The organism is Collinsella sp. TM06-3, from assembly GCF_003436395.1.
In the GTDB taxonomy this organism is placed as follows: Bacteria; Actinomycetota; Coriobacteriia; order Coriobacteriales; family Coriobacteriaceae; genus Collinsella.
This window is the reverse complement of record NZ_QSPG01000007.1, coordinates 1-48,928: the sequence shown is the minus strand read 5'-3', so window position 1 is coordinate 48,928 and position 48,928 is coordinate 1. Positions and strand designations below refer to the sequence as shown.

Here is a 48,928-nt window from a genome sequence, read left to right as displayed (position 1 = left end):
TGGGGGAAGGGGTGGGGAAAGGTGTTGAAAAATGGGGCGGTTCCCCATATTATTGATGACGTCGACAGGCGGGGTGGTTCCCCGCGTACGTGCCATCTGAGTAACCGAGGGGAGGGCGCACATGGGAATGACTGGTGCATACGAGCGCAATCTCGATGCAAAAGGTCGTCTGTCCCTGCCTGCACCCCTTCGCGAGGAGCTTGGAGAGCACGTTCGCGTGTTCAAAGCCCTGGATGTCGATGCTCTGTACGTGTTCTCTGCCGAGGCCTTCGATAAGTGGGTCGAAGGACTCTTCGCGGGTCGTGAGGGCCACGAGGGTTTTAACCCGCGTGACATCAACGACCAGAAGCTCATGAGGGCGATCAACAAGCGCACCACGTCGATGGATGTGGACAGCGCCGGTCGTATCGGTCTTTCCGAGTCTCTCCGCAAGCAGGCGAATCTCGACCGCGAGGTCACGGTTGTGGGCAACTACGACCACCTTGAGGTTTGGGATCGCGCCGCGGCCGATGAGGACGATGACGACGAGGCCCTGCTGGACCTCTTCTTCTCGTAAGGGCAAGGCACGGGTAACGGATGGAGCGTGGGATCTTGACACAAGAATATCGGCATGAACCTGTCATGCTCGGCGAAGTGCTTGAGTCGTTGCGGCTAAAGAGTGGCTCCGTTGTCTGCGATTGCACCCTTGGCGGTGCCGGCCATTCGGTAAAGATGGCCGCACAGGTGGGGGAGACGGGCCTTTTGCTCGGCGTCGATCAGGACGACATGGCCCTCGAGGCCGCTGGCGCCCGTCTGGACCGCGAGGTTCCCGGCGTTCCGCACCAGCTGCTGAAGGGCAACTTCGGCGACTTGGACGAGCTGCTTTGCTCGGCCGAGGTGCCCGGGGTCGATGGCTTCCTGTTCGATTTGGGCGTTTCGTCACCGCAACTCGATATCCCTGGCAGGGGCTTTTCGTATAACGAGGACGCCCCATTGGACATGCGGATGGATCCGGGTAATAACACCTTAAACGCAGCTGAGGTCATCAACACCTATAACGAACACGACCTCGCCCGGATTCTACGCGTCTACGGCGAAGAGAAGTTCGCCTCGCAGATCGCGCGCGAGATCGTGCGCCGCCGCGAGCAAGAACCGATCGAAACCACCGGCCAATTTGTCGAGATCATCAAGGCGGGTATCCCGGCTGCCGCTCGTCGGCATGGCGGACACCCGGCCAAGAAAAGTTTCCAGGCCATTCGCATCGAGGTCAATCACGAGCTCGATGTGCTCGAACGAGGGCTTGATGCCGCCACCAGGTGGCTCAACCCGGGCGGACGTATCTGCGTCATCTCGTATCACTCGCTCGAGGACCGTATCGTAAAGAACCACTTTAAGGAGATGAGCCAGGGGTGCACGTGTCCGCCGGAGATTCCGGTGTGCGTGTGCGGCAACGTGCCGATACTCAAGGTCATCACCCGCAAACCCTTGGTTGCCCAGCCTGATGAGGTTGAGCGCAACCCTCGGGCGAGATCAGCCAAAATCCGCGTGGCGCAGCGTCTGTAGGCACGACCGCGCGATATTGGACCTCCCGCTCGCACCATAAACGAAGCTTAAACACACTACCAACGTACTCGGGATGGGAGGCGGCATATCATGGGCTACAACACTTCAAGCGCAGCACTCGCCTATGATATGAACGCCATGCCCGCCTATCGTGAGACGCCGCAGGCCCCCGTTGCTCCCCGTGAGCAGCGCACGCCGCGCTTTGATGTCTACACGGGCGCGGGCCGTCAGGCAAACCAGGCGGTAAGCCCGGTTTTCATGAGCGTTCTTAAAACGTTCTGCATCATTGCGGCCATCTTCATGACGATCGGCGTCGCCCGCGTGGCGCTCGCCGGCGTTACGGCCCAGGTGCTCAACAGCAACGCCGAGCTTACCAACACGCTCGAAAAGGCGACCGATGAGAGCTCCGACCTGGAGGTCATGCATTCGGTCTATGGCGCCGACACGCGCATTCGCGACCTTGCGGGCGCTTACGGCATGGTGGAGCCCAGCGAGAGCGTTACACTTGACTTTTCGCAGGATGCAGCCGCGGGCGCCAACGCGACCGCGACCGCTCAGTAGCAAGACGGTAGCTGAGTATGACAAATGACTATCGCCGCGGTTCCGATGGGGGCCGCGGTTCTGGACGTCCCTCGTCGCGGGGGCGTTCTGGTTATCAAGGAACGGGTCGGCAATCTTACAACGCCGGGCAGTCCCGTGGCAACGACCCGGCGTCGCGACTTTGCGGCTCGGGCGGCCCCCAAGTGCATAACACCAGGTCGCGCAAGAGTTCGTCGACCGAATGGCTCACAGGCACGCCTCTGCCTCGCCGCAAAGCCGTCATGGGCTTCATTGGGCTTGGCTTGGGCTTGGGCGTCTTTCGCCTCGCCGACTATCAAATTGTCGAAGCCGATAAACTGCGCGAGCGTGCCGATGCGCGCCGCCTGCTTGCGCAGACCCTCTATGCCAAACGCGGTACCATCTACGACCGCAACGGTAACGTGCTGGCGTCGTCGGTCGAATGTCGCAACATCGCCGTGAACCCGCAGCTTGTCGAGGATGTTGACAAGACGGTGTCGGCGCTGGTCAAGGCAACTGGAATCGATAAAAAGACCTGCCGCAAGCTCGTTGAGTCCGATGGAACCTGGGTGTATATCAAGCGCCAGGTGGACGAAGACGATGCTGCGGCGCTGGAGAAGAAGAACCTGCCCGGCGTGCTTTTTGAGCAGGCTATGAAGCGCGTATATCCATACGGCAATCTGGCATCGCAGGTGCTGGGTGTAGTGAATGTAGACAACGACGGCTTGACGGGTCTCGAAAAGCAATACAACAAGCTTCTGACCGGTACGAACGGTTCTCTCGTACGCGAACGCGCGAGGGACGGCAGCTATATCGCGGGCGGTGCCTATAAAAAGGTGGCTGCGGTCGACGGCGTTGATATCGTGACGACGCTCGACGTCAATATCCAGCGTGCGGCCGAGGATGCCCTGGCAGAGGCTGTCGAGAAGACTAAGGCCAAGAACGGCTCGGCTTTGGTCACCGACCCCACGACCGGTGAAATTCTCGCTGCTTGCTCGTACCCGACTTACGACCAGACCGATCTGGAAAACGCCAAGACCGAGGATATGAACCTGCGCCTGGTCACCGACGCCTACGAGCCCGGCTCGGTCTTTAAGACGCTCGTGGCGGGCGCCGGCTTCGACTTGGGTGTCGTGCGGTCGAGTACGTCGTTTGAGGTGCCGGCGAGCATCAAGGTGGGCGACGATACCGTCACCGATGCCGACAAGCGCGACTATGCCATGACCATGGATGTGCGCGAGATGATGCGCCGTTCGTCCAACGTAGGCTTTGTCCTGGTGGGGCGCAAGATCGGTGCCGACGACTTTGCCGCCTATGTGGACAAGTGGGGCATCGGTCACAGCTCTGGTGTCGATTTTCCGGGCGAGAGCCTGGGCATCGTCAAGGAGCGTGACCAGTATGACGGCGCCACGCTGGGCTCGATGAGCTTTGGACAGGCGCTGTCTGTCTCGCCGATTGAGATCGCACGTGCCGTGGGCGGCATCGCCAACGGCGGCGTGATGATGACCCCGCACTTCTATAAGTCCAGCAAAGGTGACGAGAAGGACTGGGGCGAAGGCGAGCGCGCGATTTCGGAGGATGCCGCATCCCAGGTGACATCGTGCATGCAGACGGTCGTGTCGGAGGGAACGGGCGTTGGCGGCGCGGTTGACGGCTATGACGTGGCGGGTAAGACCGGTACGGCCGAACGTGCCGACGAGAACGGCGGCTACCTCAAGGAGAACTACATGTCGTCCTTTATGGGCTTTGCACCGGCACAATCGCCCAAGGTGCTGTGCTATATCACGCTCGACGGAACGCCGAGCGGCTCAGATGCCGCTGCGGTTCCGTTCCAGTTCATTATGGCCAACGCGCTCGACGTGCTGGGTATCCCGCACACGAAGTAGGGGGTTACAATCTTTGGGGCGTGGTTTGTTGTCCCATATGAGGGGTGTTCACATGCCCTGCACCACGCATACGCGGCGCTGGGATACAATACGCCGATAGCATTATTAGGTTTACAGGGGAGCTGCAATGATAGAGATCGCCGTCAACAACCTCGCGGCCGCAACAGGGGCCCGAACCGTGACGGGAGAAGCCGATCGGGTATGCCGCGGGTGCGTTATCGACTCGCGCCAGGTCGAGGAAGGGACGATTTTCGTCGCCTTTCCCGGTGAAAACGTCGACGGCAATGATTTTGCTTCCCGTGCCGTCCAGTCGGGTGCCGGCGCCGTCGTGATGACGCGTGAGCCCGAGGCCGAGCTGGTCTCGCTGGCGCAGGACAAGGGCTGTGCCATCTTGCTGACCGATGATCCCGAGGAGTTTCTGCTGCGTTTGGCGCATGCGTATCGCCTGGAGCTTGGCTGCCTGGTCGTTGGCATTACCGGTTCCATCGGCAAGACGACGACCAAGGACGTGCTCGCCGCTGTGCTCGCCAAGCGCTATCGTGTCTGGGCCACCAAGGGCAATTTCAATAACCTGATCGGCATGCCGCTCACGGTGCTTTCCGCTCCGGCCGATACCGAGGTCCTGGTGCTCGAGATGGGCATGAACCATTTCCACGAGATCGAGCGCCTGTCTCAGTCTGCCAATCCCAACCTTGCCATCGTGAGCAAGATCGGCACCTCTCATATCGGCATTTTGGGCAGCCGCGAGAACATCGCCCGCGCTAAGGCCGAGATCGTTCAGGGCATGTGCGCCGCTGGCGACTATTTGCCGCTGCTGGTTTTGGGCGGTGAGGACGACTTTACGCCGTTCATTCGCGACACGTTCGCCCAACCTGCTGGTATCGACGTGATGCTGGCCGGCGTCTCGGACGATGATGAGGTCCGTGCCCGCGACGTTCGCGTTGATGACGAAGGCCGTCCGGTCTTTACGCTCGATTTTGGCCAGGGCGAGACGATCGATACCATGCTTGCCATCCCCGGCGTGCAGTCCGTTCCTAATGCCGTTAAGGCCGCCGCGGTTGCCTATCGCCTGGGCGTGACGCCCGAGCAGATCGATGCTGCCTTTAGGGGTCTCACGATCACCGGACACCGCCAGGAGATCAAGCGCGCCAAGAGCGGTGCACGCGTCATCGATGACTCCTATAACGCCAGTGCCGAATCCATGGCTACTGGCCTCGATCTGCTGTGCTCGCTTTCGTGCACGGGGTCTCGCATGGCGATCCTGGGCGAGATGGGCGAGATGGGCGATGAGGCTCCTCGCATGCATGAGCTCGTGGGCGCCTATGCCGCCGCCAAGAAGCTCGACATGCTGGCGTGCGTGGGTGGTGAGCTGGCCCAGCTTATGGCCGATGCCGCACGCATGATGGGCATGGACGAGGACCGCATCCAGGTGTTCTCCGATTATCAGCAGGTGCTCGACCGCATGGGCGGCGCGCTTGAAAAACATGATGTTGTACTGGTCAAGGGTTCCCGCTTTGTTGAGCTCGACCGCTTTGTGGAAGGTGTGTGCTAGCCCATGTTCGGCAATCCCTCGTATCCAACGTATCAGGCTTTTTTGGGGCTTGGCATCGCCGCAGCCATTGCGCTGCTGCTCATGCCGTGGTGGATCAAGCTGCTCAAGGTCGAGGGTATCGGCCAGCAGGTTCGTGCCGACGGCCCCAAGCGTCATTTGGTTAAGCAGGGAACGCCCACCATGGGTGGCGTTGTCATCCTCGTCGCGATCTCGCTGACCTGCCTGCTGATGGGCAAGCTCACCACCGAGCTCGTACTCGTACTGCTCGTCACGCTGGCGACCGGCGTGCTGGGCCTGATCGACGACCTGACCTCCGTTACGCATGGGCGCTCGCTCGGTCTGACGCCTCATGCCAAGATGATCGGCCTAACCATTATCTGTGTCACCTTTACGGTACTTGCCGTCAACTGGTGCGGCGTCGCCCCCGAGATTCGTTTTCCCGGTGGGTTGACGATCGACCTTGGCGTGCTTTCGACCACCATCTGCGGCTATTCGTTCCCGTGGCTCTATATTGTCTTTTGCTGGCTGATGATTGCCGGTCTTTCTAATGCCGTGAACCTGACCGATGGCCTTGACGGTCTTGCTGGCGGCACCTCCATGATCGCCATGCTCGCCATGGCTGCCATGGCGTTTTTGCACGGAGACGTGAACCTGTCCATCTTCTGTACCGCGTGTGCCGGTGCCTGCTTGGGCTTTCTGTGGTTCAACTGCTATCCGGCGAGCATCTTTATGGGCGATACCGGCTCGCTTGCTCTGGGCGCCGCGTTTGCCTGCACGTCCATCATGACCAACACCGAGGTCGTCTCCCTCATCATCGGCGGCCTGTTTATCGTTGAGACCCTGTCGGTCATGATTCAGGTTGTCTACTTCCATTTTACGCACAAGCGCGTCTTCCTTATGGCGCCCATCCATCATCATTTCGAAAAGAAGGGCTGGGCCGAGACCAAGGTCGTCATCCGTTTTTGGATTATCGCTGCGGCCTTTGGTGCCGTTGGCCTTGCTCTGTTCTTCCAGTTGGGATAGTGGTCTTTCATGCCTCTTGCTGATGTCTTTAGCCTGCTCGTTTTGGGTCAGGGCAAATCCGGTCTCGATGTCGCCCGCTGGGCGCTGGCACATCCCGAGCGCGTAAGCGCCGTTACCGTGTATGGCGGCGGCACCTCTGAGCCCAATGACGCCACGCGTGCGCTCGAGGCTGCTGGTGCGTCGTTTGTCTATGGGACCGAACAGGTCGAGGGCGCCTATGACGTATGCGTGACGTGCCCGGGCATCTCGGAGTTCTCGGGCTTCTTTAAGGCCGGGCGCGAACATGCCGCTCAGATTATGGGTGAGCCAGAGTTTGCCTATCGCCTGTCGCCCGATAACTGGATTGCCATCACGGGCACCAACGGTAAGACGACCACCACGTCGCTGACTGATTATCTGCTCAAGGCTGCCGGCGAGGCCAGCGTAGCTGTCGGCAACATCGGCGAGCCGCCGGTCAACGAGATTGACGGCCGAGCCCACAACGAGTGGTTTGTGGCTGAGCTCTCGAGCTATCAGATTGCTACGACCACCGAGCTCCACCCTCGCGTGGCAGTGCTGCTCAACATCACTCCCGACCACTTGGGCTGGCATAAGAGCCATAAGAACTATGCGCTTGCCAAGATCAAGCTGTTTGACAATATGGTCGATGACGATCTGGTGGTTGTCGACGTCGAAGACGCCGGCATTCACGAGTTCGATGAGTACATCTATACGCCGGGTCGCCGCATCTGCAAGGTCGCTTTTGACGAGCCCGAGGGTGCAGACGCCGCCTTTGTGCGCGACGGCAAAATGGTCGTGCGCCTGAAGGGCGTCGAGACCCAGCTTGTCGCCACGTCCGAGCTCAAGATCTCGGGCCATCACAATGTCATCAATGCCTTATGTGCCGCCACGGCTGCTCTGGCCGTCGGTGCCGATGTCGATGGTGTCCGCCGCGGTCTGGCCTCGTTCCAGCCGCTCGAGCATCGCGTGGAGCCGTGCGGCGAGATTGACGGTGTGCGCTACGTCAACGATTCCAAGGCGACCAACACCGACGCGGTCGAGAAGGCACTGACGGCATTTCCCGATGACGACGTGATCTTGCTGCTCGGCGGCCACGATAAGGGCACGCCGCTCACGGACTTCGCGCGCGTTGTTATGGATAACGTGCGCTCGGTCGTCTGCTTTGGCGATGCGCGCGAGCGCTTCACCGCCGCTATGGACGAGGCCGATGTCGATGGCGATGTGGATATCGCCCAGGCGGATGACCTACGCGATGCCGTGGACGTTGCCCGTTCGCTGTCGAGCCGTGGCGACGTGATCTTACTTTCTCCTGCCTGCTCTTCGTTCGATGAGTTCTCGGGCTATGAGGAGCGCGGCCGCGTGTTTAAGGACTATGTGGCCCAGCTTGCCGCTGCAGCGAAATCGCAAATGGAATAGGGGTTGCCGGTGAGAGAGGAGAGCCCCCGACAAGGTATGAGGAGGCCCGACTCGGACCGTGCTTCCTCGCGGCGTAGCACACCGCGTTCCGGTCGCGGCGGGCGGTCGTTTAGCGAACGCTATATTGCCGGCGTTCCCGCCCGCATCATGCGCCCCCGTCTGATATTCATGGCCTGTCTGTTTATCTTGGTGTGTTTTGGCCTGCTGATGGTGTACTCGGCGTCTTCGGTCGAGGCGCTGCACGAGAATGGCTCAGCGACGTTTTTTCTGGGTCGACAGGCTGCGTTTGCCGTGGTCGGTGTTCTGGCGCTGATTGCCATCGTGCGCGTTTTGCCGGACAGCTGGTTTGGGGAGGATGTGCTCAGGATCTTCCTCATAGGCATGATAGGGCTACTGTTTCTGGTGTTCTTGGTGGGCAGCGGCAGCCGTGGCGCCACGCGCTGGCTCAACATCGCCGGCATTCAGTTCCAGCCTTCCGAGTTTTTAAAGCCATTTGCCATTGCGTATTCGGCCATCATGCTCGATCGCTTCTTTTCGCCCGGTGGCAACATCAACGAATTCCTTCGCAAGATGGGCATCTACCTGGGCATTTCGCTCTTTCTGATCTTTATCCAGCCCGATTTCGGTACCGTCCTGATCATCCTGTTGACCCTCATGTGCATGGCGTTGTTTGCGGGTCTCGACCCCAGATTTATCATCGGCGTGCTAATCTTCGGCATTCTCGTGATCGTGATTGCGCTTGTCGCAGAGCCATACCGTATGGTGCGTATTCAGGTTGCCTTGAACCCTTGGGCCGACGAGTATGGTGACGGCTATCAGGCCACGCTTGCCATCATGGCCTTTGCCTCGGGCGGTCTGTTCGGCCGTGGCATCGGCAACTCAACCATGAAGTACTCGTATCTGCCCGAGGCGCACAATGACTACATCCTGGCCATCATTGGCGAGGAAGTCGGTTTTGTCGGAACCGTCCTGTTCTTCTTGGTGTTTGCGATGCTGATCTACTCGGCGTTTCGCATTGCCGAGCAGGCGACCGATCGTCGGGGCGCGCTCATGGCGTCTGGCTCTGCGGTCATTCTCGCGGTGCAGTTTTTGATCAATGCGCTGGGCATCCTCAACGTGTTTCCCATGACGGGCAAACCGTTGCCGTTTATTAGCTATGGCGGTTCGTCGATTATTGTGTCGCTTATGCTTGCCGGTCTGATCCTACGCGTTTCGTACGAGAGCGCCCGTCGCGATGAGTACGACCGTCGCCGCGAGAGCTTTGCCGTTATGGATGAGAGTACCGCCGGCGTGCCCCACGTGCGCGGCGAGCGGTCTTCGCGTAACGGCTTTACCGTTCTGGATGGCTCTGCGACCGAGCCGGCAGCCCGTCCGCGTCAGCGAACGGCGCCGCAAGGTCGTCCGCAGCGCCCAACTCCTCGCAATGCGGGCGGCGGATATAATCGAATCGATTTGAACTCGGACCCGTCGGCGCGTTTGCGCACCGACGACCAGGGACCGCGTGTACGAAGGGACTACCATGACCGATAAGATGACCGTTGCTATTGCAGCCGGCGGCACGGCAGGGCATATCAACCCCGCGCTCGCCTTGGCCGAAGAGCTGCGTGACCGTGGCCACCACGTTGTGTTCGTGGGCCAGTCGCGCAAGCTCGAGGGTCGTCTGGTCCCCGAGGCTGGGTTTGATTTTGTGCCCATTACGGTTACGGGCTTCGACCGCTCCCGTCCTTGGACGGCGCTGACCTCGCTGTGGCGTGTCAACAAGGCCAAGCGTGCGCTCGCCAGTCATTTCTCAAAGGTCGGCAAGCCCGATGCCGCCATCGGTTTTGGTGCCTATGTCGAGGTTCCGTTGCTGGGGTGGTGCAAGGGCGCAGGCGTTCCGTATCTGCTGCATGAGCAGAACTCTGTTCCGGGCCTGGCCAACAAGATGATGAACTCCCACGCCGCTCGCGTGTGCATCTCGGTGCCGGCAGCGCGTTCGGTCTTTGAGCGCGAAGGTGACCCTGACCACGTGCTCATGACCGGCAACCCCGTACGTCGCTCGGTGATCGAGGGCGATCGCGCTCGCGGCCGCAAGGCACTTGGCGTTCCCGAGGACGCTACGCTGCTGCTCGTCTTTGGCGGTTCACTTGGCGCCCAGCACCTCAACGAGCGCGTGGCTTCGCTCAAAAACGAGCTGCTTTCGCGCAAGAACCTCTATGTGTTGCATTCGACGGGTGCCGACGGCTTTGAGGAAACCGAGCGCGCTTTGGCGCTGACGCCCGAGGAGGCGAAGCGTTACCGCGTCCAGCCTTACATCGACAACATGGGCGACATGCTGGCTGCTGCCGATTTGGTGCTATCGCGTTCGGGCGCATCGAGCGTGGCCGAGATCGCTGCGCTCGCCGTGCCCTCGGTGCTCGTGCCGTACCCGCATGCGACGGCCGACCACCAAACCACCAATGCCCGTTATCTGGTCGACGCCGGGGCAGGCGTGCTCTGTGCCGATGCCGATATCGGCGGTTCTGCCTTTGCCGATGAGCTGCTGCACCTGGTCGATGACGCGGCGGCACGCGACGCCATGCGTCAGGCGGCACGTGGTCTGGCTCAGGATAGGGCCGCCGCTCTTCTGGCGGATGCGGTAGAGGGTTTGCGTTAGTTAGACGGGATATCGTCGGTCGCCCTCGCGCTGATGCGGTAGGTGCGGTACAGTTAACGGGTTACAGGCAGTGTTTACGCAAGGAGTACACGAGCACATGGCTGATTCCCAGACTGCAACCTCCGCGCCCGAGTTTAAGAGCGCCCACTTTATCGGTATCGGCGGCGCCGGCATGAGCGGCATCGCCCTCGTTCTGCACGAGCGCGGTTATGCCGTTACCGGCTCCGACCTTAAGACGTCACGTTATATCCGCCAGCTTACCCGCGCTGGTGTGAAGGTGCATGTGGGCCATGAGGCCGCCACGATCGACGAGGTCAAGCCCGACGTGGTTGTTGTGTCCACCGCTATTCCGGAGTCCAACCCTGAACTCGTGCGCGCTCGCGAGCTGGGTATTCCCGTGTGGCCCCGTGCCAAGATGCTCTCTGCTTTGGGCCACGGCTACACCACCGTCGCTGTTGCCGGCACGCATGGCAAGACCACCACGTCTTCGATGTGCGCCACCATGCTCGACCGCATGGGTCTGGATCCGAGCTTCTTGATCGGCGGCATCGTCGAGGGCTATGACACGAACGGCAAGAACGGCTCGGGCGACTACTTTGTCGCCGAGGCCGACGAGTCCGACAGCTCCTTCCTGTTCCTGAACCCCAACGTGGTCATTGTGACCAACGTCGAGGCCGACCACCTCGATCACTACTCGGGTATCGAGGAGATCGAGGCAACTTTCGCCAAATTCATGAGCCTGGTGGGCGAGGACGGCACCGTCATCGTCTGCGGCGAGGACCCGCATCTGGTCGAGCTCGCCAAGTCGACGGGCCGTCACGTGCTTTCCTACGGCTTTGCCGAGAGCAACGACATCGTCTGCGTGCACCCGGATGTCAAGGGCATCCAGAGTGACTTTATCGTTCGCTTTGAGGACGGCACTGAGCACGCTGTGGAGATCAAGAGCAACCCCGGTCGCCACAACATGCTCAACGCCACGGCGGTGCTCACCGTCGCCCATGTCCTGGGCCTTGACATCGACGCCGCCGCCAAGGCGCTCTCGAGCTTTGAGGGCGTCCGCCGTCGCTTTACCCACGTGGGCGATATCGATGGCATCACCGTGGTCGATGATTACGGCCATCACCCCACCGAGATCAAGGCGACGCTTGCTGCCGCTTCCTCGCTGGGCTACAAGCACGTCGATGTCGTGTTCCAGCCGCACCGCTATTCGCGCCTGCAGGCCCTGTGCGACGACTTTGCCGATGCATTTGCCAATGCCGATAAACTGCTGCTGATTGATGTGTTCTCGGCTGGCGAGATGCCCATTCCGGGTGTCACCTCTAAGATGCTCGCCGATACCGTGCGCGCCAAGCATCCTGGCAAAGAGGTCGTGTACTGCTCCAGCCGTCTTGAGCTCAATCAGGAGCTCGAGCAGATGGTGGGCGAGGGCGACCTGCTGCTCACCATGGGTGCCGGCGACGTTACGACCGTCGGTCCCGAGTTCATTGAGTATCTGACTGCCAAGAAAGACGCTTAAGTCTAATGGGTCTGTTTAACGCCGTCATGGCGCTCTCGGGCATGATCGACACGGATGTGATCGAGGACGAGCGCCTTGCGCGTCATACGAGCTATCGTATCGGCGGCAAGGCCGACCTCTTTGTGACGTGCCATAGCTATCATGCCCTCCGCCGCGCCGTGGCGGTGCTCGATCGCGAGCAGGTGCCGTGGGTCATCATCGGCAAGGGCTCCAATCTGCTGGTTGCCGATGGCGGTTATCGCGGTGCCGTCATTTCGCTCGGACGTGAGTTTCAGCGCACGGTTGTTGCCGATGACGGTTGTACGCTGACGGTCGGTGCGGGCGTGATGTTTGCGCGCCTGGTCAACGATGCCCTGTCGCGTAGCCTCTCGGGCCTTGAGTTTGCCGTTGGCATTCCTGGTTCGGTCGGCGGTGCGATATCCATGAATGCCGGCACACGGACCGAGTGGATTGGCTCGCTGGTTGAGGATGTCGTAACGTTTGACCCGGCATCCGGTATCAAGCATTATGCGGGGTCCGAGATCACTTGGGACTACCGCGAATGTAGCCTTCCCCGCAATGAGATCATCCTCGAGTGCGTGTTCAAGCTTAAACCGGCGCCCAAGGCCGACATTCGCGAGCGCATGGAGCGGTACCTGACGAGGCGCAAGCGTACGCAGCCCATGGGTCGCGCATCCTGCGGGTCGGTCTTTCGTAACCCGCCCGATGCGAGTGTGGGCAAGCTTATCGAGGATTGTGGATTAAAGGGTTTTTCGATTGGCGGCGCGGAAGTTTCGCCCGTTCACGCTAATTTTATCGTTAATAACGGAACTGCCTCGGCCGATGACGTTGCCGCGGTTATCAGACATGTGCACGGAAAGGTGAGGGAGGCGTATGGCATCGAGCTCAGACCGGAAGTTAAATTCCTCGGCTTCTAGAGCATCGAAACCCACCTTCCGCCGCGCCGGAGGGCGTTCCGGCGCGCCTGCCAAACCTCAACGCAATACCGTCGCGCACTCTAAGTCTGTCGGGCATGCTCGACAGACCAGTCGTCCGGTCGTCGGCTCGCAGCTCGGTAATCGTCCGGCCGCAAAAAAGTCCTCGCGTCCCTCGGTGACGTCAAAGCCTGTTATGGGCGCCAAGCCTGCCCGTCCCATGGCAGCTCCCAAGCCCTCGACGGGAACTAAAGCGGCGCGTCCAGGTCTCACGCTGGGCGCATCGAAACCGCGCTTGCTGACATCGGTGCCGGCTACCGCCAAGAAGCCTTCGAGTAAAAAAGGTTTCAACCCGTTATCTTCACTTGGAGCGATGGCAAATAAAACATCAGACGCCGCTTCTGTCGTTACAGGCAAAGGCAAAATCGTGGGCGGCGTTCTGGCCGTCTTGGCCGTGCTCGTCGTCGTTGCCATCGTGGTGATCAACTCTGGACTGTTTACTGCCACTGATATTCAGATTCAAGGCAGCGAGCATGTGACGAAGCACGATGCTATCCAGCTGATCGACTTGCCCGAGGGAACGTCGCTTTTTAACGTCGATCCCGACCAGATTACCGAGGACCTCAAGCAGAACCCGTGGGTCTCGGGCGTGGATGTCCAGCGTCAGTTCCCGCATACGCTCATCATTACGCCGATGGAGCGCAAGGTCATCGCAATTGCCTATATCAGCTCCGATGACCTTGCCTGGGCCATCGGGGATGATGACACCTGGATCGCCCCGCTGTCGACGTCGGTCGAAGTGGACGACCAGGGCAACGTCATCACGACAGGGCAGGGCTCAAATACCTTGACCGGAATCGATGCCGCGCTGGCGCTCGCCAAGCATTATGGCGCGGTGTTGTTGACTGATGTCTCGGCGGATGTCGCTCCGGTTTCCGGCCAGGCGGTGAACTCCAAAGCCGTTAAGGCCGGCCTGGATTATGTGCGTGGTTTTTCGAGCGAGTTCTTGGGACAAGTCAAGGATATTTCCACGCCTTCGGTCGAAGCCATCTCGGCAAACCTCAATAACGGCATTGAGGTGTCGCTGGGCGATTCGGACGATATCGCCAAGAAGGAGCGCGTAGTCACCAAGTTGCTTTCGCAGGTAGAGGGCGTAACGTATATCAATGTGCGCTCTCCGGGCAACTACACATTTAGGAATGCTCCGACCTCGTAGCGCTGGTTGATGCTTTGTTGAGGGGCCATACCACGCCGTTTATCTGGTTTGTTTGGTTTTCACGGTCAATTATTTGACTGATACGTTCATAATGTGCAAACATAATACGGTTTACCTTTGCATTTACTTTCAACCTGAAGGTTAATGTGCGCAGGGGTCGACCCATGCTATGGCTATAACCTTTGTTCGGAGGACCGACATGCACGAGACAGAGATCAACAACTACCTTGCCGTCATTAAGGTGGTCGGCGTCGGCGGCGGCGGTACCAACGCGGTCAATCGAATGATCGAAGAGGGCATCCGCGGCGTCGAGTTTGTTGCCATCAACACCGATGCTCAGGCACTAGCGATCTCTGATGCCGATATCAAGGTGCACATCGGCACCGACCTTACCCGCGGCCTGGGCGCCGGCGCCAATCCCGAGGTTGGCCGCAAGGCTGCCGATGAGTCCCGCGACGACATCGCCGAGGCGCTCGCTGGCGCCGACATGGTGTTTATCACCTGCGGCGAGGGCGGCGGCACCGGTACCGGCGCTGCTCCCATCGTTGCCGATATCGCGATGAACGAGGTCGGCGCACTGACCGTCGCCGTCGTGACCAAGCCCTTCACCTTCGAGGGCCGCAAGCGTAAGAAGAGCGCCGAGGAGGGCATCAAGACCCTCTCCGATTGCGTCGACACCATGATCGTCATTCCTAACGATAAGCTGCTCGACATCGCCGAGAAGAAGACCACCATGCTCGAGGCCTTCGCGATTGCCGATGGCGTCCTTTCCCAGGGCACCCAGGGCATCACCGACCTCATCACCGTCCCCGGTATCATCAACCTGGACTTCGCCGATGTTAAGACCATCATGAAGCAGGCCGGTACCGCCATGATGGGTATCGGTACCTCTTCTGGGGATACTCGTGCCGTCGACGCTGCCCAGCAGGCCATCTCCAGCCCGCTGCTCGAGAGCTCCATCGATGGCGCCACGCGCGTGCTGCTCTCCATCGCCGGTTCCAAGGACCTGGGCATCCAGGAGATCAGCGACGCCGCCGACGTTGTCGCCAACGCCGTCGACCCCGAGGCCAACATCATCTTCGGTACCGTTGTCGACGAGTCCCTGGGCGATCAGGTGCGTATCACCGTCATCGCTACGGGCTTCTCCGACTCCAACGTCAACCGTCAGGATGAGCTCTTTGCTGCTCAGCAGTCTCAGAGCAAGGCCGCTGCCTCCGCTGAGCCGCAGCGCACCGCTCCGGCTGCCAGCCCGGCTCAGGCCGCTCCGACCCGCAACGTCGGTGGTACCGAGCTGCCCAACTTTGGCAACGACCAGTTCGAGCTTCCCGACTTCCTGAAGCGCGGTAGCTTCTAGTTCGTTTTTCTCAACGACCTGCACGGGGTGTGTCCATTTGGATGCACCCCGTTTTGTTTCTCGTTTGTAAACGAAAGCCTCCAATCTCCTTACGTTCCCTTTACGTTTGGTCCCTACCGCTGCGGGTATCCTTTTAAGGAAGTATGACAGCCGTATAAACGCGGACTGCGCGGCGACGCCGCGGTACTTGTGTTATTAGGAGGCTTTAGTATGGCAGCACGTGCGGACAACGTTTCGCGTGTCGACCATGATGGAGTTACGTTGGTGGAGGGCGCGACATCCGATGTCCGTTTTGCCTTTACCGAGCGCACCGGTGGCGTTTCTGAAGATGCGTACTCCTCGCTCAACCTGGGCTCGCATGTAGGCGATGACCCCTTTGCTGTTCAAGAAAATCGTCGTCGAGCGCTCGAAGCTATGGGTGCCACTGAGTGCGAGCATAATCTGCTCGTGCCCAATCAGGTACATGGTGACCATATCGTTACGGTGACTTCGAACGGCGCCGACGATCTTGAGGCTGTTCGCGAGCAGATTGCTGAGGGCTGCGATGCCATCGTCTGTACGGCCCATGACGTGCCCGTGCTGCTCTGCTTTGCCGACTGCGTTCCCGTGGTGCTGGTGGCCCCCGGCGGGTTTGCCGTGGTGCACTCCGGTTGGAAGGGCACGATTGCACGTATTTCTGCCAAGGCGTGCCAGGCGCTTTGCGATGCTGCCGGCTGCGATGCGAGCGACGTTTCCGCCTATATCGGCCCCCATATCTTGGCTGACGAATATGAGGTATCCCAGGAACTCATGGACCGCTTTGCCGCCGAGTTTTCGTGCATCGATGCGGGCGCTTCTCGCATGCTCGATCTATCTGCCGCCATTCGTGAGGCGTTGGTAGATATCGGTGTGGACGCGGATAATATCGTGGATACCCAGCTTTCGACTGTGCGTCAGAACGACCGCTTTTATTCCTACCGTAACGAGGACGGCACCTGTGGGCGCCATGCCGCGATTGGCGTGATGCTATGAGAAAGATCGTATCGGTCCTGAGCGCCGCTGTGCTTACGCTTACGCTGTGCGCCTGTTCTTCGGGATCTTCTACCTCTTCCATTACCGTGGCCGGCTCCACGACCTGCCTTCCTATCGCCGAGATTGCGGCAGAGGGCTTTAAGGAGGAGACTGGCATCGACGTGCTCGTTTCCGGTTTGGGCTCTTCCGCTGGCATCGAAGCCGTCAGCGCTGGCACGGCCGATATCGCCAGCTCCTCCCGTGGACTCAATGCCGACGAACAGGATCTGGGCCTGACTCCCATCGTCATTGCCCACGACGGTATCGCGGTCATCGTGAACGACGATAACCCGGTCGATAACCTCTCGACCGAGCAGCTCCGCGATATCTATGCCGGCAAGATTACTAATTGGAAAGAGGTCGGTGGCGAGGACCTGAAGATTCAGGTCATCAACCGAGACGAGGCATCCGGCACGCGTGAAGCATTCCGCACCATCGTGATGGACGGCACCCCGTTCGATCGCCGCTCGGCCGTTCTTTCGGGCACGGGCCAGGTGCGCGACGTGGTATCTCGTTCGCACGGTGCCATTGGCTACATTTCGCTGGGCTTCGTCGATAGCCTCAACGCCAAGACCTCGGTCAAGGCCGTCTCGGTCAATCATGTTGAGGCGTCCGAGAAGACGGTCGCGAGCGGCGGCTATCCCATCTCACGCGACCTTTACTTCTTTGTGAAGGGTGCGCCTTCGCAGCAGGCGCAGGATTACATCGACTATGTGACGTCCGAAAAGATGGACAAGCAGATTCGCGAGGCGGGCTTTATCCCCGTCACCAACGACGAGAAGGGGAGTGAGTAGCATGGAAGCACAGGAAAACTCCCAGACTGAGCAGAATGGTCAGGCGCCCAAGAAGCGCGAGCTGGCGCTCGTATCGCGCAGCACCTATATCAAGGAGAAGGCGCTGCAGTGGATCTTCTTTGCCTGCGCGTTCTTGGCGGTTGTTACCGTCATCCTGATTTTTGTCTTTACCACGTACTCGGCGCTGCCCGTCTTTACCGACATCGGTCTGGCGGACTTCTTTAGCTTTACGTGGGCGCCCTCTGAGGGTCACTACGGCATCGTGTCGCTGCTTGCCGGCTCGGGTCTGGTGACCGTCGGCGCGCTCGCCATGGGTGTGCCCCTAGGCGTGGGCACGGCCGTGTATCTGGTCGAGATCGCCAGCAAGCGCGTGCGCAAGCTCATCAGCCCTGCCGTTGACCTGTTGGCCGGCATCCCTTCTATCATCTATGGCTTCTTTGGCATGATCATCATCCGCCCGTTTATCGCACAACTGACCGGCGGTCTTGGTTTTGGCGCGCTGACGGCGTGGTTCGTGCTCGCCATTATGATCGTGCCCACCATCACGACGCTTACCATCGATGCTCTCAATTCCATTCCCATGGGCATTCGCGAGGCATCGTATGCCATGGGCGCCACCAAGTGGCAGACTATCTATAAGGTCGTGTTACCTGCCGCCAAGCTGGGTATCGTGGATGCCATCGTGCTGGGTATGGGCCGTGCCATCGGCGAGACCATGGCCGTGCTCATGGTCGTGGGTAACGCCCCGGTTATTCCCGACAGCATTGCGAGCCCCATCTCGACGCTCACGAGCCAGATTGCGCTCGACATGAGCTATTCCTCGGGTCTGCATCGCTCGGCGCTGTTCGGCATGGGCGTGGTCCTGTTTATCATTTCCGCCACGCTGGTGGGCATCGTCCGCCTGGTTTCCAAGAAGAAGAGGGGGTAGGCTATGTCCGATTCCGTTGACACGACGGTCGATACGACCTCGTCGCGCGAGCGCATCAAGCGTGCCCTTTCCCACGGCAAGAAGGGCCGCATCAACAAGGACCTGTCCAACAAGATCATGCTTGGCGTGTTCCGTGCCGCGGCATACATCACCACGCTGGTGCTGGTCGCTATCATCGCCTACGTGGTCATCAACGGCCTGCCACACATCTCGCTCGACTTTATCTTCGGTTGGCCCCAGGGCGTCAACGCCGAGGGCGGTATTTGGCCCACGATCGTCTCGACCGTCTATGTGACGGCGCTCGCCATGCTTATCTGCACGCCGATCGCTGTGCTGGCAGCCGTCTATCTGGCCGAGTACGCCAAGCAGGGCAAGATCGTCGAGCTCATTCGCTACGCTGCTGACGCTTTGGCCTCGGTGCCCTCCATCGTTATGGGCCTGTTTGGCTACGCCTTGTTTGTCGAGGCTATGGGTCTGGGCCTTTCGATGGTCTCGGCCGCTCTGGCGCTTGCGCTCTTGATGCTTCCCATCGTCATGCGCACCACCGAAGAGGCCATTCGCGCCGTTCCGCGCTATATCCGTTGGGGCGCGTATGGCCTGGGCGCCACCAAGTGGCAGGTTGTCTCCAAGATCGTGCTTCCTTCTGCCTTTGGCCGTATTGCCACGGGCATTGTCCTTGCCATCGGCCGTGCCATTGGCGAGACCGCCGTGGTGCTCTACACCATGGGCCAGGCCATCAATCTACCTATCTCGCCGCTCGATTCCGGCCGCCCCATGACCGTTCACCTGTACCTGCTTGCCAACGACGGCATCAACATGAACGCAGCCTACGGCACCGCGCTCTTGCTGATGGTGATCATTCTGGCCTTCAACCTGTTTGCGCGCTTCCTGTCGCGCAAGCGTCGCTAGTTAAGGAGTCCCATGTCCGTTTATCAGTCCGCTCCCACGCTGGAGCAAGCGGCCATTACGGCCAAGGATTTCAACTTTTGGTACGGTGACTTTCATGCGCTGACGGGGCTCGACCTCAACATCGCCAAAAACGCCATCACCTCCTTCATTGGCCCTTCGGGCTGCGGCAAGTCGACGTTTTTGCGCTGCATCAACCGCATGAATGACCTGATCGAGGGTACGCGCGTCGAGGGCACCATGACGCTCGACGGCAACGATATCTATGCCGAGGGCGTCGACCCGGTCGACCTCCGTCGCCGCGTGGGCATGATTTTTCAGCAGCCCAACCCGTTTCCCAAATCCATCTACGAGAATGTCGCCTTTGGCCCTCGTCTGCAGGGCGTGACTAGCAAAAGCGACCTCGATGACATCGTGGAAGAATCGCTCAAGCGCGCCAACCTCTGGAAAGAGGTATCCAATCAGCTCAACAAGGATGGTTTGGCGCTCTCGGGCGGTCAGCAGCAGCGTCTGTGCATCGCGCGCGTGCTTGCGGTGCAACCCGATGTCCTCCTGATGGACGAGCCCTGCTCCGCCATCGACCCCACGTCCGTCTCTAAGGTCGAGGATTTGATGGCCGAGCTGGCGCCCGAGATGACGATCATCATCGTCACGCATTCAATGCAGCAGGCAGCTCGTATCAGCGACTACACCGCATTCTTCTTGCAGGAAGTTGCCGGTGAACCTGCCACGCTCATCGAGTATGGTCAAACCGACGCGATCTTCACCAGCCCGGTGGACTCGCGGACGGAAGACTATATCACCGGCCGCTTTGGCTGATCGGTGCGACTAGTCCCAAGCCGATCGGACCTGGTCCGGTGCGTATTCACTGTGCGGGCGGCATGACCGCACCCAACTGATTGGAGTGAACCATGCGTAAACTGTTTTCCCGTCAGCTCATCGAGGCCCGCCACGAGATGCTGAGCATCTACGAGGCCGTCGATCTGGCCCTCCACGATGCCGTTAAGGCCTATGTGACCGACGACCGCAAGCTCGCCACCAAGACCAAGAAGCGCACGCTTTCGATTGACGCGCGCTGCGCCAACTTGGAGGCCGTGTGCTACAACCTGATCGCCACGCAGTCGCCGGTCGCCTCCGACTTCCGCTTGCTGCAGACGATTATCTACGTCGACTTTAACCTGCAGCGCATGACCGATAAGGTTCGCCAGATCTGCCGCGCCACGCGTCACATGGTCAAGGCCGACATCTCGCTGCCCCAGGAGCTCGTCGGTACGGTTGAGGCCGAGGCCGAAGCTGTTTACCAGGTGCTGGGCTCTTCGCTTTCTGCGCTCGTCACCAATGACATGTCCATCATCTGCAACTTGGCCGTCGAGGACGAGCCGGTGCACGCCGCCTACGAGAAGTTCTTCCGCACCTTTAATCGTATGGATACGGGCGACTTTATGGACGACGACAGCAACTATGACGACCTGCGCCGCGCTATCATGGTTTCGCGCTACCTCGATCGCATCGCTTCGATTTCCATCGATGCCGCTTGCCGTCTGACCTTCCTGTTGACTGGTCAGCGTATGAACGCCGGCGATATCGCCCGTGTGGACGAGGATGAGCTCGAGAGCATGCGCGTGCCTTCGGGCGAGGGTGTTATCATGAGGCCCGCCGTCGACGCTCGCTACGTTGCCAAGGTGCCCGCTAACGAGGTCAGCGAGGGTCTTCGCTACCTGCTCGATCATCTTGAGGACGAGGACGATGGCGAGGACGACGAGGAGTAAGTGACCCCGTTCGTCGAAAGATTGTAAATACCTAAGTGAGCGCGGCCTTGCACATGCGGGGCCGCGCTCTTGCGTTAGCATGGGACTACTTGTTTGGCTGTCAGCGGAGGCGATTGGCAATGGATAACTATTTGGACTTGATGCGCGCTCGCCGCGAGCAGATTCTGGAACGTTTTTATGCGGCGCTCGATCGCGCGGGCCGCCCCCACGACGCCGCGCGCCTCATTGCCGTGTCCAAGACCGTTGGTGTCGATGAGACCGTTGCCGCCATCCAGACGGGGTATCGCAATTTTGCCGAGAACCGCCCGCAGGAGCTGGTTCGCAAGCTCACGGGTCTGGCGGAGCATCCGGAGCTGCCCGAGGTGCGCTTCGATATGATCGGCAACCTGCAGACCAATAAGATCAATGCGGTGCTGGGCTCAGCCGAGCTGATTCACTCGGTGGGTTCGCTGCATCTGGCGCAGGCGATCTCGAGCCGTGCTGTCCGCAAGATTGAGGCAGGCGAGCTCGCCGGCCCCCAGTGTGTGCTCATCGAGGTCAATGTGAGTGGTGAGGAGTCGAAGGGAGGCTTTTCGCCCGATGAGATTCGCGCCGCCGCGGGTGAGCTTGCGGAACTTGAGGGAATTTGCGTACAGGGGCTTATGACTATGGCGCCCCGGGGGAATAAGGATGTGGCACGCCGCACCTTTGCGGGGCTTCGTGAGCTGAGGGATGAGCTGGAGGCGGCGCATCCCGATTTGAACCTGCCTGAGCTTTCCTGCGGCATGAGCGAGGACTTTGAGCCTGCCCTTGAGGAGGGCTCTACGCTCGTTCGCCTGGGCAGGGTAGTATTTAGCCCGGAGTTTGCAGTAAAATAAGGCTCTGAAGTGCGCACTGATTATCGGGGTGCCTGCACTAAACCGCGAGAGGACACAACCATGGGCTTCCTTGACGAGATTAAAAATAAGATGCACCTGGGCGGCCAGCAGGGTTATGACCAGGGTTATGGCCAGGACGACGACTACGGCTACGATGACGGCTACGACGACGGCTATCAGGGCGGCGGCTACAGCGGTGCCTCGGGCGAGGGCTTCTATACCCAGGATGAGCCGAGCAACGGCCTGCTGGGCCAGACGCGCCGCGGTGAGGCCGAGTCGGTGGCCGTGTACACGCGTTCCGGACAGCTGGTCGGCGATGACTCGCGTCATGCAACGACGTACAATCCGCCGTCGCGTTCGCAGGATACTGTCGCGGGTGGCTATCGTCCCGGCGCCTACGACACGCCGTCGAGCTATGCCGAGAGCGCCCGTGCTCGCGCCGCGGCACCTGCGCCCGCTTCTGCGCCGAGCGACGCCTCGGCCTATGCGAGCAACATCATCAACGCCACGCCGCAGCTGCCTGCCTATGTCCTGCGTCCCGAGAGCTATGACGACGTCGAGACGGTTGTCCGTCGTGTGCGCACCAAGCAGCCTGTTGCACTGATTTTTGTTGGCGTTCGCACCGAGGTCGCCAAGCGCGTCCTGGACTTTAGCTATGGCTTTGCCTGTGGCCTGGGCGCCACGGTCAAAGAAGTGGGCGATCGCGTATTCATGGTGCTGCCCGCCGGCTGCGAGGTTAAGGATTCGGACCTCAAGAAGCTTCGTGCCGACGGCTACCTTAAGTAAACCCAAGACGAGGAGATTCTCATCAACATCTACACCATTGTCCAGCTGGTCAACACGCTGTTCAACTTCTACTCCACGCTCATCGTGGTCTATTGCTTTATGACGTGGATTCCCATGAAGCAGGGCGGCCTGCTGCAGGATATCGCTGCAGTGCTCGATAGCGTCTGCGGCCCGTGGCTCAACCTCTTTCGTCGGTTTATCCCGCCGATGGGCGGCGTTGATTTTTCGCCGGTCGTTGCGATTATTGCGTTGCAGTTGGTGCAGAGGCTGATTCTGCAGCTTCTTATAGGTATACTCGTATAGAACTGACTTAGTAACTTACGTCGGGCGTGTAGCGCCGAGGCGATGAAAAAGGAGACTTGTTATGGCTATTACCCCTGCAGACATCCAGGCTCAGACTTTCTCTGAGGCCAAGCGTGGCTACGATCCTGCCGAGGTCGACGTCTTCTTGGAGACGCTGTCCTCCGAGGTTGACGCTATGCTTGCCAAGATCGTTGATCTTAAGGGTCGCCTGACCGCCACCGAGCAGCAGCTTGCCGACGCGCAGGCTCAGCTTGCCCAGGCCCAGGATACCGCCGCTCAGGCCGTTCCCGCTGCTCCTGTGGCCGCTCCCGCACCCGACTTCTCCGCTCAGGAGCGTCAGATCTCCGCTGCCCTGATCGCTGCCCAGCAGACCGCCGAGGCAATTGTCAACGACGCCAACGAGAACGCTGATCGCATCCGCAACGAGGCTGACGCCAAGGCCCGCGAGGTTATCCGCCAGGCTCTGACCGAGAAGCAGGCCGAGCTCGAGGAAATCGACCGTCTGAAGGCTTCCCGCGAGGAGTTCAAGGCCGAGTATCTCAAGCTCATCCAGCACTTTATGGACGACGCCCAGAACTCCTTCCCGGCCGACCTCATGGCCTCCACGCCGGTCGGTTCTGCCGCTTCTCCCGCGGTGACCGTTCCCGCCGCCGAGCCGCTGCCCGTCGCCGATCCGGTTGTCCCCGTGGCCGATCCCTTCGCCCCGATCGACAACTTTGCCGCCGACGACCTGGACTAACACCAGAACTACAATCTAGTGTCCGTAAGAGGAGCTCGCACCTGCGGGCTCCTTTTTTGTGGCTGTATACGGGTTGGGAAACAAAACGCCGAGCTCTGCATGCGATAGGACAGAACTCGGCGAAGGGCGCGTGGTAAAAGGTAGATTTTAAGGTATGTCTAAAAACTACTTGAGGAGGAAGTTGGAGAGGGGAATAGTGCGGGCCTCGCGATGCTCGGGATCGGCGATGTGGTCGGCGGGATAGCCACAGACGAGCATGTGATAGGGATAGACGCCCTTGGGCAGATTGAACTGCTCCTGTGCCACCTCAGGCTTAAAATGGCATACCCAGCACGTTCCCAGGCCCTGCTCGGTGGCCTCCATCATCATCTGGTCGCACACGATGGACGTATCGATTTCACTGGAATTCATCTGGTCATACGGGCGCACCCAAGCATCATCGGTAACGCTGCAAATAAGGAAGACAAGCGGAGCTCCAAAGATAGACCCATCACGAGCAAACCGAGGCTGACAAGCAGCAGCCTTCTCCAACAGCTCAGGCGTATCCAGCACCATCACACGGGCTGGATGATTATTACAAGCAGAAGGAGCAATACGCCCAGCCTCAACAATGGCATCCACCACAGCCTGCTCAACAGAACGGTCCTCAAAAGAACGACAAGAATACCGACCACGAGCCAGATCCAAATAAGACATACAAGCCCTCCTAAAATTAAAAATCAAACAAACCAAAAGTAACCCAAAGAGTACCCAAAGCAGCAATCAGCCAAACGCTCATCAAGGGCCAAAGTGTCCGAACGGATACCAAAGGTCCCTTCAGCCAAACCCCCATCGCGCTAAATCTATCAGCCAAAGTTCCCAATGGTGGTACGTAAGGCGAAGGGCCGGCCACGGTTTACTTTCGAACGACTCTGCAAAGCAGCCGGAGTGAGAAAGCAAACCGTGGCCGGCCCTTCGCCGCCGGGACACGTACCCCCAATTAACTGTTCTTCATGACAATCGAATCCACGACATCGGCCACATTCTCGCAGCAGTCGGCGCAGTACTCCAGGAAGGCGTACACGTCACGCCAGGCGATGACCTCGAGCGGGTCCTTGCCGTTAACGTGCAGGTTACGCATGGCGTTGATATAGAGCTCGTCAGCCTCGGACTCGATGGTGTTGATCTGGATGACGAGTTCGCGCAGAGTCTTGGACTTGCGGTAGTTGGGAAGCTCGACCATAAGGTCCTTCATGGCGCAGCAGGCGTCGGTCACCTTGTGGGCGATCACGATGGCATCGGGATGGATGCTCTGGATGTTGGTGAAGTAGACGCGCTGCACGACGCCCTCGATGCGGTCGAGCACGGTGTCGAGCGAGCAGCTCATCAGGTCCAGATCCTCGCGCTCAAGCGGGGTGATAAAGGCGGTGAGCAGGGCGTCCTCAAGCTCATGGTGCTTCTTGTCGGCCGCATGCTCGATCGCATGCATCTTGTCGAGCATATCGTGAATCTTTGCGGGATCGAAGTTCTCGAAAATCTTGGTAAGCAGCTCGGCGGCCTGGACGGCGAGGTCGGCGCAGGCGACGTAGTTGTCAAAGTAGAACGAATCGGGTTTCTTTGCCATGAGTGGGTCCTTTCGAGGCGAAGACGGGTGGGCGAGGTGTTACGGTCCGGATGGACGTTCGGTTTGACTAGATGAACATCATGAACAGCTTGGCCATGACAAAGCTGATGAGTCCGCAGGCGGGGAAGGTGAAGAACCAGGTGAACATCATGTCCTTGACGACGCCGAAGTTGATGGCCGAGAGGCGTTTGACGGCACCGACGCCCATGATGGCGCAGGTCTTGATGTGCGTGGAGGACACGGGGATGCCGGTAAGGGTGGCAAGCAGCAGGTTCGCGGCGCCCGCCAGGTCGGCGGAGAAGCCCTGGTACTTTTCGAGCTTGACCATGCTCTGGCCAACGGACTTGATGATGCGCTCGCCGCCCACGCTGGTGCCGATGCCCATGGTGGCCGAGCATAGCAGCATAATCCAGATGGGGATGCCGGCATCGCCGACGCTCGTCTGGCCGCTGGCAAAGGCCACGCCTAAAAAGAGCACGCCGATGAACTTCTGTCCATCCTGCGCGCCGTGCATGAAGCTCATGGCCGCGGCACTCGCGATCTGAGCGTATTTAAAGAAGACGTTGGCACGTCGCCTGTTGGCGGCGGCGAAAAGAATCGAGACGAGCTTGCACAGGACCCAGCCCATGACAAAGCCCAGGCCGATGGAGAGCGCCAGGCCGTAGATGACCTTCATCCACTCGTGGACGTTGACGCTGCTCGCGCCGCCGAGGGCGATAGCGGCACCGGTCAGGCCGGCGATAAGGCTGTGGCTTTGCGAGGTGGGGATGCCAAAACGCGATGCCGTGGCGCCGTAGACGACGATGGAGAAGAGCGCCGCGCACAGGCAGGCGAGCGCCATGGTGCTGTTTCCGCCAAAGTCAACGATATGCGAGATGGTATTGGCGACGCTCGCGTTAAAGTGCGTCATGATGAGCACGCCGAGGAAGTTGAATGCGGCGCTCATGAGAATGGCGGCGCGGGCGGGCATGCAACGCGTAGTGACGCAGGTCGCGATGGCGTTGGGCGCGTCGGTCCATCCGTTGACGAAGATGGCGCCCAACGCGAGGATCACGGTGACGGCAAGGACTGGGTTCGACACAATTTGGCCGAGGAAGGTTGAGAACGTTACGTCCATATATGGGCTTTCTCGAAGTTTGCAGACACGTTACAAAAACATGATAAATCGTATCACCTCCTGCGGGTTTCTTTGCCGAGTTCTGATGGGAGAAGTAATTTTTTGGCACTAAAATTGAATATTAGCCCTGTTGACCGTGGGTGTTCTTTTTGCTATCACGCCATGCGGACACGCGCGATTGCTACGACACTCCAAAAACCACAGTCTGTTCGCTTTACAACATGCAAACATGCGTTCGATAATAGGGGGCATGGAATATCGACAGACAGATGGCAAAACTCGACGCGTGCACAAGCAGTATGTGGACGTCGTGGCTCGCATCCTCGCGGGCGGACAGGTTGTGCCGGTCACCGTCTGCTGGGTCGACGGTCGTTGCTTTACGATTGACGAGATTGTCTCGACCACTGGGTTTGGCCTGACGGTTCACGGCATTCGTACGGCAACCTATAGGGTCCGTTTTGGCGGTCATGCGACCGAGTTGTATCTGGAGGACCAGACGCGCGAACGACCAGATGGCTCGCAGGCCCATCTGATGCGTTGGTGGGTGTGGGCATTCGACCGTACGCTCGAGGGCGAGCGCCGTGGGTAAGGACGTACGGCATTCGGGTACAATGACAGGAATCTTGTCAGCTACTGCGCCGTTATTTGTGGCGCTTTTTGAAAGGACGAACCTATGAACGATATCCAGGGCTATCAGAACGGCCCCGTCGAGACCGGCGCAAGCCGCGCCAAGGAGATGTCGCCGCGCGCGTACAATCTCGCCATGTCTGCCCTGATCTTCTTGGGCTTTTGCGCCATGGGCGCCGGCGCCTACTTTACGAGCACCATGTCGTTTGCGCGCATGATGATGAGCGGCGCCGCCTTGCCGCTGGTCTTTGGCTCGTTTATTTTGACCATCGTCGGCATGGTCATGATGTCGGCCGCCGCCAGCAAGCAGTCCGTGGGCTTGTCCCTTGTGGGCTACGTAATCTTTGCGAGTACCTTTGGCCTGACCGCGTCGTTTGGCCTTGCCAACTACGACCTGCCCACCATCAACACTGCCTTTATCGCCACGGCCGCTATCACCTTTGTCTTTGGCGCTTTGGGCGTGACGTTCCCCAAGTTTTTCCAGCGCGTATATGGCATCGGTTTTGGCATTCTGCTCGCCACTATTCTGGTTGAGATCGTGCTGATGTTCATGGGCGTCTCGCAGACCATCACCGATCTGATCGTGATCGTGGTGTTCGCCGGCTTTATTGGCTACGACACCTATGTTGCCACGACGGTGCCGCCTACGCTGCCCAACGCCGTGCTCATGGCGTCCAATCTGTTCGTGGACATTATCAACGTGTTCCTGCGCATCCTGAACATCCTTGGCCGTCGCGATTAGTGGCGAATTGCGGCGGTGCTTGCCGTGCGTGCAAATCGATGCGAAAGGCGGTCCTTCGGGGCCGTCTTTTTTGTACGCGGCGGGGTATCATGGATGGGAAAAGCCGATAGCGGCAGCGACAGGAAAGGTGGCCACGTATGGCAGACGTCGACAACAGGAACCGTAACCGCAGGTCCAACCGAGCGGGTCAGCCCAATCCCAAGCGCGAGGCCCGTGCTAAGGCCGCCGAGCGTCACGTGGCAACTGTGTCCGAAGCGTGCGCCAAGGATATCGAGCGTTCGCTTGCCGGTGTTCGCGAGTTTGACGGTATGCCTGCCGGCTTTGTCGCGGCGATGAAGGCCAAGGCCCAAGCGGCTGCGGCTGCCGAGGAGCCGGTTGCCGAGGAGTCTGAGTCCGTCGAGGTCGAGGCCGCTGAGGTTGCGTCCGTCGAGACCGAGGTCACGGACGAGTCTGCGCCTGCCGAGAAACCCGCAGAGACCGAGTCCGCGCCTGCCGAGGAGCCCGCTCCGACCCTGCCCGAGGTCACCGTGCTTGATGCCTCCGCCACGCAGGCCATTCTGGACAACGGCCGTGGCTATGCGCAGTTCTGCGACATGGCAGTGCTCGCCTTTGCCTCGTTCACCAACCCGGGTGGCGGCTACATCCAGGGCTATCTGGGCCAGGAGGCTACGCTCTGCGCCGATTCGTATCTGTACAACGTGCTCGACAAGCAGCGCAAGTGGTATGGCGAGAACCGTCGCCGCAATATCAACTGCGAGCTCTACCGCAACCGTGCGCTGGTAGTGCCTGCGGTGCGTTTTGACCGCAACCACGTGCATGCGTATGCCGATGTGATCGTGGCCGCCGCGCCCAATGCCAAGCGCGCACGCCAGGAGTACCGCGTGAGCGACGATGCGCTGCTGGACGCGCTGCGCGACCGTATCCGCTTTGTGCTCGCCATCTGCGACGAGCTGGGTCGCGAGAAGCTCGTACTGGGCGCTTGGGGCTGCGACAACAACGGTTTTGATGCCGAGGCCGTGGCCGAGATTTTCCGCAAGGAGCTCGCATCGGGCGACTTCAAGGTCAAGCAAGTCTTCTTTGCCGTGCCTTCTACGCGCTGGGATGAGGATTTTGCCAAGTTCGAGCACGTGCTGGCAAACTTCCCCGAGCGCAACGAGGAGTCCTATGCCCAGGTTGCCGCTCGCGCTGCGGCAGCTCGCGCCGCCGAGCAGGCCCAGGCTGCTACCGAGGATGATGAGGACGAGGACGATTGGCGCAAGTACCTGTAATCGGTACGTGCTGACAGATAGGTCGAGCCGACGGGAGAGGCTGCTTCCGTCGGCTTTTTACTGAGCGAGGGGCTTACGATGAAAAACGTTCTATGCTTTGGCGACAGCAACACCTATGGTTACGATCCGGCGGGCATGCGCGACGGCACCGCGGTGCGCTATGCGCAGGATGTGCGCTGGTGCGGCGTGGCCCAACGTGACTTAGGCGAGGGCTGGCATGTAATTGAAGAAGGCCTCAACGGCCGCACGACGGTACGCGACGACATGTGCCATCTGGACACCAATCTTAACGGCATCCGCGCACTTCCGATGCTGCTCGAGGCCCATAAGCCGCTGGACGCCATTGTGATCATGCTGGGCACCAACGACTGTAAGACGGTCTTTGGCGTGACAGCTTCCGATATCGCCCGTGGTGCCATGGCGTTGATTCGCGCCGTCCGTGCGTTTGCCTGGACCGATGCCGCGCCCTGCCCACGGATTCTGCTGATGGCACCTATCAAGATTAAGCCGCAGATCGCCGATGTATATATGACCGACTTTGACGAGCATTCCGTAGAAGCCTCGGAACATTTTGGTGAGTACTACGCGCATGTGGCTGAGCAGTTTGGCTGCGACTTTTTGAATGCCGCCGATTATGCCGAGCCGGGCGATATCGACTATCTGCATATGATGCCCGAAAGCCACGAGAGCTTGGGACATGCCGTGGCAGCCAAGCTCCAAGAGATGCTCGGTGAGTAGCGCGAGCCCAAGCCACCGCAAAGGTGCCTGCCCCCTTTGCGGTGGTTTTGGATCGTTTGTTTGTCTTGATCTGTAACAGTTGTAAGGTCGAAAACGGGCTAGATGTTACAGATTGAGATTATTTAGGTCGATATCGGTCGTTTGTCTCGATCTGTAACATCTAGGGTCGATTTTGCCGAGTTACTGTTACAGATTGAGATTATCTTCTCAGCGGAATTTGAATGTCTCGATCTGTAACAGGTGGGCCGAAAAATGGGCTCTAACTGTTACAGATCGAGATGTTTGTGGGAGCCACCGCAAAGGTGCCTGCCCCCTTTGCGGTGGCTCTGGGCTGTGAATCTTAATACTGCCACATGTGGTTGACGGGGCCGGAACCTTTGCCCATGTCAAAGCCAGCGGCGAGAGCGCCGGTCAGGTAGGCCTTGCCGGCGTTGATGGCGTCGGCAAGTTCCATGCCCTGGGCCAGCGCGCAAGCGATGGCGGATGAGAGCGTACAGCCGGTGCCGTGCGTGTTGCTGGTCTCAATGCGCTTGTGGCGAAACCACGTAGTGAGCGGATCGCCCAGATGGTTGCCCTCGTCATCGAGTGGCGCGGGCTCGGCCAATACATCGTTAGCCTCGTTGACAAGATGCCCACCCTTAACGAGGGATGCGCAACCAAAGCGGCGGGTGAGGAGCATGGCAGCATTTTGCTGTGTGCGCTCGGAGTCGACCTCGTAGTCAAGCAGGGCCATGGCCTCGGGAATATTGGGCGTGATGACGGTTGCTAGTGGGAACAGGCGGCGGGTGAGTGCCTCGGAGGCATCCTCGGCAATCAAGCGCGCGCCCGAGGTGGCGACCATGACGGGGTCGACGACCACGTTCGTTGCGTTCCAGGCGCTCAAGCGGTCGGCGATGACTTCGATAATCTCGACAGAAGAAACCATGCCGATCTTGACGGCGCTTGGGCGGATATCGTCAAAGACAGCGTCAATTTGCGCGGCTACGATATCTGGCGAGATATCCTGCACGGCGGTGACGCCCAGTGTGTTTTGCGCTGTAATGGCGGTTATGGCCGTCTCGGCATACAGGCGGTGCGCCGTGATGGTCTTGATGTCGGCCTGAATGCCGGCACCGCCGCTGGAATCGGATCCCGCGATGGATAGAACGGCGGGTACCTTACTGCGATCCATGCTCACTCCCTTGTCCGGTCGGATTCAAATGGGTCTTTAAGTCTGCATTATAAAGATGCCCGGGCCGGCTGTATTCCGAACCCGGGCGGGCGATGCAATCTTTACGCAAATGTAAGCAAATGTTCACATGTCAACAATTGACGAACACCATGTTACCGATTGCGGCTCCGGTGACGCGTTAATCCTCCATGCCGAGGTCGATCGTTGTGCCTTCGAACACCTTGTTAACGGTACGGACGGCGCACATCTTGCCACACATGGTGCAAGTGCCCTCGGTGGCGGCGGGAGACTCCTCGTAGCGCTTCTTGCCCGTAACTGGGTCGAGCGCGCACTTCCACATGGCGTCCCAGTCGAGCTTGCGGCGTGCCTGGCCCATCTTGTCGTCCATGTCGCGGGCGTGCGGCACCTTCTTGGCGATATCGGCGGCGTGTGCGGCGATCTTGGTAGCCATGAGGCCATCGAGCACGTCCTGGGCGTTGGGCAGGCACAAGTGTTCGGCCGGCGTCACGTAGCACAGGAAGTCGGCACCGGAGCTGGCGGAGATAGCGCCGCCGATGGCAGCGGTGATGTGGTCGTAGCCCACGCCGATATCGGTCACCAGCGGCCCCAGCACATAGAACGGGGCGTTGTGGCACAGGCGCTTCTGTAGCTTCATGTTGGCGGCGATCTCGTCGAGCGCCATGTGACCCGGGCCCTCGACCATGACCTGGACGCCGGCAGCCCAAGCGCGCTTGCACAGCTTGCCCAGCTCGATCATCTCGGCAGTCTCTGTGGCGTCGTTGGAGTCGTAGAGGCAGCCCGGGCGGCAGGAGTCGCCGAGCGAAATCGTCACGTCGTACTCGTGGCAGATCTCGAGCAGCTCGTCAAAGTACTCGTAGAAGGGGTTTTCGTTGCCGGTGACCTCCATCCAGCCAAACAGCAGCGAGCCGCCGCGGCTCACGATGTTCATGAGGCGGCCGGTCTCCTTAAAGGTCTTGGTGACCGACTTGTTGATGCCGCAGTGGATGGTCATAAAGTCCACGCCGTCCTCGGCGTGCGCGCGCACGACCTCGAACAGGTCATCCTTGGTAAGCTTGACCAGCGGCTTTTCCATGTAGCCGATGGCGTCGTACATGGGGACGGTGCCCACCATGAGCGGCGTCTCGTCGATGAGCTGCTGGCGGAACTGGCGCGTCTTGCCCGAGTTGGAGAGGTCCATGATGGCGTCGGCGCCAAAGTCCTCGGCGATCTTGACCTTCTTCCATTCCTCGGCGGCATCGGCCTTGTCGCCCGAGATGCCCAAGTTCACGTTGACCTTGGTGGACAGGCCCTCACCGACGCCAAAGGCGCGCATGCCTTTTTTGATGTGCGCGATGTTGGCGGGAATGGCGATGCGGCCGTCGGCCACGCGCTCGCGGATGTACTCGGGGTCGCGATGCTCGCGCTCGGCGACTTCCTTCATCTGCGGTGTGATTTGCCCGGCGCGGGCGAAGTCGATTTGCGTGACGAGCTTGGGCTCGGTCTGTGTGCTCATTGGCACGGCTCCCTTCGTTGGCATTACCCATATCAGGTTTGCGGGTCAGGGCGGGCGCGCCCAATCTCAGCCTGCCGTCTTGTCCTGCAAGCTCCCCGTTATGTCATGGGCTCAAGTATAGCCTGAATGGGTACGATTGGGCCAACGAGCGTGCCTGTGGGGAGGCGAACATGGAAGACAAGCATCTATATCGAGAGACGCAATGGGACGTATCGGCCGAGGAAAGCCGTGCGCACCATGGCCTTGTCGCGATTGGTTTTGCGGTGCTTGCCGTGTTGGTGATTGCCTTTTGAATTTGGACGTTCGGCGGTCATGGCGGCGCCACCTGGGGGTTTGAAGCCGACGAGGGCCTGCCGATTATGACCATGAAAGTTTCTGGTGGCAACACGGTTGCCGCACCGGGTGACTATTGGTATCCGCGCGACGAGTTTGTGCAGCTGCAGCTGAGCGGCGGGTCTATTCCGGGCGAAGAAATCGAACGCGTGACGTTTGATGCGACGCTCAAAACGCTGACGGTGGAGCTCAAAGATCAGGGAGACGTGCCCACGACCATGGACATTGCGCTGACGGAATGGCGCTTGGAGCCCCCGGCGGGCGCTGCGGTATCCGAGGTGGAGCACGTTAAGATTACCTACCAAGATGGCTCGACGAGCGAGATTGCAAAGGCCGATGGCTTGGCGGAGTAACGGGGTGTTTGGAAACGGCGGGCCTATTGTGCCTGCGCGTTCATGAAAACCAGGGTGTTTTTGTCTGAAAGCTCGGGGATGTGCCGATAGCCGATGTTGAATGCGGTAAGTTCGCTTGCATCCTCGAGCTTGTTTTCTGCCATCCACCGCACCATGGAGCCGCGCGCCTTTTTGCTGGCGGTCGACCGTTGGATGGGCTTCCCGTTGCGGATACCCTCGCCAAAGAGGCATGTGACGGCCGTGGCGTCGCCCGCGAGGTGGGGCAGAACGGTTTTGGCATACTCTACGCTGGCGAGGTTGACGATCGTAGCGTTGGAGCCCGCCGGAGCGATGGCCCGCGCGAGCTTGTCGTTCCAAAACGCGTAGAGGTCTCGGGCATCGTCAACGGCGAGCTTCGCGCCCATCTCCAGCCGATACGGTTCGACGGCATGAAAGGGACGAACGCACCCGTAGAGGCCGGAGAGGATCCACAGATGGTCTTGCAGCCAGGCGAGCTGCGCGGAATCCATCACCTCGGGTGCCATACTCTGGTATTGAATTCCGTGATAGGACATGACGGCAGGGGAGAGGTGACGGGCGAGTGCGGGATTGTCGAGATCGCCGCTTTTCAGGATGGGCCCGAACTCATGCAGGGTGTTGAGGCAAGGTCCCAGCAGTTTGTCACTCACGTTCCATAGCGCTTGCAGGCCGCCGCTGCCTTCATTTCGTTCGATATCTAGCAGTGCGCGGTGGAGGCGAGCCGTCTCGTGCGCAAAAGGTGGAATGCCCAGGACTTCAAAAGCATCTTGTGCCGCGCGCATCTGCTTGGCGGGCGAAATGATGACCTGCAGCATGGACTCTCCTCTGCCAAAAAGGAAGTTGCGGTGGAATACGGTCTGTTTGGGCTATTGAAAGACCAAATCAATCCGTATTCCACCGCAAGTTATGGGTGGGGTGGATTAGGCGCGCTCGATGAAGGCCTTGTAGCCGCGGTAGGCCTCGTAGATATCGGCCTTGTTGGCGACCTCCCACAGGGCGTGCATGGACAGGACGGCAACGCCGGAGTCGATGACGTTCATGCCGTACTTGGCCATGATGTAGGCGATGGTGCCGCCGCCGCCCGCGTTGACGCGACCGAGCTCGCAGGTCTGGAAGTTCACGCCGGCCTCGTCCATGATGTCGCGGACGAGGGCCACATACTCGGCGTCGGCGTCGTTAGAGCCGCCCTTGCCGCGGCTGCCCGTGTACTTGTTAAAGCACAGGCCGCGACCCATAAAGGCGGCGTTCTTGGTCTCGAACTTGCCGGCGTAGCCCGGGTCAAAGCCGGCGGACACGTCAGAGGAGAGCATGCGGCTGCGGGCGAGTGCGCGGCGCAGGGCCAGCGGGCGGCTCTCGCCGGCGAGCGTCATGATCTCGGCGACGGTGTTCTCGAAGAAACGACTCGTCATGCCGGTGGCGCCCACGGAGCCGATCTCCTCCTTGTCGACGATGAGCGTGATGCTCGTGCGCTCGACGTCTGCCACGTTGATCTGAGCGAGCATGGAGGGGTAGGCGCAGACGCGGTCGTCGTGGCCATAGCCCAAGATCATGGAGCGGTCGAGACCCATGTCGCGGGCGGGGCCGGCGGGCACGACCTCGATCTCGGCAGAGAGGAAGTCCTCCTCCTCGACGTCGTACTGTTCCTTGAGGATGTCCAGGAACATCTGTTTGACGGGCTCCTTGGGGGCGTCCTTGTCGTCCTCGTCAAACTTGACGGGGCGGCCGCCCACGATCACGTCGAGGATCTCGGCGTCGACGGCGTCCTTGGCGGGCTTGGACATCTGCTCGCTCGAGAGGTGGATCAGCAGGTCGGAGATGGTAAAGACCGGGTCGTCCGCCTTGTCGCCGATGTTGATGTCGACGGTGGTGCCGTCCTTTTTGCAGATGACGCCCACAAGCGCGAGCGGGGAGGCTACCCAGTGGTAGCTCTTGACGCCGCCGTAGTAGTGCGTGTCGAGGTAGGCCATGTCGCCGGCCTCGAAGGCGGGATTCTGCTTGAGGTCCAGGCGCGGCGAGTCCACGTGGGCACCCAGGATGTTAAAGCCCTGCTCGAGCGGGGCGGTACCCAGGTTGACGAGCATGAGGTCTTTGCCGTGGTTGGCGGCGTACACCTTGTCGCCGGCCTTGAGCGCGCGGCCCTCGGCGATCACGGTCTCCAGGTTGACGTAGCCCGCCTCCTCGGCCATCTTGATACCGGTCTTGACGCACAGACGCTCGGTCTTATTCTCGCTCAAAAACTGCTTATAGCCGCGGCAAAGCTCCTCGAGCTCCTCGACTTGCTGTGGCGTGTACTTTTTCCATGCGCAGGGACGCTCCATGACGCAGGCTCCTTTCGGATCGATCGTGCTGGTTAATGTACCGTGAGCCATCGTATCACGCGCGGGCGCGCGGTGGCGGAGGAGCTTGATGTGCGGTGGCCGCGAGGCGGGGAGCGTGTAAACTGGTGGGAGCAAATCGTGCCCAGCCCAAAGCGAGGTATTCAATATGTCTGACAAGCGCCGCACCTTTGCCGTTATCGACGGCAACTCGCTCATGCACCGCGCCTTCCACGCGGTGCCGCCCACCATGAACGCGCCGGACGGTCGCCCCACCAACGCGATCTTTGGCTTTCTGAACATGTTTCTTAAGATGATCGACGCCTTTAACCCCGACGGTGTGGTCGTGGCGTTTGATAAGGGCAAGCCGCGCGTGCGCATGGAGATGCTGCCGCAGTATAAGGCGCAGCGCCCGCCCATGGACCCCGACCTGCACGCGCAGTTCCCCATGATTAAGGAGCTGCTCGCCGCACTCAACGTGCCGATTTTGCAGTCCGAGGGCTGGGAGGGCGACGATATCCTGGGCACCATGGCGCGCCTGGGTGAGGAAGCCGGCTGCGACATGCTGCTGGTGACCGGCGACCGCGACATGTATCAGCTCGTGACCGAGCACGTCAACGTGGTCTCGACCCGCAAGGGCCTGTCCGACGTGGCGATCATGACGCCCGAGAGCGTGGACGACCTGTATCACGGCATTACGCCGGCGCTCGTGCCCGATTTTTACGGCCTGAAGGGCGATACGTCGGACAACATTCCCGGCGTGCCGGGCATCGGCCCCAAAAAGGCGAGCGCGCTCATCGCACAGTACGGCAGCCTGGACGAGGTCATCGCGCATGCCGACGAGGTCAAGGGCAAGATGGGCGAGAACTTGCGTGCTCATATCGACGATGCGCTGCTGAGCCGCAAGGTCGCAACCATTCGCACCGATGCGCCTGTCGAGCTCGACTTTGACGCGACGTCTTTCCCGGCGTTTTCTGCCGACGAGGTGTCTGCGGCGCTGGGCACGCTTGGTATCACCGCCATGCAGAACCGTTTCTTGGCGCTGATCGGCGGCGAGGGCGGGGTTGCTGCTAGAACGTTGGAGATGCCCGCGATTGAGCGCACCGCTGCCGGCGATGCCGAGGCGCTTGCTGCCGTGGCGTCCGAGGTTTCGCGCGCGATTGATGCCGGCGAGTGGGTCGCCACCGTGGTGGACGACGACAAGGAAGAGGGCGCGCTCTTTGGACTGACGCGCACGCTTTGGTTGGCGACGTCCAAGGGCCTGTTCGCGCTCGAGGAGGGCGACGGCAGTGCGGCGGCTGAGGTTGAGGGCTTTAACTTCGCCCACGGCGTGATCGCCGGCGTGCTCGCGCGCCTGTTTATGGAGGGCCGCGTGGCGAGCCCGGACATGAAGGCGCTGCTGCACGAGCTTTCGCCCATCGATTCCTCTGAGCCCGAGCTCATGGATCCGCTGGCCGTCGATTCCACGCGCATCTTCGATACTGTGGTCGCCGCCTATCTGTTGGATTCCGACCGCTCCGAGTTTGATGAGGCGTATCTGGCCGATACCTATCTGCAGATGACGCTGCCTGCGGCGCGCGGCGCGGAGGGTGCCGGTGAGGACGCTCCTGCCCCTGCTGCCCGCACTGCGGCCCTGACGCTGGCGCTCGTGGCGCCGCTGCGCGACCGCATGGCCCGCGAGAACGCCGCCAACGTGTTCGATGGCATCGAGATGCCGCTCGTGCCGGTGCTTGCCAAGATGGAGCGCGCGGGCATGCTCGTGGACCCCGACCGCCTGCATAGTCTGTCCGAGGGTCTGGCGACCCAGATTGCCGAGGTCGAGCGGAGCATTCGCGATCTGGCCGGCGACGAGACCTTTAACATCGGCAGTCCCATGCAGCTCTCGCACGTGCTCTTTGACGTGATGGGCCTTCCGACCAAGGGCCTCAAAAAGACCAAGCGCGGCTATTATTCGACCAACGCCAAGGTTCTGAGCGACCTTGCCCGTGACCACGAAATCGTGCGTCTGATCTTGGACTGGCGTGAGAAGTCCAAGATCAAGTCCACCTATCTGGACACGCTGGGCCCGTTGCGTCGTGGTGACGGTCGCGTGCACACCACGTACAACCAGACCATCACGGCGACGGGTCGTCTGTCCTCGAGTGACCCGAACCTTCAGAACATCCCGACGCGCTCGGAGCTGGGCCGTACTGTCAAGACGGCGTTTTCGGCAGGCGAGGGAAGCGTCTTTTTGGCGGTGGACTACTCGCAGATCGAGCTGCGTCTGCTGGCGCATCTCTCGGGTGACGAGCATCTGGTGCGCGCCTTTAACGAGGGCGAGGACTTCCATGCCGAGACGGCCGCGCGCGTGTTTGGCGTGCCGGTGTCCGAGGTGACGCCCGACCTGCGCAGCCGCGCCAAGGCCGTGAACTTTGGCATCGTGTATGGTCAGCAGGCTTACGGCCTATCGCAGTCGCTGCATATCTCGATGGCCGAGGCACGCGACATGATCGACCGCTACTACGAGGCCTACCCGGGCGTGCGTACGTTCCTCGACAACGTGGTGGCGCGTGCCAAGCAGACGGGCTATGCCGAGACCATGTACGGCCGCCGTCGCCATATTCCTGAGCTCAAGGCCAAAAACCCGCAGCTCCGCGGCTTTGGTGAGCGCACGGCCATGAACCACCCCATGCAGGGCACCGCCGCCGACATCATCAAGATCGCCATGGCCCGCGTAAGCCGCCGCCTGGAAGAAGAGGGCTTTGCTGCCCACATGATTCTGCAGGTACACGACGAACTGGACTTTGAGTGCCCCGTCGACGAAGTCGAGCGCCTCACCGCCATGGTCCGCGACGTCATGGAACACGTAGTAGACCTCCGCGTCCCCCTAATCGCCGAAGCCAGCACCGGCATAACCTGGGCTGACGCCAAGTAGCGAGCGACGAGCTTGCGGGCGATGACCATGGGTGCGACGCTTCTGGCCGCCCGATGGTCGCAGGTCGCCAATGCCGACGCCGCGGAACGTTTTCAGGCTTGGATGCGTCCCGCGGCGTCTTTCTGTGCGGTTAGCAGCTCCTGCGGCGCACGAGCTCTACGGGGGCCACGGTCTCCATGGCGGGGGTGCGGCCTGCGATGAGGTCGAGGAGCGCCTTGCAACCCTCTTGTGCCATGAGCTCGGGGTGGCGCTGAACCGTGGTGATCTGCGGCGTGGTGAGCTTGGAGTAGATGGAGTCATCGTAGCCTACGATCTTGATGTCTCCGGGCACGTTGAGACCTGCTGCCTGCACGGCGCGCAGCGCTCCTGCGGCCGAATGGTCGCTTGTGGCAAAGATGCCGTCGAGCGGCATGCCCGCATCGATCATTCCGGCAACGATATCCTGAGCCTCGTCCATGCTAGGACGCTGGCCGGTGACGTAGGCCATGTACTCGCGGCGAAGCGGCAGGCCATGATCGGCGAGCGCATGCATATAGCCCGTGAGGCGGTCGTTGCGGTCGTAGTCTGCGGTAAAGCTCGAGATGGTGAGGATGTTTTTGCAGTCGCGGTCAATGAGTGCGCTCGTTGCCAGGTAGGCGCCGCGTTCGTCATCGGTCCCCACGTGGGGGATGGCGAGGTCCGACTGCGGCATGCGGTCGATGCAGACCACGGGGATACCGCGCGTGACGATGTCGTCCGTGAGCTCACGCAGGCCCGAGATGCATATGATGCCGTCGGCCTGCTTGCTGGCAAGGCTATGGAAGTAATCGCGCTCGCGCTGCGGATCGTTGCCGCTGTTGCAGACAAAGACAGAGTACCCCTGCGCCGCAAGCGTGCGCTCTACGTGGTAGGCGATCTTGGAAAAGAAGTCGTTGGATATATCGGGCACGATCATGCCTATGGAGCGCGACTGCGCTTGGCGAAGCGTCTTGGCGGACTGGTTGGTAACGTAACCGTACTGGTCGATAACATCCTGCACGCGTTTGCGCGTGTCCTCGGAGAAACGGCCAACGTTGTTGACCACATGGCTCACGGTGGCTACGGAGACCCCGGCAAGTTGGGCGATTTCTTTCATTGAGAGCTGTTTTTGCGCCATGGGACCTCCAGCTTGGTTAACGCCTGCTGGTTAACAATTATAACGTCCTATTTGGTTAACACTTGATTATACGATTAACCATGAATTAGGTACCGTTCACGGAGTGAATAACTACCGCTTACCGATTCATACACTGGAATTTGGTAGATTCGCAGCTGGTTATACGATTAACCAAATGACGCTCTTGGACGAATTTGTGAGGGATCATCTATGCTTCTCTGCCCCAGTATGATGTGCGCCGATTACGGCGAGCTTGCCAACACGGTGCGCGAGCTCGACTCCGCGGGTGCCGATGTCTTTCACTGCGATGTGATGGACGGTAGCTTTGTACCTAACTTTGCGATGGGCCTCGAGGACATCAAGGCCGTGCGCGCTGCCACGCAAAAGCTCGTCGACGTGCATCTGATGATCGAGAACCCGGCGGCCAAGATCGACCTCTTTGCCGATGCGGGCGCTGATATCATCTACATTCATCCCGAGTCCGAGCGCTATGTGGTCAAGACGCTCGCCGCCATCAAAGCGCTCGGTTGCGCTGCGGGCATCGCCGTCAACCCTGATACCGCGGTGACCCTGCTCGAGGAGATTCTCAACCTATGCGACTACGTGATGGTCATGACGGTCAATCCCGGTTTTGCCGGGCAGGCGTTTATCGAATTCACTAAAAAGAAGATTGAACAGCTTGCGGCTCTCAAGGATGAGTACGGCTTCAAGATCATGATCGACGGCGCCTGCTCGCCCGCGCGTGTCAAGGAACTCTCGGCCATCGGTGCCGACGGCTTCATCTTGGGCACGAGCGCATTGTTTGGCAAGGACATGACCTATGCGGAAGCGCTTGAGAAGCTGCGTCAGGGAGAGGAGTACTAACCGCGGCAGGCCAGAGGATGTCAGTTAATAGCAAAGAGCCATGTGGCTCGATCGAAAGGAACCTGTAAATGAAGATCGCAATCGGTAACGACCACGTGGCCGTCGGGCTCAAGAACATCATCAAGGAGCACCTGGAGGAGCGCGGCTACGAGGTCGTGGACTTTGGCACCAACTCCACCGAGCGTTTTGACTATCCCATCAGCGGCTACAAGGTCGGCTGCGCCGTGGCGGCAGGGGAGTGCGATCTGGGCGTTCTTATCTGTGGCACAGGCGTGGGCATCAGTCTGGCAGCCAACGCGGTTGAGGGCGTGCGCGCCGTGGTATGCTCCGAGCCCTATTCGGCCAAACTCAGCCGCGAGCACAACAACACCAACATCGTGGCCTTTGGTGCCCGCGTGGTGGGCTCCGAGCTCGCAAAGATGATCGTGGACGAATGGCTCGACGCCAAGTTCGAAGGCGGCCGCCACCAGCGCCGCATCGACATGATCGCCGAGATCAAAGAGACGCAGCATCTTGAAGCGGCTGAAGCCTAGCCATATAGACCACACAGAAAAAGGGCCCGTATCAACAACGAGCCCTTTTCAATTCAAATAAATTCAGCCAAGTATCTAGACGCCAAGACGCCATCTAGGCGGCAAGCAAGTAACCCATGCGCCCGGCCAGGTCCGACGAGCAGCGTTAACGAGCCGCCACGATAGCGTCGATGAGCGTCAGTACGCCCCCGTCGTTGTTGCTCGGAATGCGCCGCTCAGCATGCGCGTTCATATGCTCCTCGGCATTGTCCACGATAAAGCTGTGACCGACGCGCTCAAGCATGGGGATGTCGTTGTAGGTATCGCCCACGGCGGCGGCATCGGCGATATCGATGCCCAGGCACTCGCAAAGATGCGCCACGCCCGAACCCTTGTCGACGCCCAGGTTCATAAAGTCGATCCACTCGCGGCCCGCATTGGTGACGTAGAGCCGATCCGAGAACGTGGGGCTATAGGTCTCGCGGAATGCAGGCTCGGCATCGTAGCCGGGGAAGAAGATCGAAATCTTGTTAGACTCGACGTCAAGGCCCTCAAAGGTATCGACGTAGTTGATCGTGTTGTAGTAAACGCTGAGCTCGTCGTGGTATTGATGGTCGCGAGCAAGCACGTAAAACTCGTCGAAGCAGCATAGCACGGGGACGGCGCGCGAATCCTCCGAGGCGCGCGCAAGCACCTGCTGATACAGCGCCACATCGATAGTGCTCTTATAGATATAGTTGCCGCGATAGATTACGCACGCGCCGTTATCGGGGCAAAAAGCGATGCGGCCCTTAATGTCCTCGAACATCTCCTCGAGCTTGGGAGCGGGACGTCCGCTGGCGGGGCAGAACACGATGCCGGCCTCGGCGAGCTTTTCCAAGCGCTCATCGAGGCCCTGGGGTAGCACGCGCTCGTCGGTCAGCAACGTCTTGTCCATATCGACGGCGAGAAGCTTAATGTTGCCGATAGCGGCGTCAGATTCAAAAGTTTGCATAAAACGCGCCTTTCCGTTTCTAATTTGTTTCGGGCGGAATAACCCTCCAGTTGGTAATCTGGCGTATTTTCGCAGGATTGGCGCGTATTTGCACCACACTTCACAAAGTAATGAAAAAAAATTTCAGAAATTTGAATTTGTCGCTTGCGCTGTAGGCACTTTAGCGTAATATAGCGACCATCGAAAACGGAGACGGAAAAACAACCGCTTACCGAGGAAAAGGTACCGTTTACGATATTAGAATTGCGCCCGGCGGTAGGTGAAAGGAGAGGCAGATGCAGTTCGTAAAGATCATCACTACTGCAGACAATGCCATCCGACGCCAGCGCGCAATTTCCCGACGACGATAACAATCGTCTCTGTCCGTATGGGGCTAAATGCCCCAACAGAGTCATTTTGAGGTCGTTGGGTTTTAGCACGACATAGACGCATGTTTCTAGGGCATGTTGTGCTGCTTTTTGCTATTTAACCTGATATTGCACGGTTTTTGACCTCGAAATGACTTGCAACTGACCGATGTTCTAACTAGCTACCAAGGGCGAAAGGAAACAGCCATGAGCAAGGAAAAAGTCGTTCTCGCATATTCCGGTGGTCTTGATACATCCGTATGTGTCAAGTGGCTTCAGGACGAGAAGAATCTTGATGTCGTTTGCGTCTGCGGTAACGTGGGCCAGGAGGAGACCGGCCTGGATGCCAAGAAGCAGAAGGCGCTCGACCTGGGCGTTCTGGATTGTCAGGTGCTCGACTTGCGCGACGAGTTCTCCGATGAGTTCCTGACCAAGGCCATCGCGGCCAACTCCATGTACGAGAACAAGTACCCGCTGCTCTCCGCCCTGTCCCGCCCGCTGCTCGCCAAGAAGCTCGTCGAGGTTGCTCACGAGTTTGGCGCGACCTACGTCGCCCACGGCTGCACCGGCAAAGGTAACGACCAGGTCCGTTTTGAGGCTGCCGTCAAGGCGCTCGACCCCGAGCTCAAGGTTATCGCCCCGGTTCGCGAGTGGGATCTGAAGTGCCGTCCGGACGAGGTCGCCTACGCCCACGCCCACAACGTGCCGGTTCCCGAGGGTGCCAACGACAACCCCTATTCCATCGACGACAACCTGTGGGGTCGCGCCATTGAGTGCGGTCACCTGGAGGATCCCTGGAACGAGCCGCTCGACGACGCCTGGGTTATGACCAAGAACCCCGAGGATACGCCCGACGCCCCGACCTACACCGAGATTGAGTTTGAGGCGGGCAAGCCCGTCGCCGTCGACGGCAAGAAGATGAAGCTCTCCGAGATCGTCATCGCTCTCAACAAGATTTCCGGCGACAATGGCTTTGGTCGCCTGGACCTGGTCGAGGACCGTCTGGTGGGCCTCAAGAGCCGCGAGTGCTATGAGGTCCCCGGCGCCCTGACGCTTATCACCGCCCACAAGGCGCTCGAGGACATTTGCGTTGAGGGCGACCTGCTCAAGGAGAAGATTAAGCTTGAGCAGGATTGGGCCACCGCCGTGTATAACGGCCAGTGGTACAGCCCGCTCAAAAACGCGCTCGATGCCTTTATGGCCGACACCCAGAAGTTCGTGACCGGCACCGTCCGTCTGAAGTTCTTTAAGGGCAACTGCCATGTCGTCGGCCGCAAGAGCCCCTTCAGCCTCTACGATTACGGCCTGGCCACCTACGACCGCGACACCACGTTTGATGAGAAGGCCAGCGCCGGCTTTATCGAGATCGATACGCTGTCGCTCAAGACGTGGGCTAAGGTCCAGGGTCCCAGCTCCGCTGCAGCCCAGGCCTAAGGCTTCTCTTCCTTGGTATCCGCGCGGCCCATCCGCGTGATACATAACGGGCGCACGGGGTCCCTACCTTTCGTTATGCTTGCTGACACTTCTTAACATCGGTGGCCCCTACGTTCCGCCCGCATATATGATGCCGCATCTGCGGCTGAGTCCGAGCCCCGCCGGGGTTGTCCGGCGGGGCTCTTTCTATCAATTTGGCGGCTCTGTGCCTATATATATGAGGAGTATCCATTATGCTCAATGCTATCGCGCATGCTTTACTTGCCCTTGCGCCCGAGTTCGATGCTGCAAAGGTCGAGGACGTTCCCATGAGCCTGAAGGCCTGGATCGATGGTTCGCAGGGCAACATCCGGAGGGAGACGTTGGGCGCCAAGTGCATGGCGCGTCACTTCTTTGCAAATTAGCTACATGGCCCCGCGCACGGTGGGGAATGTGTAAAACTAGCGGTTGATAAATCGCTTTAGCGACAGGGCGCATTGCTTTGGGCGCTTGTTTTGGTATTTGGAGAAAGGGGACGGTTCCATGGCTCTTTGGGGCGGTCGTTTTGAGGCGGGCGTGGCCGAGGTCACGCAGGAGTTTGGCGCGTCGCTGCCGGTCGACAAACATCTCTATAAGCAGGATATCGCCGGCTCTAAGGCGCATGCCAAGATGCTGGCGGCTCAGGGCATCATCAGTGCCGAGGATGAGCAGGCGATTGCCAAGGGCCTGACCGGAATCGAACAGGATATCGATGCCGGTAACTTCACCTTCGATATCAACGACGAGGACATTCATATGTCCATCGAGAGCGAGCTGACGCGTCGCATCGGCGAGGCCGGTAAGCGCTTGCATACCGGGCGTTCGCGCAACGACCAGGTGGCGACCGACACACGCCTGGGCGTCAAGGCGCTGGCCAAGGAGCTCATGGAGGCCAATCTTGAGCTGCGTCATGTGCTGGTGGATGCGGCCAAGAAGTACGACAAGGTGATTCTGCCGGGCTACACGCACATGCAGCACGCTCAGCCCGTGCTGCTGTCGCATCATCTGCTGGCGTATTCCTGGATGTTCGCGCGCGACTTTACGCGCCTGAAGGCCGCCTTTGATGCCGCCGACAACTGCCCGTTGGGTGCTGCCGCGCTTGCCGGTACGAGCTATCCGCTCGATCGTCAGATGACGGCTGCCGAGCTTGGCTTTGCGGGTGTGATTCCCAACTCGCTCGATGCGGTTTCCGACCGTGATTTCCTGCTCGATCTGCATTACGCCGGCTCCGTCATGGCCATGCACCTGTCGCGTCTTTCCGAGGAGATCGTGCTGTGGTCGAGCTCCGAATTCGGCTTTATCACGCTTTCCGACTCGTATTCCACCGGCTCGTCTATCATGCCGCAGAAGAAGAACCCCGACTTTGCTGAGCTTATCCGCGGCAAGAGCGGTCGCGTGTACGGCAACCTGGTGCAGCTGCTCGTGACCATGAAGGGCCTGCCGCTTGCTTATAACAAGGACTTGCAGGAGGACAAGGAGGGTGCGCTCGATACCGCCCATACGCTCATGCAGTGCCTGTCGGTTATGGCCGGCATGATCTCGACCTGGACTGTCAACGAGGACGCCATGGCGCGCGAGTGTGGTGTGGGCCACTTGGCAGCCACTGATGTTGCCGATTACCTGGCAAAGCGCGGCCTGCCGTTCCGCGAGGCACATGCCGTGGTGGGTCATCTTGTCCTGATGTGTGAGAAGCGCGGCTGCAATCTTGAGGACCTGCCGTTTGAGGTGTTTCAGGAGGCAAGTCCGCTCTTTGAGCGCGACATTACCGAGGCACTCGACATCCCGTCGATTGTCGCCGCGCGCACGACCGAGGGTGGTACCGCCCCTGCTGCCGTTGCCGTGCAGTTGGGAAGCGCCGAGGCGCAGCTCGCGGCCGATGAGGGTGTGTTTGGCTCGTTATCCAAGGTCGTCGAGATGGGCCACGGAGCTAATTAGCTTATTGGATGCGTCTGTCTGGTGTGTTCATCATATTTTGCCTTTACGGGTGCCCGCTACGGTGGGCACCCGTTTTGTTATAGAGAAGAAAGGAGCTTGTCGAGAACTTCTGTAGGACATTTGCGCAGGTTGTGAAGGGGGTGCGTTCACGGGCGACAATCGACCGCCCGTTCTGTTCGTTGCAGTTGAAAGTGGGACGGATGGTACTCTAGTCGGGCTTCGAAACAGAAGTGACACATATGGAGCGCTTTAATAAATAATAACGCTTCAATAAACGGCTTTTTGTTTAACTGCAGCTAGAACTCTGTTACGATGCAGTCCAGGCGGGTGCCGGAATGGGACTTGGGCACGCGCGAACCTACTTGAAAGGCTACCTTATGGCTATCGAGAAGACCTTCATCATGATTAAGCCCGACGCCGTGCGCGATCGCAAGATCGGCGAGATCGTTGCTCGCATTGAGCGCAGCGGCCTTGTTATCGAGCGCATGGAGATGACCACGCTCGAGCGCGCTACCGTCGAGGAGCACTACGCCCATCTGGCCGACAAGCCCTTCTTTGGCGGTCTCTGCGACTTTATGACGAGCGGTCCGGTCGTCAAGATGGTCGTTTCCGGCCTCTCCGCTGTCTCCAAGATGCGCACCCTTATGGGCGCCACCAACCCGCTTGATGCTGCCCCCGGCACCATTCGCGGCGACTTTGCTGTCGATGTCAACGCCAACGTGATCCACGGCTCCGACTGCCTGGAGAACGCCGAGATCGAGATCAAGCGCTTTTTTGGCTAAACCAGCTTTGACTCCTTAAAGCTGTTAGCGTGTGGCTTGGGCGCCGCGGAACTTCATCCGCGGCGCCCTTTTTATTCCAGTAGACTTTTGGTAAACCCCCACAAATCTACTAAAGAGCCCCCGTCCGGATGTTTCTTCCGGGCGGGGGCTGGCGTTAGCGTCGTATGGCTTTGTGAATCTTTAGGCCTCGTCGACGATCTTAAGGCCGCGCGTGTGGTCGATCTCGTTGAGGAGGTTAACGCGACGCTCGTGACGGCCGCCCTCAAACTCGGCGTCGAGCCACTCGTCGACGATCATCTTGGCGAGCTCGGAGCCCACGACGCGGGCGCCAAAGGCGAGCACGTTGGTGTTGTTGTGCATGCGCGAGAGCTTGGCGCTGAAGGGCTCGGAGCACACGACGGCACGAACGCCCTCGACCTTGTTGGCGGCCAGGCTGATTCCGACGCCGGTGCCGCAGATCAGGATGCCCAGGTCGACGTCGCCGTTGGCAACTGCCTTGCCCACCTTGTAGCCGGCGATGGGGTAATCAAAGCTCTCGGAGGTGTCGGTGCCAAAGTTCACGACCTCGCATCCGCGCTCCTTCAGGTGCTCGGAAATGATGTTCTTGAGCTCGACGGCGGCGTGGTCGTTACCGATACCAATCTTCATGAGTGGTTCCTCTCTGGTCCGTGCGGCGGAATTGCTAAAGGTTTTACCGCGTTCGACTGCATGATAGCGCGACTTTTGCGTAAACACTCGGGCGTTTTTTGGTCAAACGCTTTAGCATGCAACAAGACCGGCTTCTCATGAATAATTCCGCCAATTTGTGCTCGAGCGCCGTCCGCCGGAACCATGGTTGCGGTTTTTGATGCATTGTTATCAAATAAAAGAACTAACTATTTTTGAGAGCCCAGCCCGTTATACAAGTAGGAGATACCTATGTCTGCCGATTCCCTTCGTGATACCGCGTTTTGCGATGTTTTGAACCGCGAGCTTGTCTGTGCGCTCGGCTGCACCGAGCCCATTGCCGTTGCCTATGCAGCGGCGCTGGCGAGCCAGACGCTCGGTTGCGAACCCGATCATATGGACGTTGCCTGCTCGGGCAACATCATCAAGAACGTCAAGAGCGTGACCGTGCCCAACTCGGGCGGAATGCATGGCATCGAAGCCGCGTCTGTGCTGGGTGCCGTGGGCGGAGACGCTAAGAGCGCGCTCGAGGTGCTCGAGAGCGTTGACGATGAAGACCGTGCTCGCGTGGCCGAGCTCCTCGCCGACGCCGGCTACTGCGATGTGTCGCTTGTCGAGGGTGTTCCCAACCTCTACATCAAGGTGACTGCCACGGCCGGAGGCCATACCGCGGTCGTCGAGATTACCGACCACCACACCAACGTCACATGCCATACGCTCGACGGTATCCCGGTATGCGGTAAGTCGGCGGGGGAGTGTGCCGCCTGCGCGGAGCGCGTGGTGGCCGAGCGCGCGGCGGATAACGCCGACACCCCTATGAGCATTGAGTCTATCATCGACTTTATCGAGGACGGTGACATTGAGGACGCCCGCGCTGCCGTTGAGCGTCAGATTGAGCTGAACGGTGCGATCAGTGCCGAGGGCCTGGCGCACGCTTGGGGCGCCGAGGTGGGCCGTACGCTGCTGGGTGCACGTGCCGATGATGTCGCCTGCCGTGCCCGCGCCCGTGCAGCCGCCGGGTCCGACGCCCGCATGAACGGCTGCGCGCTGCCGGTCGCCATTGTGTGCGGCTCGGGCAATCAGGGCATTACCTGCGCGCTGCCCGTTATGGAGTATGCCGAGTATCTGCGCTGCGACCACGATCGCCTGGTGCGCGCCGTGATGCTGTCCGATCTTATCGCTGTGCATATCAAGAGCTATATTGGTGCGCTCTCGGCGTTTTGCGGTGCTATTTGTGCCGCGTGCGGCGCCGGCGCTGCGATTACCTGGCTGTGCGGTGGTACGCGCGAGCAGATTGGCGCGACGGTCTCGAACACGCTCGGCAACGTTGGCGGCATCGTGTGCGATGGCGCCAAGGCAAGCTGTGCCGCCAAGATTTCCGCTGCCGTCGATGCGGCGATTTTGGGCCACGATATGGCCATGCAGGGCCGTGGCTTCCGTGCCGGCGAGGGCCTGATCCAGGATACCGTCGAGCAGACAATCGCCAGCATGGGCTACGTGGGCCGTGTGGGCATGAAGGACACCGACGTCGAAATCCTCAACATCATGATCGGCAAAACCCAAGTTTGCTAGTTCGTTAGTTACGCGGGTTTACCAACCCGCGTAACGGCTCGACGCTGCAAACTCGCCAGAGCGGCAATCTGCCTTTCAACTTCGGCGGCATGATCAAAAGATCAATGCCGCCTCGTTTCAAGGCACCTTGCTCGCTCTGGCGGGTTTTCGCTGACTTTGCCTAAACATCGGGGTAGTCGTTGGGTGTTCCTATAGTTTTGTCAACCGTCGGGG

Annotated in this window: 47 protein-coding genes and 1 riboswitch; of the genes, 37 read left to right on the top strand and 10 right to left on the bottom strand. The window is 59.9% G+C overall.

Annotated elements, in window-relative coordinates:
• Nucleotides 1–121 precede the first annotated feature (121 nt).
• The 23 genes from DXD56_RS04520 (at nucleotide 122) to DXD56_RS04410 (ending at nucleotide 23,744) form a co-directional block, all read left to right on the top strand.
• Nucleotides 122–556, top strand: a complete 435-nt coding sequence (locus DXD56_RS04520; protein ID WP_006234269.1) for a division/cell wall cluster transcriptional repressor MraZ — start codon at nucleotides 122–124, stop codon at nucleotides 554–556.
• A 20-nt stretch (nucleotides 557–576) separates the two neighbouring features.
• Nucleotides 577–1,542, top strand: coding sequence for a 16S rRNA (cytosine(1402)-N(4))-methyltransferase RsmH (rsmH, locus tag DXD56_RS04515; RefSeq protein WP_006234266.1), 966 nt, complete (start codon nucleotides 577–579; stop codon nucleotides 1,540–1,542).
• A 90-nt stretch (nucleotides 1,543–1,632) separates the two neighbouring features.
• The gene (locus DXD56_RS04510) at nucleotides 1,633–2,103 is read left to right on the top strand and encodes a hypothetical protein (RefSeq protein WP_022094483.1); all 471 of its coding nucleotides are present in this window, start codon (nucleotides 1,633–1,635) and stop codon (nucleotides 2,101–2,103) included.
• 182 nt (nucleotides 2,104–2,285) lie between these two features.
• Nucleotides 2,286–3,986, top strand: coding sequence for a peptidoglycan D,D-transpeptidase FtsI family protein (locus tag DXD56_RS04505; RefSeq protein WP_370446004.1), 1,701 nt, complete (start codon nucleotides 2,286–2,288; stop codon nucleotides 3,984–3,986).
• A gap of 127 nt (nucleotides 3,987–4,113) precedes the next feature.
• Nucleotides 4,114–5,538 carry a UDP-N-acetylmuramoyl-tripeptide--D-alanyl-D-alanine ligase gene (gene murF, locus DXD56_RS04500; RefSeq protein WP_117640327.1) on the top strand — a complete coding sequence of 475 codons (1,425 nt, stop codon included), beginning with the start codon at nucleotides 4,114–4,116 and terminating at the stop codon, nucleotides 5,536–5,538.
• A 3-nt stretch (nucleotides 5,539–5,541) separates the two neighbouring features.
• Entirely contained in the window at nucleotides 5,542–6,561 is a 1,020-nt protein-coding gene (mraY, locus tag DXD56_RS04495; protein WP_117640326.1) for a phospho-N-acetylmuramoyl-pentapeptide-transferase, read from the top strand.
• Between the two features lie 9 nt (nucleotides 6,562–6,570).
• Complete coding sequence (gene murD, locus DXD56_RS04490; RefSeq protein ID WP_089571580.1) at nucleotides 6,571–7,977, top strand: UDP-N-acetylmuramoyl-L-alanine--D-glutamate ligase; 1,407 nt, start codon at nucleotides 6,571–6,573, stop codon at nucleotides 7,975–7,977.
• A gap of 36 nt (nucleotides 7,978–8,013) precedes the next feature.
• Nucleotides 8,014–9,507: a putative lipid II flippase FtsW gene (ftsW, locus tag DXD56_RS04485; RefSeq protein ID WP_117640325.1), complete on the top strand. Its 1,494-nt coding sequence runs from the start codon at nucleotides 8,014–8,016 to the stop codon at nucleotides 9,505–9,507.
• On the top strand, nucleotides 9,497–10,612 hold the full coding sequence (gene murG, locus DXD56_RS04480; RefSeq protein ID WP_117640324.1) for an undecaprenyldiphospho-muramoylpentapeptide beta-N-acetylglucosaminyltransferase: 1,116 nt from the start codon (nucleotides 9,497–9,499) through the stop codon (nucleotides 10,610–10,612). Before ftsW ends, murG begins: the two co-directional genes overlap by 11 nt.
• Before the next feature lie 97 nt (nucleotides 10,613–10,709).
• Nucleotides 10,710–12,128, top strand: coding sequence for a UDP-N-acetylmuramate--L-alanine ligase (gene murC / locus DXD56_RS04475; protein ID WP_099431529.1), 1,419 nt, complete (start codon nucleotides 10,710–10,712; stop codon nucleotides 12,126–12,128).
• Nucleotides 12,129–12,133: 5 nt separating this feature from the next.
• A complete protein-coding gene (murB, locus tag DXD56_RS04470; protein WP_117640323.1) occupies nucleotides 12,134–13,045 on the top strand; it encodes a UDP-N-acetylmuramate dehydrogenase in 912 nt (303 codons plus the stop codon).
• A gap of 424 nt (nucleotides 13,046–13,469) precedes the next feature.
• Nucleotides 13,470–14,258 carry a cell division protein FtsQ/DivIB gene (locus tag DXD56_RS04465; protein ID WP_233524932.1) on the top strand — a complete coding sequence of 263 codons (789 nt, stop codon included), beginning with the start codon at nucleotides 13,470–13,472 and terminating at the stop codon, nucleotides 14,256–14,258.
• A 199-nt stretch (nucleotides 14,259–14,457) separates the two neighbouring features.
• Complete coding sequence (ftsZ, locus tag DXD56_RS04460; protein ID WP_055251674.1) at nucleotides 14,458–15,612, top strand: cell division protein FtsZ; 1,155 nt, start codon at nucleotides 14,458–14,460, stop codon at nucleotides 15,610–15,612.
• Between the two features lie 210 nt (nucleotides 15,613–15,822).
• The gene (locus DXD56_RS04455) at nucleotides 15,823–16,623 is read left to right on the top strand and encodes a polyphenol oxidase family protein (RefSeq protein ID WP_117584224.1); all 801 of its coding nucleotides are present in this window, start codon (nucleotides 15,823–15,825) and stop codon (nucleotides 16,621–16,623) included.
• Nucleotides 16,620–17,456: a phosphate ABC transporter substrate-binding protein gene (locus DXD56_RS04450; RefSeq protein WP_117564651.1), complete on the top strand. Its 837-nt coding sequence runs from the start codon at nucleotides 16,620–16,622 to the stop codon at nucleotides 17,454–17,456. The genes DXD56_RS04455 and DXD56_RS04450 overlap by 4 nt, the downstream gene beginning before the upstream one ends.
• Nucleotide 17,457: 1 nt before the next feature.
• On the top strand, nucleotides 17,458–18,384 hold the full coding sequence (pstC, locus tag DXD56_RS04445) for a phosphate ABC transporter permease subunit PstC (RefSeq protein WP_117564650.1): 927 nt from the start codon (nucleotides 17,458–17,460) through the stop codon (nucleotides 18,382–18,384).
• Between the two features lie 3 nt (nucleotides 18,385–18,387).
• Nucleotides 18,388–19,293 carry a phosphate ABC transporter permease PstA gene (gene pstA, locus DXD56_RS04440; RefSeq protein ID WP_055251684.1) on the top strand — a complete coding sequence of 302 codons (906 nt, stop codon included), beginning with the start codon at nucleotides 18,388–18,390 and terminating at the stop codon, nucleotides 19,291–19,293.
• Nucleotides 19,294–19,305: 12 nt separating this feature from the next.
• Nucleotides 19,306–20,109 (top strand): phosphate ABC transporter ATP-binding protein PstB, encoded by an 804-nt coding sequence (gene pstB / locus DXD56_RS04435; protein WP_089571588.1) that lies wholly within the window; start codon nucleotides 19,306–19,308, stop codon nucleotides 20,107–20,109.
• A 92-nt stretch (nucleotides 20,110–20,201) separates the two neighbouring features.
• Entirely contained in the window at nucleotides 20,202–21,059 is an 858-nt protein-coding gene (locus DXD56_RS04430; RefSeq protein WP_055251687.1) for a PhoU domain-containing protein, read from the top strand.
• Between the two features lie 119 nt (nucleotides 21,060–21,178).
• Nucleotides 21,179–21,916: a YggS family pyridoxal phosphate-dependent enzyme gene (locus DXD56_RS04425; RefSeq protein ID WP_055251689.1), complete on the top strand. Its 738-nt coding sequence runs from the start codon at nucleotides 21,179–21,181 to the stop codon at nucleotides 21,914–21,916.
• A 60-nt stretch (nucleotides 21,917–21,976) separates the two neighbouring features.
• Nucleotides 21,977–22,702 (top strand): cell division protein SepF, encoded by a 726-nt coding sequence (gene sepF, locus DXD56_RS04420; protein ID WP_117640321.1) that lies wholly within the window; start codon nucleotides 21,977–21,979, stop codon nucleotides 22,700–22,702.
• 15 nt (nucleotides 22,703–22,717) lie between these two features.
• The gene (locus DXD56_RS04415) at nucleotides 22,718–23,005 is read left to right on the top strand and encodes a YggT family protein (RefSeq protein WP_164473347.1); all 288 of its coding nucleotides are present in this window, start codon (nucleotides 22,718–22,720) and stop codon (nucleotides 23,003–23,005) included.
• A 61-nt stretch (nucleotides 23,006–23,066) separates the two neighbouring features.
• A complete protein-coding gene (locus DXD56_RS04410; RefSeq protein ID WP_117640320.1) occupies nucleotides 23,067–23,744 on the top strand; it encodes a DivIVA domain-containing protein in 678 nt (225 codons plus the stop codon).
• 165 nt (nucleotides 23,745–23,909) lie between these two features.
• Here DXD56_RS04410 and DXD56_RS04405 read toward each other — a convergent pair whose 3' ends face one another.
• The 3 genes from DXD56_RS04405 to DXD56_RS04395 all read right to left on the bottom strand — a co-directional run bounded on the left by DXD56_RS04405 (nucleotide 23,910) and on the right by DXD56_RS04395 (nucleotide 26,464).
• Complete coding sequence (locus DXD56_RS04405; RefSeq protein WP_117564643.1) at nucleotides 23,910–24,440, bottom strand: nitroreductase family protein; 531 nt, start codon at nucleotides 24,438–24,440, stop codon at nucleotides 23,910–23,912.
• Between the two features lie 283 nt (nucleotides 24,441–24,723).
• Nucleotides 24,724–25,347: a DUF47 domain-containing protein gene (locus tag DXD56_RS04400; protein WP_117640319.1), complete on the bottom strand. Its 624-nt coding sequence runs from the start codon at nucleotides 25,345–25,347 to the stop codon at nucleotides 24,724–24,726.
• Between the two features lie 67 nt (nucleotides 25,348–25,414).
• The gene (locus DXD56_RS04395; RefSeq protein ID WP_117640318.1) at nucleotides 25,415–26,464 is read right to left on the bottom strand and encodes an inorganic phosphate transporter; all 1,050 of its coding nucleotides are present in this window, start codon (nucleotides 26,462–26,464) and stop codon (nucleotides 25,415–25,417) included.
• A gap of 250 nt (nucleotides 26,465–26,714) precedes the next feature.
• Between DXD56_RS04395 and DXD56_RS04390 the strand changes: the two genes are divergently transcribed.
• The 4 genes from DXD56_RS04390 (at nucleotide 26,715) to DXD56_RS04375 (ending at nucleotide 29,839) form a co-directional block, all read left to right on the top strand.
• On the top strand, nucleotides 26,715–27,053 hold the full coding sequence (locus DXD56_RS04390; protein ID WP_117640317.1) for a hypothetical protein: 339 nt from the start codon (nucleotides 26,715–26,717) through the stop codon (nucleotides 27,051–27,053).
• Between the two features lie 84 nt (nucleotides 27,054–27,137).
• On the top strand, nucleotides 27,138–27,833 hold the full coding sequence (locus DXD56_RS04385) for a Bax inhibitor-1 family protein (RefSeq protein WP_117640316.1): 696 nt from the start codon (nucleotides 27,138–27,140) through the stop codon (nucleotides 27,831–27,833).
• Between the two features lie 137 nt (nucleotides 27,834–27,970).
• Nucleotides 27,971–29,101, top strand: coding sequence for a TIGR02452 family protein (locus DXD56_RS04380; RefSeq protein WP_117640315.1), 1,131 nt, complete (start codon nucleotides 27,971–27,973; stop codon nucleotides 29,099–29,101).
• 78 nt (nucleotides 29,102–29,179) lie between these two features.
• Complete coding sequence (locus tag DXD56_RS04375; RefSeq protein WP_117640314.1) at nucleotides 29,180–29,839, top strand: GDSL-type esterase/lipase family protein; 660 nt, start codon at nucleotides 29,180–29,182, stop codon at nucleotides 29,837–29,839.
• Between the two features lie 340 nt (nucleotides 29,840–30,179).
• Here the strand turns inward: DXD56_RS04375 and thiD are convergent, their stop codons facing one another.
• Both thiD and thiC read right to left on the bottom strand, forming a co-directional pair.
• Entirely contained in the window at nucleotides 30,180–31,010 is an 831-nt protein-coding gene (thiD, locus tag DXD56_RS04370; protein ID WP_117640313.1) for a bifunctional hydroxymethylpyrimidine kinase/phosphomethylpyrimidine kinase, read from the bottom strand.
• Nucleotides 31,011–31,188: 178 nt separating this feature from the next.
• Nucleotides 31,189–32,523: a phosphomethylpyrimidine synthase ThiC gene (thiC, locus tag DXD56_RS04365; RefSeq protein WP_117640312.1), complete on the bottom strand. Its 1,335-nt coding sequence runs from the start codon at nucleotides 32,521–32,523 to the stop codon at nucleotides 31,189–31,191.
• A riboswitch (TPP riboswitch) is annotated at nucleotides 32,515–32,631 on the bottom strand. Its footprint overlaps the gene before it by 9 nt.
• A gap of 62 nt (nucleotides 32,632–32,693) precedes the next feature.
• Here thiC and DXD56_RS10245 point away from each other — a divergent pair.
• Entirely contained in the window at nucleotides 32,694–32,816 is a 123-nt protein-coding gene (locus DXD56_RS10245; RefSeq protein WP_255413180.1) for a hypothetical protein, read from the top strand.
• A 66-nt stretch (nucleotides 32,817–32,882) separates the two neighbouring features.
• Nucleotides 32,883–33,209: a hypothetical protein gene (locus tag DXD56_RS04360; RefSeq protein ID WP_117640311.1), complete on the top strand. Its 327-nt coding sequence runs from the start codon at nucleotides 32,883–32,885 to the stop codon at nucleotides 33,207–33,209.
• A gap of 23 nt (nucleotides 33,210–33,232) precedes the next feature.
• On the opposite strand, the gene DXD56_RS04355 is transcribed toward DXD56_RS04360, so the two are convergent.
• Together DXD56_RS04355 and DXD56_RS04350 are read right to left on the bottom strand one after the other, a co-directional pair.
• Nucleotides 33,233–34,042 carry a YaaA family protein gene (locus DXD56_RS04355; protein ID WP_117640310.1) on the bottom strand — a complete coding sequence of 270 codons (810 nt, stop codon included), beginning with the start codon at nucleotides 34,040–34,042 and terminating at the stop codon, nucleotides 33,233–33,235.
• A 105-nt stretch (nucleotides 34,043–34,147) separates the two neighbouring features.
• The gene (locus DXD56_RS04350; protein ID WP_117640309.1) at nucleotides 34,148–35,545 is read right to left on the bottom strand and encodes an aminopeptidase; all 1,398 of its coding nucleotides are present in this window, start codon (nucleotides 35,543–35,545) and stop codon (nucleotides 34,148–34,150) included.
• 166 nt (nucleotides 35,546–35,711) lie between these two features.
• Between DXD56_RS04350 and polA the strand changes: the two genes are divergently transcribed.
• The gene (gene polA / locus DXD56_RS04345) at nucleotides 35,712–38,456 is read left to right on the top strand and encodes a DNA polymerase I (RefSeq protein ID WP_117640308.1); all 2,745 of its coding nucleotides are present in this window, start codon (nucleotides 35,712–35,714) and stop codon (nucleotides 38,454–38,456) included.
• 130 nt (nucleotides 38,457–38,586) lie between these two features.
• Here polA and DXD56_RS04340 read toward each other — a convergent pair whose 3' ends face one another.
• Nucleotides 38,587–39,591 carry a LacI family DNA-binding transcriptional regulator gene (locus tag DXD56_RS04340; RefSeq protein ID WP_117640307.1) on the bottom strand — a complete coding sequence of 335 codons (1,005 nt, stop codon included), beginning with the start codon at nucleotides 39,589–39,591 and terminating at the stop codon, nucleotides 38,587–38,589.
• A gap of 210 nt (nucleotides 39,592–39,801) precedes the next feature.
• Between DXD56_RS04340 and rpe the strand changes: the two genes are divergently transcribed.
• On the top strand, nucleotides 39,802–40,455 hold the full coding sequence (gene rpe, locus DXD56_RS04335) for a ribulose-phosphate 3-epimerase (protein ID WP_117640306.1): 654 nt from the start codon (nucleotides 39,802–39,804) through the stop codon (nucleotides 40,453–40,455).
• Nucleotides 40,456–40,523: 68 nt separating this feature from the next.
• Nucleotides 40,524–40,988 carry a ribose 5-phosphate isomerase B gene (gene rpiB, locus DXD56_RS04330; protein ID WP_117640304.1) on the top strand — a complete coding sequence of 155 codons (465 nt, stop codon included), beginning with the start codon at nucleotides 40,524–40,526 and terminating at the stop codon, nucleotides 40,986–40,988.
• Nucleotides 40,989–41,133: 145 nt separating this feature from the next.
• Here the strand turns inward: rpiB (DXD56_RS04330) and DXD56_RS04325 are convergent, their stop codons facing one another.
• Entirely contained in the window at nucleotides 41,134–41,961 is an 828-nt protein-coding gene (locus DXD56_RS04325) for a Cof-type HAD-IIB family hydrolase (protein WP_117640302.1), read from the bottom strand.
• 554 nt (nucleotides 41,962–42,515) lie between these two features.
• Between DXD56_RS04325 and DXD56_RS04320 the strand changes: the two genes are divergently transcribed.
• From DXD56_RS04320 to ndk, 4 genes are all read left to right on the top strand, one after another.
• Nucleotides 42,516–43,742, top strand: a complete 1,227-nt coding sequence (locus tag DXD56_RS04320; protein ID WP_117640300.1) for an argininosuccinate synthase — start codon at nucleotides 42,516–42,518, stop codon at nucleotides 43,740–43,742.
• Nucleotides 43,743–43,975: 233 nt separating this feature from the next.
• Complete coding sequence (locus DXD56_RS10030) at nucleotides 43,976–44,146, top strand: hypothetical protein (protein WP_158549324.1); 171 nt, start codon at nucleotides 43,976–43,978, stop codon at nucleotides 44,144–44,146.
• A gap of 118 nt (nucleotides 44,147–44,264) precedes the next feature.
• Nucleotides 44,265–45,695, top strand: a complete 1,431-nt coding sequence (gene argH, locus DXD56_RS04315; RefSeq protein WP_117640298.1) for an argininosuccinate lyase — start codon at nucleotides 44,265–44,267, stop codon at nucleotides 45,693–45,695.
• Between the two features lie 377 nt (nucleotides 45,696–46,072).
• Nucleotides 46,073–46,477, top strand: a complete 405-nt coding sequence (ndk, locus tag DXD56_RS04310; RefSeq protein WP_055251725.1) for a nucleoside-diphosphate kinase — start codon at nucleotides 46,073–46,075, stop codon at nucleotides 46,475–46,477.
• Nucleotides 46,478–46,657: 180 nt separating this feature from the next.
• Here the strand turns inward: ndk and rpiB (DXD56_RS04305) are convergent, their stop codons facing one another.
• Nucleotides 46,658–47,125, bottom strand: coding sequence for a ribose 5-phosphate isomerase B (gene rpiB, locus DXD56_RS04305; RefSeq protein ID WP_035138007.1), 468 nt, complete (start codon nucleotides 47,123–47,125; stop codon nucleotides 46,658–46,660).
• A gap of 270 nt (nucleotides 47,126–47,395) precedes the next feature.
• Between rpiB (DXD56_RS04305) and DXD56_RS04300 the strand changes: the two genes are divergently transcribed.
• On the top strand, nucleotides 47,396–48,715 hold the full coding sequence (locus DXD56_RS04300; RefSeq protein WP_117640296.1) for a serine dehydratase subunit alpha family protein: 1,320 nt from the start codon (nucleotides 47,396–47,398) through the stop codon (nucleotides 48,713–48,715).
• Nucleotides 48,716–48,928 lie beyond the last annotated feature (213 nt).

Coding starts and splice junctions, on each gene's coding strand:
- DXD56_RS04430 (WP_055251687.1), top strand. CDS start 20,202: ATGCGTAAACTGTTTTCCCGTCAGCTCATCGAGGCCCGCCACGAGATG.
- DXD56_RS04320 (WP_117640300.1), top strand. CDS start 42,516: ATGAGCAAGGAAAAAGTCGTTCTCGCATATTCCGGTGGTCTTGATACA.
- thiC (WP_117640312.1), bottom strand. CDS start 32,523: ATGAGCACACAGACCGAGCCCAAGCTCGTCACGCAAATCGACTTCGCC.
- DXD56_RS04395 (WP_117640318.1), bottom strand. CDS start 26,464: ATGGACGTAACGTTCTCAACCTTCCTCGGCCAAATTGTGTCGAACCCA.
- DXD56_RS04450 (WP_117564651.1), top strand. CDS start 16,620: ATGAGAAAGATCGTATCGGTCCTGAGCGCCGCTGTGCTTACGCTTACG.
- DXD56_RS04380 (WP_117640315.1), top strand. CDS start 27,971: ATGGCAGACGTCGACAACAGGAACCGTAACCGCAGGTCCAACCGAGCG.
- DXD56_RS04390 (WP_117640317.1), top strand. CDS start 26,715: ATGGAATATCGACAGACAGATGGCAAAACTCGACGCGTGCACAAGCAG.
- rpiB (WP_117640304.1), top strand. CDS start 40,524: ATGAAGATCGCAATCGGTAACGACCACGTGGCCGTCGGGCTCAAGAAC.
- DXD56_RS10030 (WP_158549324.1), top strand. CDS start 43,976: ATGCTCAATGCTATCGCGCATGCTTTACTTGCCCTTGCGCCCGAGTTC.
- DXD56_RS04520 (WP_006234269.1), top strand. CDS start 122: ATGGGAATGACTGGTGCATACGAGCGCAATCTCGATGCAAAAGGTCGT.
- murC (WP_099431529.1), top strand. CDS start 10,710: ATGGCTGATTCCCAGACTGCAACCTCCGCGCCCGAGTTTAAGAGCGCC.
- DXD56_RS10245 (WP_255413180.1), top strand. CDS start 32,694: ATGGAAGACAAGCATCTATATCGAGAGACGCAATGGGACGTATCGGCC.
- ftsW (WP_117640325.1), top strand. CDS start 8,014: ATGAGGAGGCCCGACTCGGACCGTGCTTCCTCGCGGCGTAGCACACCG.
- ndk (WP_055251725.1), top strand. CDS start 46,073: ATGGCTATCGAGAAGACCTTCATCATGATTAAGCCCGACGCCGTGCGC.
- mraY (WP_117640326.1), top strand. CDS start 5,542: ATGTTCGGCAATCCCTCGTATCCAACGTATCAGGCTTTTTTGGGGCTT.
- DXD56_RS04455 (WP_117584224.1), top strand. CDS start 15,823: ATGGCAGCACGTGCGGACAACGTTTCGCGTGTCGACCATGATGGAGTT.
- murB (WP_117640323.1), top strand. CDS start 12,134: ATGGGTCTGTTTAACGCCGTCATGGCGCTCTCGGGCATGATCGACACG.
- DXD56_RS04340 (WP_117640307.1), bottom strand. CDS start 39,591: ATGGCGCAAAAACAGCTCTCAATGAAAGAAATCGCCCAACTTGCCGGG.
- polA (WP_117640308.1), top strand. CDS start 35,712: ATGTCTGACAAGCGCCGCACCTTTGCCGTTATCGACGGCAACTCGCTC.
- murF (WP_117640327.1), top strand. CDS start 4,114: ATGATAGAGATCGCCGTCAACAACCTCGCGGCCGCAACAGGGGCCCGA.
- DXD56_RS04300 (WP_117640296.1), top strand. CDS start 47,396: ATGTCTGCCGATTCCCTTCGTGATACCGCGTTTTGCGATGTTTTGAAC.
- pstA (WP_055251684.1), top strand. CDS start 18,388: ATGTCCGATTCCGTTGACACGACGGTCGATACGACCTCGTCGCGCGAG.
- DXD56_RS04510 (WP_022094483.1), top strand. CDS start 1,633: ATGGGCTACAACACTTCAAGCGCAGCACTCGCCTATGATATGAACGCC.
- DXD56_RS04355 (WP_117640310.1), bottom strand. CDS start 34,042: ATGCTGCAGGTCATCATTTCGCCCGCCAAGCAGATGCGCGCGGCACAA.
- DXD56_RS04325 (WP_117640302.1), bottom strand. CDS start 41,961: ATGCAAACTTTTGAATCTGACGCCGCTATCGGCAACATTAAGCTTCTC.
- sepF (WP_117640321.1), top strand. CDS start 21,977: ATGGGCTTCCTTGACGAGATTAAAAATAAGATGCACCTGGGCGGCCAG.
- DXD56_RS04375 (WP_117640314.1), top strand. CDS start 29,180: ATGAAAAACGTTCTATGCTTTGGCGACAGCAACACCTATGGTTACGAT.
- pstB (WP_089571588.1), top strand. CDS start 19,306: ATGTCCGTTTATCAGTCCGCTCCCACGCTGGAGCAAGCGGCCATTACG.
- DXD56_RS04360 (WP_117640311.1), top strand. CDS start 32,883: ATGACCATGAAAGTTTCTGGTGGCAACACGGTTGCCGCACCGGGTGAC.
- rpe (WP_117640306.1), top strand. CDS start 39,802: ATGCTTCTCTGCCCCAGTATGATGTGCGCCGATTACGGCGAGCTTGCC.
- ftsZ (WP_055251674.1), top strand. CDS start 14,458: ATGCACGAGACAGAGATCAACAACTACCTTGCCGTCATTAAGGTGGTC.
- DXD56_RS04405 (WP_117564643.1), bottom strand. CDS start 24,440: ATGTCTTATTTGGATCTGGCTCGTGGTCGGTATTCTTGTCGTTCTTTT.
- murG (WP_117640324.1), top strand. CDS start 9,497: ATGACCGATAAGATGACCGTTGCTATTGCAGCCGGCGGCACGGCAGGG.
- thiD (WP_117640313.1), bottom strand. CDS start 31,010: ATGGATCGCAGTAAGGTACCCGCCGTTCTATCCATCGCGGGATCCGAT.
- DXD56_RS04410 (WP_117640320.1), top strand. CDS start 23,067: ATGGCTATTACCCCTGCAGACATCCAGGCTCAGACTTTCTCTGAGGCC.
- DXD56_RS04400 (WP_117640319.1), bottom strand. CDS start 25,347: ATGGCAAAGAAACCCGATTCGTTCTACTTTGACAACTACGTCGCCTGC.
- rpiB (WP_035138007.1), bottom strand. CDS start 47,125: ATGAAGATTGGTATCGGTAACGACCACGCCGCCGTCGAGCTCAAGAAC.
- rsmH (WP_006234266.1), top strand. CDS start 577: ATGGAGCGTGGGATCTTGACACAAGAATATCGGCATGAACCTGTCATG.
- DXD56_RS04350 (WP_117640309.1), bottom strand. CDS start 35,545: ATGGAGCGTCCCTGCGCATGGAAAAAGTACACGCCACAGCAAGTCGAG.
- murD (WP_089571580.1), top strand. CDS start 6,571: ATGCCTCTTGCTGATGTCTTTAGCCTGCTCGTTTTGGGTCAGGGCAAA.
- DXD56_RS04385 (WP_117640316.1), top strand. CDS start 27,138: ATGAACGATATCCAGGGCTATCAGAACGGCCCCGTCGAGACCGGCGCA.
- pstC (WP_117564650.1), top strand. CDS start 17,458: ATGGAAGCACAGGAAAACTCCCAGACTGAGCAGAATGGTCAGGCGCCC.
- DXD56_RS04425 (WP_055251689.1), top strand. CDS start 21,179: ATGGATAACTATTTGGACTTGATGCGCGCTCGCCGCGAGCAGATTCTG.
- argH (WP_117640298.1), top strand. CDS start 44,265: ATGGCTCTTTGGGGCGGTCGTTTTGAGGCGGGCGTGGCCGAGGTCACG.